Source organism: Microbulbifer maximicatervae (SeqCode) (assembly GCF_052467825.1).
This window is the reverse complement of the sequence record NZ_CP174327.1, coordinates 3,421,444-3,479,114: the sequence shown is the minus strand read 5'-3', so window position 1 is coordinate 3,479,114 and position 57,671 is coordinate 3,421,444. Positions and strand designations below refer to the sequence as shown.

Annotated in this window: 46 protein-coding genes and 1 pseudogene (1 of these 47 running past the window's edge); 15 read left to right on the top strand and 32 right to left on the bottom strand. The window is 44.0% G+C overall.

Features of this window, described 5'->3' with window-relative positions; all coding sequences use genetic code 11:
• Positions 1–141: 141 nt before the first annotated feature.
• Together ACJJII_RS15500 and ACJJII_RS15495 are read right to left on the bottom strand one after the other, a co-directional pair.
• A complete protein-coding gene (locus ACJJII_RS15500; protein ID WP_413665396.1) occupies positions 142–1,296 on the bottom strand; it encodes an acyl-CoA dehydrogenase family protein in 1,155 nt (384 codons plus the stop codon).
• 254 nt (positions 1,297–1,550) lie between these two features.
• Positions 1,551–2,060: an Lrp/AsnC ligand binding domain-containing protein gene (locus ACJJII_RS15495; protein WP_108732847.1), complete on the bottom strand. Its 510-nt coding sequence runs from the start codon at positions 2,058–2,060 to the stop codon at positions 1,551–1,553.
• Positions 2,061–2,201: 141 nt separating this feature from the next.
• On the opposite strand from ACJJII_RS15495, the gene putA reads away from it, so the two are divergent.
• From putA to ACJJII_RS15480, 3 genes are all read left to right on the top strand, one after another.
• On the top strand, positions 2,202–5,348 hold the full coding sequence (gene putA, locus ACJJII_RS15490) for a bifunctional proline dehydrogenase/L-glutamate gamma-semialdehyde dehydrogenase PutA (protein WP_444916819.1): 3,147 nt from the start codon (positions 2,202–2,204) through the stop codon (positions 5,346–5,348).
• A 254-nt stretch (positions 5,349–5,602) separates the two neighbouring features.
• Positions 5,603–5,992 (top strand): hypothetical protein, encoded by a 390-nt coding sequence (locus tag ACJJII_RS15485; RefSeq protein ID WP_444916818.1) that lies wholly within the window; start codon positions 5,603–5,605, stop codon positions 5,990–5,992.
• Between the two features lie 553 nt (positions 5,993–6,545).
• Positions 6,546–8,525, top strand: coding sequence for an alkyl/aryl-sulfatase (locus tag ACJJII_RS15480; RefSeq protein ID WP_444916817.1), 1,980 nt, complete (start codon positions 6,546–6,548; stop codon positions 8,523–8,525).
• A gap of 1,936 nt (positions 8,526–10,461) precedes the next feature.
• Here ACJJII_RS15480 and ACJJII_RS15475 read toward each other — a convergent pair.
• Together ACJJII_RS15475 and ACJJII_RS15470 are read right to left on the bottom strand one after the other, a co-directional pair.
• Complete coding sequence (locus tag ACJJII_RS15475) at positions 10,462–10,887, bottom strand: hypothetical protein (RefSeq protein ID WP_444916816.1); 426 nt, start codon at positions 10,885–10,887, stop codon at positions 10,462–10,464.
• A gap of 1,270 nt (positions 10,888–12,157) precedes the next feature.
• Positions 12,158–12,448 carry a hypothetical protein gene (locus tag ACJJII_RS15470; protein WP_444916815.1) on the bottom strand — a complete coding sequence of 97 codons (291 nt, stop codon included), beginning with the start codon at positions 12,446–12,448 and terminating at the stop codon, positions 12,158–12,160.
• Positions 12,449–13,580: 1,132 nt separating this feature from the next.
• On the opposite strand from ACJJII_RS15470, the gene ACJJII_RS15465 reads away from it, so the two are divergent.
• The gene (locus ACJJII_RS15465; protein WP_444916814.1) at positions 13,581–14,264 is read left to right on the top strand and encodes a hypothetical protein; all 684 of its coding nucleotides are present in this window, start codon (positions 13,581–13,583) and stop codon (positions 14,262–14,264) included.
• 528 nt (positions 14,265–14,792) lie between these two features.
• Here ACJJII_RS15465 and ACJJII_RS15460 read toward each other — a convergent pair.
• A complete protein-coding gene (locus tag ACJJII_RS15460) occupies positions 14,793–15,380 on the bottom strand; it encodes an acyltransferase family protein (RefSeq protein ID WP_444916813.1) in 588 nt (195 codons plus the stop codon).
• An 80-nt stretch (positions 15,381–15,460) separates the two neighbouring features.
• Between ACJJII_RS15460 and ACJJII_RS15455 the strand changes: the two genes are divergently transcribed.
• Positions 15,461–16,411: an IS5 family transposase gene (locus tag ACJJII_RS15455; protein WP_444916812.1), complete on the top strand. Its 951-nt coding sequence runs from the start codon at positions 15,461–15,463 to the stop codon at positions 16,409–16,411.
• Between the two features lie 111 nt (positions 16,412–16,522).
• Here ACJJII_RS15455 and ACJJII_RS15450 read toward each other — a convergent pair whose 3' ends face one another.
• The 20 genes and pseudogenes from ACJJII_RS15450 to ACJJII_RS15355 all read right to left on the bottom strand — a co-directional run bounded on the left by ACJJII_RS15450 (position 16,523) and on the right by ACJJII_RS15355 (position 38,440).
• On the bottom strand, positions 16,523–17,017 hold the full coding sequence (locus ACJJII_RS15450; RefSeq protein WP_444916811.1) for an acyltransferase family protein: 495 nt from the start codon (positions 17,015–17,017) through the stop codon (positions 16,523–16,525).
• An 801-nt stretch (positions 17,018–17,818) separates the two neighbouring features.
• The gene (locus ACJJII_RS15445; protein ID WP_444916810.1) at positions 17,819–18,976 is read right to left on the bottom strand and encodes an acyltransferase family protein; all 1,158 of its coding nucleotides are present in this window, start codon (positions 18,974–18,976) and stop codon (positions 17,819–17,821) included.
• 786 nt (positions 18,977–19,762) lie between these two features.
• Positions 19,763–20,584, bottom strand: a complete 822-nt coding sequence (locus ACJJII_RS15440; RefSeq protein ID WP_444916809.1) for a trypsin-like serine protease — start codon at positions 20,582–20,584, stop codon at positions 19,763–19,765.
• A gap of 1,243 nt (positions 20,585–21,827) precedes the next feature.
• Positions 21,828–24,299, bottom strand: coding sequence for an ABC transporter permease (locus ACJJII_RS15435; RefSeq protein WP_444916808.1), 2,472 nt, complete (start codon positions 24,297–24,299; stop codon positions 21,828–21,830).
• A complete protein-coding gene (locus tag ACJJII_RS15430; RefSeq protein WP_444916807.1) occupies positions 24,293–24,988 on the bottom strand; it encodes an ABC transporter ATP-binding protein in 696 nt (231 codons plus the stop codon). The genes ACJJII_RS15435 and ACJJII_RS15430 overlap by 7 nt, the downstream gene beginning before the upstream one ends.
• A gap of 858 nt (positions 24,989–25,846) precedes the next feature.
• Complete coding sequence (locus ACJJII_RS15425; protein ID WP_444916806.1) at positions 25,847–26,194, bottom strand: hypothetical protein; 348 nt, start codon at positions 26,192–26,194, stop codon at positions 25,847–25,849.
• A gap of 134 nt (positions 26,195–26,328) precedes the next feature.
• Positions 26,329–26,721 carry a hypothetical protein gene (locus ACJJII_RS15420; RefSeq protein ID WP_444916805.1) on the bottom strand — a complete coding sequence of 131 codons (393 nt, stop codon included), beginning with the start codon at positions 26,719–26,721 and terminating at the stop codon, positions 26,329–26,331.
• Between the two features lie 504 nt (positions 26,722–27,225).
• Positions 27,226–27,582: a hypothetical protein gene (locus tag ACJJII_RS15415; protein WP_444916804.1), complete on the bottom strand. Its 357-nt coding sequence runs from the start codon at positions 27,580–27,582 to the stop codon at positions 27,226–27,228.
• Positions 27,583–28,231: 649 nt separating this feature from the next.
• On the bottom strand, positions 28,232–28,777 hold the full coding sequence (locus ACJJII_RS15410) for a CC0125/CC1285 family lipoprotein (protein ID WP_444916803.1): 546 nt from the start codon (positions 28,775–28,777) through the stop codon (positions 28,232–28,234).
• A gap of 101 nt (positions 28,778–28,878) precedes the next feature.
• Entirely contained in the window at positions 28,879–29,196 is a 318-nt protein-coding gene (locus tag ACJJII_RS15405; protein ID WP_444916802.1) for a DUF4288 domain-containing protein, read from the bottom strand.
• A 79-nt stretch (positions 29,197–29,275) separates the two neighbouring features.
• On the bottom strand, positions 29,276–29,641 hold the full coding sequence (locus tag ACJJII_RS15400) for a hypothetical protein (RefSeq protein WP_444916801.1): 366 nt from the start codon (positions 29,639–29,641) through the stop codon (positions 29,276–29,278).
• A gap of 1,096 nt (positions 29,642–30,737) precedes the next feature.
• Positions 30,738–31,001, bottom strand: coding sequence for a hypothetical protein (locus ACJJII_RS15395; RefSeq protein WP_444916800.1), 264 nt, complete (start codon positions 30,999–31,001; stop codon positions 30,738–30,740).
• A 50-nt stretch (positions 31,002–31,051) separates the two neighbouring features.
• Positions 31,052–31,516, bottom strand: a pseudogene (locus ACJJII_RS15390) (IS3 family transposase); the annotation flags it as partial.
• Between the two features lie 389 nt (positions 31,517–31,905).
• Positions 31,906–32,094, bottom strand: coding sequence for a hypothetical protein (locus ACJJII_RS15385; RefSeq protein WP_444916799.1), 189 nt, complete (start codon positions 32,092–32,094; stop codon positions 31,906–31,908).
• Positions 32,095–32,239: 145 nt separating this feature from the next.
• On the bottom strand, positions 32,240–32,560 hold the full coding sequence (locus ACJJII_RS15380; RefSeq protein WP_444916798.1) for a hypothetical protein: 321 nt from the start codon (positions 32,558–32,560) through the stop codon (positions 32,240–32,242).
• 392 nt (positions 32,561–32,952) lie between these two features.
• Entirely contained in the window at positions 32,953–33,183 is a 231-nt protein-coding gene (locus ACJJII_RS15375) for an integrase core domain-containing protein (RefSeq protein WP_444916797.1), read from the bottom strand.
• 726 nt (positions 33,184–33,909) lie between these two features.
• Positions 33,910–34,134: a transposase gene (locus tag ACJJII_RS15370; protein WP_444919278.1), complete on the bottom strand. Its 225-nt coding sequence runs from the start codon at positions 34,132–34,134 to the stop codon at positions 33,910–33,912.
• A 973-nt stretch (positions 34,135–35,107) separates the two neighbouring features.
• Positions 35,108–36,472, bottom strand: a complete 1,365-nt coding sequence (locus tag ACJJII_RS15365) for an IS4 family transposase (RefSeq protein WP_444913284.1) — start codon at positions 36,470–36,472, stop codon at positions 35,108–35,110.
• Positions 36,473–36,622: 150 nt separating this feature from the next.
• The gene (locus tag ACJJII_RS15360; RefSeq protein ID WP_444916796.1) at positions 36,623–37,366 is read right to left on the bottom strand and encodes a lysozyme inhibitor LprI family protein; all 744 of its coding nucleotides are present in this window, start codon (positions 37,364–37,366) and stop codon (positions 36,623–36,625) included.
• A gap of 492 nt (positions 37,367–37,858) precedes the next feature.
• Positions 37,859–38,440 carry an HAD family hydrolase gene (locus ACJJII_RS15355; protein ID WP_444916795.1) on the bottom strand — a complete coding sequence of 194 codons (582 nt, stop codon included), beginning with the start codon at positions 38,438–38,440 and terminating at the stop codon, positions 37,859–37,861.
• Positions 38,441–38,620: 180 nt separating this feature from the next.
• On the opposite strand from ACJJII_RS15355, the gene ACJJII_RS15350 reads away from it, so the two are divergent.
• Positions 38,621–40,003: an amidase family protein gene (locus ACJJII_RS15350; RefSeq protein ID WP_444916794.1), complete on the top strand. Its 1,383-nt coding sequence runs from the start codon at positions 38,621–38,623 to the stop codon at positions 40,001–40,003.
• 6 nt (positions 40,004–40,009) lie between these two features.
• Here ACJJII_RS15350 and ACJJII_RS15345 read toward each other — a convergent pair whose 3' ends face one another.
• The 4 genes from ACJJII_RS15345 to ACJJII_RS15330 form a co-directional block, all read right to left on the bottom strand.
• Positions 40,010–40,897: an SMP-30/gluconolactonase/LRE family protein gene (locus ACJJII_RS15345; protein ID WP_444916793.1), complete on the bottom strand. Its 888-nt coding sequence runs from the start codon at positions 40,895–40,897 to the stop codon at positions 40,010–40,012.
• Between the two features lie 146 nt (positions 40,898–41,043).
• Positions 41,044–41,868 (bottom strand): transporter substrate-binding domain-containing protein, encoded by an 825-nt coding sequence (locus ACJJII_RS15340; protein WP_444916792.1) that lies wholly within the window; start codon positions 41,866–41,868, stop codon positions 41,044–41,046.
• A 303-nt stretch (positions 41,869–42,171) separates the two neighbouring features.
• The gene (locus ACJJII_RS15335) at positions 42,172–43,302 is read right to left on the bottom strand and encodes a methyltransferase (protein ID WP_444916791.1); all 1,131 of its coding nucleotides are present in this window, start codon (positions 43,300–43,302) and stop codon (positions 42,172–42,174) included.
• Positions 43,303–43,376: 74 nt separating this feature from the next.
• Positions 43,377–43,970 carry a TetR/AcrR family transcriptional regulator gene (locus ACJJII_RS15330; RefSeq protein WP_444916790.1) on the bottom strand — a complete coding sequence of 198 codons (594 nt, stop codon included), beginning with the start codon at positions 43,968–43,970 and terminating at the stop codon, positions 43,377–43,379.
• A 548-nt stretch (positions 43,971–44,518) separates the two neighbouring features.
• Between ACJJII_RS15330 and ACJJII_RS15325 the strand changes: the two genes are divergently transcribed.
• Both ACJJII_RS15325 and ACJJII_RS15320 read left to right on the top strand, forming a co-directional pair.
• Positions 44,519–46,750: a M12 family metallopeptidase gene (locus ACJJII_RS15325; protein ID WP_444916789.1), complete on the top strand. Its 2,232-nt coding sequence runs from the start codon at positions 44,519–44,521 to the stop codon at positions 46,748–46,750.
• Positions 46,751–46,844: 94 nt separating this feature from the next.
• Entirely contained in the window at positions 46,845–47,498 is a 654-nt protein-coding gene (locus tag ACJJII_RS15320) for a DUF4279 domain-containing protein (RefSeq protein ID WP_444916788.1), read from the top strand.
• A gap of 94 nt (positions 47,499–47,592) precedes the next feature.
• Here the strand turns inward: ACJJII_RS15320 and ACJJII_RS15315 are convergent, their stop codons facing one another.
• The gene (locus ACJJII_RS15315) at positions 47,593–48,051 is read right to left on the bottom strand and encodes a hypothetical protein (protein ID WP_444916787.1); all 459 of its coding nucleotides are present in this window, start codon (positions 48,049–48,051) and stop codon (positions 47,593–47,595) included.
• A gap of 28 nt (positions 48,052–48,079) precedes the next feature.
• On the opposite strand from ACJJII_RS15315, the gene ACJJII_RS15310 reads away from it, so the two are divergent.
• The 4 genes from ACJJII_RS15310 (at position 48,080) to ACJJII_RS15295 (ending at position 52,434) form a co-directional block, all read left to right on the top strand.
• On the top strand, positions 48,080–48,676 hold the full coding sequence (locus ACJJII_RS15310) for a DUF4291 domain-containing protein (RefSeq protein ID WP_444916786.1): 597 nt from the start codon (positions 48,080–48,082) through the stop codon (positions 48,674–48,676).
• Between the two features lie 696 nt (positions 48,677–49,372).
• Entirely contained in the window at positions 49,373–49,561 is a 189-nt protein-coding gene (gene csrA, locus ACJJII_RS15305; protein WP_282933247.1) for a carbon storage regulator CsrA, read from the top strand.
• 261 nt (positions 49,562–49,822) lie between these two features.
• Entirely contained in the window at positions 49,823–51,931 is a 2,109-nt protein-coding gene (locus ACJJII_RS15300; RefSeq protein ID WP_444916785.1) for a TonB-dependent receptor plug domain-containing protein, read from the top strand.
• Positions 51,931–52,434, top strand: coding sequence for a TlpA family protein disulfide reductase (locus ACJJII_RS15295; RefSeq protein WP_444916784.1), 504 nt, complete (start codon positions 51,931–51,933; stop codon positions 52,432–52,434). The genes ACJJII_RS15300 and ACJJII_RS15295 overlap by 1 nt, the downstream gene beginning before the upstream one ends.
• A 170-nt stretch (positions 52,435–52,604) precedes the next feature.
• Here the strand turns inward: ACJJII_RS15295 and ACJJII_RS15290 are convergent, their stop codons facing one another.
• Both ACJJII_RS15290 and ACJJII_RS15285 read right to left on the bottom strand, forming a co-directional pair.
• Positions 52,605–53,552 carry an alpha/beta hydrolase family protein gene (locus ACJJII_RS15290; RefSeq protein ID WP_444916783.1) on the bottom strand — a complete coding sequence of 316 codons (948 nt, stop codon included), beginning with the start codon at positions 53,550–53,552 and terminating at the stop codon, positions 52,605–52,607.
• Positions 53,553–53,645: 93 nt separating this feature from the next.
• Complete coding sequence (locus tag ACJJII_RS15285) at positions 53,646–54,395, bottom strand: SDR family NAD(P)-dependent oxidoreductase (protein WP_444916782.1); 750 nt, start codon at positions 54,393–54,395, stop codon at positions 53,646–53,648.
• A 120-nt stretch (positions 54,396–54,515) separates the two neighbouring features.
• Here ACJJII_RS15285 and ACJJII_RS15280 point away from each other — a divergent pair, with 120 nt between their 5' ends.
• From ACJJII_RS15280 to ACJJII_RS15270, 3 genes are all read left to right on the top strand, one after another.
• Positions 54,516–55,097, top strand: coding sequence for a TetR/AcrR family transcriptional regulator (locus tag ACJJII_RS15280; RefSeq protein ID WP_444916781.1), 582 nt, complete (start codon positions 54,516–54,518; stop codon positions 55,095–55,097).
• A 226-nt stretch (positions 55,098–55,323) separates the two neighbouring features.
• On the top strand, positions 55,324–55,719 hold the full coding sequence (locus tag ACJJII_RS15275; RefSeq protein WP_444916780.1) for a hypothetical protein: 396 nt from the start codon (positions 55,324–55,326) through the stop codon (positions 55,717–55,719).
• Positions 55,720–56,554: 835 nt separating this feature from the next.
• On the top strand, positions 56,555–57,671 hold the 5' portion of the coding sequence (locus ACJJII_RS15270) for a lytic polysaccharide monooxygenase (RefSeq protein ID WP_444916779.1). It continues 413 nt past the right edge of the window; the window shows 1,117 of its 1,530 coding nt (coding positions 1–1,117); the start codon lies at positions 56,555–56,557; the stop codon falls past the right edge of the window.

Below are 57,671 nucleotides of genomic sequence, written 5' to 3'. Positions count from 1 at the left end.
GGCAGAGTCCCTTGTAGAGGATAGGTAGGAAACTATTAAACGGGCGGGTATTTATGCCGGCATCAGGAGAATAACCGACAAATTTATGGGGAAAAGAACAAAAAAGCCGACGAAGAGCGCCGGCTTATGTGTCACTAAATATTATCTGACATCCAGTAAATGCCTGGCAATAATCAGGCGCTGGATCTCACTGGTACCTTCGTAGATTGTAGTGATTCTCACATCCCGACTCATACGTTCGAGTGGATATTCACGGGTATAGCCCACACCACCGTGCATTTGCAGAGCTAGATAACATGCCTCGTTAGCCTTCTCACTAGCGAACAGTTTGCCCATTGAAGCGGCAGGGCCAAACGGCATTCCGGCATCTTTCTGCCAAGCGGCTTGCAGCAATAGGAGTCGCGCACCTTCCATCTCAGTATATTTATCGGCAAGCTGCCATTGCAGCCCCTGGAACTCCGCCAGTTTTTTACCAAACTGCTCCCGCTCATGCAGATAGGCCCGGGCACAATCCAAAGCTTCAAAGCCGATACCCAGCGCCAGGGAGCCAATACCGATTCGGCCTCCTGCAAGTTCACCTGCAGCAATGCGAAAGCCGCGATTTTCTTCACCTAAAAGATGGGAGGCAGGAATACGGCAATTGTCGAAAGAAACCTCATTGGTAACAGAGGCTTTCTGTCCCATTTTTTCTTCGGCCTTGCCAATCACCAGGCCAGGTGTGCCAGCTTCAACCAAGAAGCAGGAAATACCTTTGCCTTTAGGCGCGGAAGAATCTGTCACCGCCCAAACAACAAAAATACCGGCAAATTCGGCGCTACTAATAAAGAGCTTACTGCCATTGAGAACGTATTCATCACCCTGCTTTTCCGCGCGGGTGCGCATAGAGGCCGCATCCGAACCGGAACCGGGCTCGGTGAGACAGAAAGAACCCGCAGGGTATTCTCCACTACAGATTTTGGGGAGGTATTTTTGGCGCTGCTCTTCCGAACCTACCGCCTGAATAACCTCTGCCACCATGTTGGTTACGGAGGTGGTCGTTGCAACAGAGGCACAGCCCCGCGCCAGCTCGGCGATCGCCAGGGAGAATGCGACAGTACCAGCACCAGTACCGCCGTAATTGGGATCAATATTGATTCCCATAAAGCCCAGCTCTGCCAATTGCTTGAGCTTTTCCAACAAGAGCTCTCGATTACCGGTCTTGTCGAGTTCGGCAGCAATGGGTTTCAGTTCACTGTCAGCAAATTGCTTTGCCGCATCCTGAATCATCTGCTGTTCTTCGCTCAGTGAAAAATCCATACAGTACCTACTTATAGTTATTACGGACAAATCACACGGCACCCACCTTGGTACCGCATCGCTATGCCGAGCATAATAAAAACCGCGCCGACAATGGTTGCCAATTCCATCTGTTCATCCATGAAATCAGCAATCAATCCCTATGATTGAGGCCTGAGGAGAGAATTCAGATTCCTACCCAGGTTCATAAAAAAGCCAACCAGCAAAATCGCTACAGTTCTTTCACTCCGCACAGGATATTTGACTGCGCTCAATTAGCGCCGCGAACCTTTCACACTGGGTTCTGGGTCCGGTACCGCTACAGCGGTATCAGTCTTCACTTCCTCCATCACCACATAGGTGTGGGTTTCCCGTACTCCCGGTACGGATGCCAGCTTTTCACCGAGGAAGCGACGATAACCCAGCATATCCTTAATACGAATTTTCACCAGGTAATCAAAACCACCGGCAACCATATGGCACTCCTGGACCTCCTCCAGTCCAGCCACATGCTCATTAAAGGCTTCCAATGCTTCAGTTGCCGTATTGTTCAGGGTCACCTGGATATAGACCACCAGGCCCGCATGAACTTTGAGCGGGTCGAGTAGCGCTACATAGTCGCGAATAAATCCTTCCCTTTCGAGCCGCTTGACTCGCTCCAGGCAAGGGGTGGGACTAAGGTTAACCCGGCGCGCCAATTCCACATTCGGCAAGCGGCCGTGACGTTGCAGAATTCGCAGTATTTGGCGATCAATACGATCAAGATCTTCCAACTGTCGAGACATTACAAAATACCCTACTGGTAATCACGCAATTAGGCGTGATATTTAACCACAACTCGCGACATTATGGCGATTAATTCTAACGATTTTCGCACATAATCCGGTTTTTTATTCTGACCCTAGATATAGAGCTTGGGAGACGATATGTCGACAAACTTCGCCGGAGACCTCCAGAATGCCCGAGACCGGGCACGCGAGTATTTGCACGCCGACGAAAACCTCTGCGTGAGCGAGCTGCTGGCTGCGCCACGCCCCAGCGACGAGATGCGCAAGAAAATTCTGAACACCTCGCGCGCACTGGTTCATCATTCGCGACAGCAGCGCAGCAAGCGCGGAACGCTGGACGCTTTCCTTCAGCAATTCGGCCTTTCCAATAAGGAAGGGGTTGCATTGATGTGTCTGGCAGAGTCCCTGCTCCGGGTACCAGACGCCGATACTGCCGACAAACTAATCGCCGAGAAAGTGCATTCCGGCAACTGGTCCAGCCATCGTGGCCAGTCCGACTCCCTGTTTGTGAACGCCTCAACCTGGGGCCTGATGCTCACCGGCAGCGTGGTGGAGCTGGACCCAGATATCACCGAGCGTCCCTCCCACTGGATGAAACGCCTGGTTAGCCGTATCGGCGAGCCCATGGTGCGCACCTCCATGATGCAGGCCATGAAAATTATGGGTGGCCAGTACGTACTCGGCCGCACCATCAAGGAAGCCCTGAAACGCGGCCCCAAAGAAAACCTCCCGGGCACCCGCTTTTCGTTCGACATGCTGGGCGAAGGCGCCCGCACCATGGCCGACGCCCACCGCTACTTCGATGCCTATATGATGGCTATCGAAGAGATCGGCAAAGACAACACCCAGCGGGATGTGGTTGAGGCCAACGGTATTTCCATCAAGCTTTCTGCCCTGCACCCCCGCTACAGTGTGCTGCAGCGGGATCGCGTAATGGACGAATTGCTGCCCCAGGTGAAGCGTCTTTGTGTCGCCGCAGCCCAATACGATATGGGCCTGAATATCGATGCAGAAGAGGCAGACCGCCTGGATATCTCGCTGGATATCTTCGAGGCCCTCGCCCGCGACCCCGAAATTAAAGACTGGCAAGGATTGGGCTTTGTACTCCAGGCCTACCAAAAGCGCGCCCCCCATGTCGCCGACTGGCTGATTGCCCTGGGCCGCGATACCGGCCGCAAACTGATGGTGCGCCTGGTTAAAGGCGCTTACTGGGATAGTGAAATCAAACACTCCCAGCAGATGGGCCTGCCGGACTACCCGGTGTACACGCGCAAATGCCACACCGATCTGTCATATCAGGTCTGTGCGAAAAAACTGTTGGAAGCTGGCGATGCAATCTATCCGCAATTTGCCACCCACAACGCCTACACCGTCGGGCTGATTCTTGAGTTAGCCAATGGCCGCACCGACTTTGAATTCCAGCGCCTGCACGGCATGGGCCACTTGCTGTACGCACAAATTGAAGCGGTACACGGCAAGCGTGTGCCCGTGCGCGTCTACGCACCCGTGGGGGCACATCGTGACTTACTGCCCTACCTGGTTCGTCGCCTGCTGGAAAACGGAGCTAATAGCTCCTTTGTTAACCGCTTTATGGACGAGGCAACGCCGGTTGAAGCCCTGGTCCAGGATACCCTGGAACAAAGCGAAGCCTGCAACCCCTACCGTCACCCGCAAATTCCTGTTCCGGAGAATATTTATATGGGCGCAGAAGCCCTGCCACGGAAAAACTCACACGGCATCGAACTGACTGACCCACTCTCCGTTGATCCCCTGCTGAAAGAGCTTGAACAGCAACGCGAAAAGCACTTCCTCGGTGGCCCTATCATCAACGGCACCATGGGCGAAGCGGAAGAACCGGTTTACAACCCGGCAACCGGCGAAAAAATTGGACACACCGCGAATACTGATAAGCACCTTATTGAGCAGGCTTATGCCTCCGCCACTGAGGCGCAGATCGACTGGGATCGCCAGGGCGGAAAACACCGCGCGGATATTCTCGACAGAATTGCTGATCTCTACGAAGATAAAGCCAATGAACTGGCTGCAATTATTTGCATTGAAGCGGGCCGCACCCTAAATGATGGCATTAGTGAAGTGCGCGAAGCTATCGACTTCTGCCGCTACTACGCCAACGGCGCACGCCAGCATTTCAGTGAGCCCACCGAACTACCAGGCCCTACCGGTGAACAAAATCAGCTGTATTTGAGTGGCCGTGGCACCTTCGTATGCATCAGCCCTTGGAACTTCCCCCTGGCAATCTTTACCGGCCAGGTAGTTGCCGCACTCGCCGCCGGTAATGCCGTACTGGCCAAACCCGCAGAGCAAACCCCCATCATCGCTGCACACGCCGTGCGCTTGATGCTCGATGCCGGCGTGCCGCCAAAAGTACTGCACTTGATCACAGGTACCGGTGCCGCAGTGGGCAAACTGCTAATCGAAGATCCCCGACTGGGCGGCGTAGCCTTCACCGGCTCCACCGAAACCGCACGCCTGATCAACCAGCAGCTGGCAGCGAAAGAAGGTCCGATTGTACCGCTGATCGCCGAAACCGGCGGCCAGAATGTCATGGTCGTAGACTCCACCGCCCTGCCCGAACAGGTAGTAGACGATGTAATTCAATCTGCCTTCCTCAGTGCCGGTCAGCGCTGTTCCGCTCTGCGTATACTGTGTGTACAGGATGTCATCGCCGATAACCTGCTGAATATGCTGAAAGGCGCGTGTGAAGAACTGACCCTCGGCGATCCCGGTAAACTGGATACCGATATCGGTCCGGTTATCGACGAAAGAGCCCTCGGCATGCTGGAATCCCATCGCGAGCGCATGGCTAAAGAAGCCAAGCTGCTATTTGCATTTGAGGAAGCGAAGAAGCCCAGCAATGGCACCTTCTTCGGCCCGCAGGTAGTAGAGATTGAAGATTTCTCCGTGCTCAAGCGCGAGACTTTCGGACCTTTCCTACATGTAGTTCGCTTCAAGGCAGACGAGCTGGAAGACGTAATCCGCCGCATTAATGCCACCGGCTACGGCCTTACCTTCGGACTGCACTCCCGCATCGAAGGCCGCGCCCACGCGGTATTCAAGCGTATCAACGTCGGCAACTGCTATGTAAACCGCGATATGGTTGGTGCAGTAGTAGGTGTTAACCCCTTCGGCGGCCACGGCCTATCCGGCACCGGCCCCAAAGCCGGTGGCCCGCACTACCTATTCCGTTTCGCCAGCGAAAAAACCAAAACTATTAACACTGTTGCCACCGGCGGTAACACTGCACTGTTTACATTGGGGCAATAAGCTCCCATAAAACAACGAGAGAGCGGGCTTTTAGCCCGCTTTTTTGTGGAGAAACATTTCGCTAACCACCCACAAAGTACCAACTCCAAGCTTCCCTTCCCCGTAAATTTTTCAGCCCCTGTAAATTAATCGGATGAATCAAAGCAATTACTTCAATTTCAACCGCAGCCTTTTGCAGCAACAAGCCATGTATTTTCTTTAACAGCCCCACATAAGGTATAGTTGGCCAACTCTATAAAAATAGAATGGATTCAATGAAAAATACAATAGCTGTAATAATAATAGGCTTAGTCGCCGGATACTTAGGCCCGTTAATTACAGAATATTCTGCAGCCATCGCTATACCCGAAGCTTTCAGAGCACTCCTTTCAGATGGAGGGGCTGTCCTTTGGGAAATTTTTGTTGTCCATTTACTAGGATATGGACTAATTGTTTTCACACTCATTTTCTTAGCATCTAGGCTGATAAAACTGCATCCATGGGCAACTGCAGCAATTGCCATTATTGCCTGCGAAGCCACTCTGTATTTTTTCCACACCAGTGAATACACACTTTACCTGCCTCATATCGTAGCTCTGGCATTTTGCGCATTCTTAAGCGCAACGCTCTCTAGAAAGAGCGTAAATATATCACCTGCCGCTTAATTACCTCTCGAGTTAAGATTAATAGAAGTTAAAGAATTTTTGATCGGCGACCTGTTCAAACTCCAGCTAGATGGTGTCTTATTTTTAAAATAGAATTTGATAAATAAGACACCCTGTTTTGAATGGCTAGCTTGGTACTAGTACCAACAAAAAAAGCTAAATAAATTTACCTTTACGACCATTTACTACCATAGAAACCTTCCTAAACCTGTTAAATATAAAATCCCTAAGGACATATAAAAACAGATCAGATTAAACTATCAGCTACGACAATCCAGCATCTTCGATTCAGGAACCACAAACTCTTCACACATCACAATGCCGACAATCGTGACTGTATTGGTAGAAAATACAAAGCCCAATGACAAAACTGGTTAACCAGCGGGTAACATGAAACTGTTTCCCTTGCAGAAAGACTTTTACGCCGCCAAAGGGACAGTTCTTGTCTTGACGCGCCACCGCAGGTGGGAGAAGCTAAGGCCACTCTGGGCAATAAAAACCCTGTCCCAGTATAAAAATGAAGTTTCATGTACACCGATTTTGGGGAGTCTCAATGCGCTCGCTGATACTGATGTGGTTGCTGTCCTTCTTTTTGATTGCCTGTGGTAGTGAACCGAAAACTCACACAGAAAATTTAAATACCGAGATCAAACCCGCCTCCAAGGCAACTATTTCCCACAATAGATCCCTGGCAAAACAACTCCCCTTCGGCGATGAAACTGATTTTCTGCTGGCTAAACGAGGCTTTATTGAATCTATTCCCGGCGCCCAAGTGAAAAATACCGAAGGTCGGGAAGTCTATGGCCTATCCCAGATGCAATTTTTACAAGGCACCCCTCCTGATACCGTCAATCCCAGCCTTTGGCGTCAGGCCCAGCTCAACGTCCTGAATAACGGCCTATTCAAAGTGGTAGATGGTATCTATCAGGTGCGCTCGCTGGATCTGGCCAATATGACTCTGGTGCAAGGAGAAAGCGGCTGGATTGTTATCGACCCTCTCACTTCTGCGGAGACTGCAGCTGCAGCTCTTGCGCTGGCCAACAAGGCACTAGGAGAGCAACCGGTAAGTGCCGTTATTTTTACCCATAGCCACGCAGACCATTTCGCCGGAATAACTGGAGTTCTGACTAAAGAACAGCTCGCGAGCGGTTCTATCGACATTATTGCACCAGAGGGTTTTGCTGAGGAGGCGATTAGCGAGAATGTGCGCACCGGGAATGTGATGCAGCGCCGTGCGTTATACCAATTTGGAAATTTGCTGCCCTCCAGTCCGGAGGGTTTTGTCTCATCCGGCTTAGGCAACCGGGTATCAGATGGTGAGCACGGAATAGCTACACCAACAATAGAGATTACTGAAACCGGTGCAGAGATGACAGTTGATGGAGTGGACATCGTCTTCATTAACACACCCGGGGCCGAAGCACCCGCAGAGATTGTGTTTTTCTTCCCTCAATTTAACGCACTTTGTATGAGTGAGATTGCCAACCATACACTGCATAATATTTACACTCTGCGTGGTGCGAAAACCCGCGATGCCAAGGCCTGGAGTCGCTATATTGAGTACGCCATGGAGAAATTTGGCGATAAGACCGAGGTGGTTTTCAGCAGCCACCACTGGCCCACCTGGGGCAAAGATGAAGCAATGGATTACCTGGCTAAGCAGAGGGATCTTTATAAGTACATCCACGACCAAACTCTGCGCCTAGCTAACCACGGTTACGATATGGTCGAAGTCGCAGAGCTCCTTGAGCTGCCCGAGAACCTCTCTCAGGCTTGGGCCAATCGAGGGTACTACGGCACTATCAATGTTGGGGCCAAGGCAGTTTACAATCGCTATCTGGGTTATTTCGATGGCAACCCAGCAAACCTCCACCCTATTCCTCAGGAAGAAGCTGCAGAGCACTACATCGACTACATGGGCGGGGGAGAAGCCATTATGGCTCGGGCCCGACAGGATTTTGCCCAGGGCAATTATCGCTGGGTAGCCATGGTGCTAAAGCACTTGGTTTTCGCTGAACCTGAGAACGAGCAAGCCCGTTATCTATTGGCTGATAGCTTGGAGCAACTCGGCTACCAGGCAGAATCTGGTATCTGGCGCAACTTTTATCTCTCCGGAGCCAAGGAATTACGCCATGGTATCGAATACCGTGAAGAAATACTGCCCGATGAAGAAATAGTAGCGCGAGTCCCTCTCCAGCTGCTTTTCGACGCGATGGCGGTGCGCCTTAATGGTGAGAAAGCGGCAGATGCAGATATCCGCTTAAATATCGATATGACCGACACTGGAGAAAAGTACTTAGTCGTAGTACAAAATGGGGTACTGCACGGCTACCCCGGCCGACACAGTAGCCAGCCCTCTGCCAGCCTCGCTCTGAACAGTACCGACTTACGTATGATGTTTAGCGGGTTAGTAGGCGCCCCTACTCTAATCAAAGATGGTAGACTCAAGGTGAGCGGAAATCCTTTGGCACTAATAAAATTTGGGCGTTTATTTGATAAATTTGATCGTAATTTTAGCCTTGTTACACCTTAAAAAGATCTTTCGGACTGTTCTTTTGATAATTTTTAATAAATCTATTCATCCACCTTGAAGAACTACTCATAGAAGCCTCACGGGGCTAATTCTCTATAGAAACAATTTTCCTTGTAATAAAGTGTTTCTGTAACTTTCTTCACCTCAACCTTATCAAAGAGATTTAGCTCAAAATACTGTTATGGATCAAAAGCCAGCGAATACGGAGTGAACAGATAACTTTCCTCAACATTTAACTTTTTCTTGGTGAAGTAAGCCCTCATCTCAATTCCAAATAACTCGAAAACCAAATACCCCAAAAATCATCCCGCATGAATTCTCGATGTTTATCTGGAACCTCAACTTTATTCGTACTGAACATTGTTCTCTAAGCACTAGTTTTCCAAACATCTACTAGCGGGCTCTTTTTAGCCTCACATAAAAAAACAGAGGCAATATAGCGACAAAAGCATTAACTCTTATCCTCTATCGCACCGCCAAATAGGATAATTAGCACTAAAATAGATGGTTTTGAAAAACAGCAGACAAGATCAAACTATGAACAAAATCTCTTATAACTATCAAACGATTATAGGCTTGACGGAAATACTTTGAGTTCCCCTACAATAAATACAGTATCACACCCCTATCCCCCCTGAGTATTTTAACCTACTAGTCGAAGTTAACCTTGCAATTGCAGACCCCACTGAAATATAAATATTCTATTTATACAAATCACTCATAGCTGAAGGAATAACTTTTTATCATAGAAGAACATTTAACCCGGACTACCGCTTATATTTTAAATCAATCTTCCACTTGGATACCCCCATTACACCCCTGCCTTAGATTTCGACATCATCTTTTAAGCTTATCAAAAGCACCCTAAGGGTGAAAAATTACAAGTACAATCCCTAGCAACTGTAATGTGAATTCAACCCGCAACCCTGTAACAGCTCTCTAAGTTAGATAGTATTAGTTAGCTGGACCTTTATGCATCCCTTAGGTACTCCCATGTGTTACTTGAACTTTACCTGTAGTGATCGATATAAACTTATGTGGCCCAATATTCGACATAATCAAATTATTTTCTTCTATAGTCTAGGTACCATTTTGCATCCAAAAAAAAAGCAACCCACATATATGAACCATCTTTATTTAGAATTATCGTAACTTTTTGGGGGCCACACTTCCTGTCACCTCCTACACATAAAAGTACCAAGCACCATTGAGCTCAGCAACCTCAAAGGCATTAGCCGTAGATGAAACAGAAGCAATAAGACATGCTAGAACGAGCTTTTTCATTATTTCTCTCTTTTAATTTAAAACATCCGAATTTTATGAGTTTCACCCACATACACCAAAAAATAGCAAGCGCAAATCTGCATAAAGAGTGGCTCAACAAATATACCAAGTACGCAACTCTTTAGTTTCTGAAAACTATATTATATTTATCCTAGCAATTTAAACATACCTAGCATAAATTGGACGGGAACCTGTAACCAGATTAAATCTCTCAGTAAACACCCCACCTAAATACTTTAATAGCTTTCAAATTATCAAGAGAAAAAGCAAGCTCTACCGGCGCCTCACTATCGCTGCCCAGTAACATTTTGGTCGCTAACTTTCGTAATAAAGTAATAATATCTGGATTACTTTGTTCTGCTGCACAATGTACTGGGGCAAATCTAGACTCCCCAACTTGAAAAAATATGCAAAGGGGCATATATCCATTTCTATACCTAACAGAATCTATATTATGCCCAGCAAAGTACGGCGCAGCCTCCACCTCTCTAAAAATTTCTGAAACCCTACTCACAGTATAAATATTATACTAACCATATTAGGTCTTAAGGTGCTATCTTTTTCATGGTAATCAAACTACTAGCAAGCGTGGAATAACAAGTCCAAGAACTCGTTCGATCGCGATTTCATACTCGACATGAAACTACAACCGTTACTTGGCAAATCTAACTTTAGGCATTTTATAATAGTGCAGCACTGACAAAATTGTACCAACTGGTATATTTAACAAAGAAAATGCCGCAAATATATGAAGGGGGATTTGGCACCAGGATTTTCTCCGGAAATAACCAATAATACAGAATGCTTCAACCCCAAAAAACAGGGTAACAAAACCAGCAATCATCACATTGGCTGCAGTAATATTTCCCTTGGCACTAATCAACCCAACCACAAAGATCATAATAAAAATAACATCTCCAGCAAGCCTTAATCCCCACACAAAATTTAATGTCTGGATTGCCCTGGACTCTTCTATTTGCCGTCGCGACTCAGCCAACCTCTCCGACAGAGATAAATCCTTATATGACTTCGTCGATTCCAATTCAGAATCGGGGGGACTATAAATTGACTCTTCCATTTTTAAACCTACTTATATACAAGTTCCTGATACACACGCCTTACATAAGATCAGCAGCTTCCTAAGCCTGTGATACTTCAAACACTACCAGCCTAAAGTGCCGTAGCCGGATCTTTGATTTATTCTACATATTTTTTATTATATTTACGAATCAGCGCAAATGCCAACTTAGATTTATTAGAGATACTTTTTAACAATCGAAACTCCTCAAAAACCAAAACTTCGGCAGCCTGAAAAGCTAACCATTTTTTCTTTACCTCATCGATATTTCCTGATATCAATACTCTGCAAGATATCATTATACTTTACCGCGCCAGATGAAGCATAGTTTTCGTTCAACTTTCAGCAATCTTAACTTCTGCGAATAGGTGCTTCTTAGTTTCGGATAATAATTGCAATTGGTATGGGAGACGCCCCTCGACGATCAGCTGAGAGCTGTGACGCAATACAGGTTTGCAAGGAGACCGACGCAAGCTCTCGGAGTTAAGGCGCAGGCAAGCTTACAAGGCACACAGAGTGACTGGTAGCCTCCTGCAATAAATATAAACACTAATTTGGAAGAAATATACGGATGAATCGCCACATCATAAGACGATATATCACTAATTTATTTAGATCAGGCAAATGGTGGAGATTTATGCAAGCACCTTAGGATTACATAAAAACCCTATCGCAAATGTTACGGCAAGCATGATCGACGTAGAAATTTAAAAAACTAGAATAGGTAATCAGGCAGCTACTGCTGATCGGGTGAATCGGGAAGGTGGTAACGTTATAGGCAGGGGCCGTGACTAAACTTTGCTAGCAATATTGATATCAAGACGTTTTTTACTGTTATTGTCAGATTGACAAGAAAAAGATCAAATTTATTGATTGAAGTGACGGTTAGCTACATAGTGTAGCCTCAAAAATAAAATCAAAAAATTACCTTAGATAATAATTTTGAATTTATTGATCATAAACGATTAGAGATAGCTAAGAAACTGATGGTTATTTTTCTCACAAATATTTGCGCTGAGACAAAGGGATTAATAAAAATACTAACGGTGTCATTAGAAAGCACTTCCCAAAGGATACCGACTTTACTAAAGTAACAGATGACAAGGTTCAAACTGTATTGGGTTGCCTAAATAGCAGGCTAAAAGCTAGACAAAGAAAAAGATCACCAAATAAGTTATTTATGGGACTGCAAGATGAACTGCCAGAAGCATAAAAAGAATCGTGCTTAACACTAAAAGTCAAGAGGCATAATTTACCTCAACCAAAGCTATTAATTGCGCAGATTATCTTCCGTTTCCCTTCTTATTTTTTGCTGCAAATTCCACTCAAAAATAGCATCAGTGAAAATTTTGCACTTTTCCGCTGTTATTACTGAACTATTTTTTGGGGTATCTTTGATTTCGTTAAATACATAGTATCCATTTTGCTCGCTATAAGTCCAATAACCGTACATTTCACACTCTGAATCGGAACCAGTATCGTTTTCAACCCAAAGTTTCGTATTAGATTTTATAGCCCCATCATCAGTACTGGCTCTTAACCCATCTACATTTTCTGGCACAGATGAGCACGAGAAGAGGCAAAGCAAACACAACCAAAATACACACCTAACTATCATTTGTAACTCCTAAAAAATAGATCAAAAAGATATTATTCATATGACAACAAACTAAAGCAGCAACTGCATCCCCATATTTATGCCCCTTCAAATACATTTAATATAACTGCTCAATTCCGCAATACCGATGAACTTTATTAGCGAAGTATAGCCCTACAACTGGCCTCTTTAGATAAGAAGATCAACCAAACCACTACACGACCGAAACCCAACTAATATGACTTCCCATCAAATATTTGATTGAACATGAAAACAAGACCTGCCAATTCACCTTTGGACAAAAAATCTATGCTATTTAACTTCAATACACTCGGAATATTTAAAACGAACGTAATCATACTATCAATTGTCGTTCTTAGCAAAGCTCGGAAGCAAGTGCAACAAACCTACACCATTGTTCCACTAATGATGGACACATCTAGTACTTTGCGAAAGGATTTTCTTTAACAACATAGCTATAAACTATAGACACACAATAATATTAGTTCGAGACAACCCTCTTAGATTAGTTAGTAATCCGTACTGGTCGATCAGTATAAGTTTAAGGTAAAGATACAACTCGAGAATCTATCCACGCATAATTGAACGACACTCAACAGAAGATAAAATCATCTTCTATAAAGCCTCTCGCTTCATCGATTAAATTTAGAAGGTTACCCACCAATCCGTACAAAGGGCCGCAAAGTCACTATATAATCTTACAACTTCATAGCCCGCATGCTTCCACGAACAGCATAAACTCAAGGCTTGCCTCACTTACTCCTGTCCTCATATTTAACTCCAGGAATATTTACCAACCATATAAAATAATCATATCTCACTTGATAAAATTGATGAGAGTAAGGGATTATGGCTTCACCGGTAAAATAAAAGTCAATTCTCGTGCTTTCACAAGAAATTAAAATGAATAAAGTGCAATTACTTTGAATTCACCGAAAAGCACATACACCGATAATCAATGGCTTGATGGATAATACCCAGCATTACAGAAACTTACATAATCTTGATTGATCTATGAATTCCAACTATTGTCCACACCGCATTATTAAATCATATTGGACAATGGAAATGGACAATGGAAGACATAATGGAACTTACAGCAGCAACAACGATTGCTGCAACAGATACGACAGTCAGGGATTTCAAGTCTTATCGATCATTTCGCTCTAAAATCCTTGCAGCAACACGGATTGAAGATAGTCTCGCGGTAGATTCAAAATACTACGATGAGTTACTAACTTCCTCCGGGACATTAGAGGTCTGGTCGTTGTATATGCTTCAATCACTTGAATGCATGATTGAAGCGTCTCAGACTGCACTTGAGTCTCTTGATCAACTCAAGGAGAGTCTTTCAGAAATTCTAAGGCTTGATGCGGATTCTCTTTTAATAAAGATACGCGCCAATACGGAGGTAGATGAAACATTGGCGACAGCTCTTAAAGAAGGATTAAAAAAGTATGGCACTACGGAGAAGTGGATCTTAACTCTTCAACAAGCACTTGTAAGCAGAATAGAAATTAGTGAAGAAGGAAAGCGCCTAGTTGAGGCTATTCAGGAAGGTCGACCACCGGAAAGACCACAGCTGTTTCCCGTCTTAACCTACCTTCACGACGACTCTCTTGCTTTGATTTTTTGTTTGCTTGGCGGCCTCACAATGAAGGCAATCTGCGTTGTTACTCTACTAATTGCCCTCGCACCCCACAGCCCTAGCGAACCACCGCCGCCCCCTCCACCACCACCGCCACCCCCTGAGGACTAACATAATTAACAACTCCAATAATACATCGAGATCATTGTGGTATGCAGTTAAGAATTAGAGTACAACTTAATTGCATGAGTTATCGCTAGTGGCAAGGGCGGCAGAGATAAAGCACTGAACGCCCTTGTCAGTTTCCATAAATATATCTATGATTCTATTTACAAGACAAGCCATAAATAAATCCACCTAACTGCACTGAGAGCTTTTTCAAGAACTGTTAACCAACATTCAGTAAATCATCTAATTAAACATTTACCAACTGAAAGCCAAACCTTATTAGTCTATCCATGTTTAGAATTTGGGCAGTACCGATAACTTAAGTTATTTGTCGTCTCCTAAATACCACCACAGGATACGTTCTCATTAATTTAGAAATTGTAACCATATCGACTTGAAGATCTTTTATTAGGGCTACAACTCTAGCTTTGAGTTCTACTGCATATGCAATAACACGTTATTCACTTACTATTTTAGGCGCACTCTTCTACCCTATTCAAAAAGCAAGTATCTACTCGATAAGGAGAGGCTTCAAACTCCTTTAGCATAGACGCAGCCTTGTTTCACCCTTTGGTTTGAATTGTTAGATGACATGCCTCGTATTTTCTTAGCAATAGGCTTTTCAAAAAAATGAAAAGAAATGTATGCAGCCAGTACACTTAAAGAGAAAGATAGTGTCAACTTTAGCCCAACAGATAAATCTAATTTATTTACCTGCATAATAATTGGCATGTGCAGCAAGTACAAAGAATATGAAATCTTCCCGACAAAATCGCCAAACCTATTAACTAGTAGAATATTATTATTCGGGACTAAAAACACCACACAAAAGAAAACACAACTCATTACCAGTAACACTTCGTAACTAAGCCACATTTTCTGTTTTGCATCAGAGGTAATCATTGTCAAATCAGGGTACATCAGAGGAATTAAACAAAGCGCTAATATAAACCAGTGCTTTCTAAGATACCGCGGAACTTTGAGAGATTTATAGTTCATCCCGAATATAACACCGACAAAGAAAAACGGCAAACTCCTAAGCACATTAAACTCATTGTATGGAATACCATAAACTTCACCATATATTCTCGGGAAATTTGAGAAAAACAGTAAAATCATTAAAGTGAAAATAGGGAACCTCTGAATAATTCTGAGTCAATTTGGTAATATTCACCTACCCATCAAGACTACGATGAATCATGCACCAAGTCACCTTTGCCGAAGCAGAATATAAGCTAAAGCGCCGTATAACTCGCCGAGAGAAGTTTCTTTCTCAAATGGAAACCCTCATCCCATGGCAGCGACTAGAGGCTCAGATCACTCCTTGTTACCCACAAGGCAAACTTGGCCGACAGCCATATCCATTGAGTGTCATGCTTCGTATTCATTGCATGCAACTATTTTACAATCTCAGTGATCCCGCTATGGAAGATGCACTGTATGAAATTGAATCCATGCGTAGTTTTGCTGGATTGACTTTGAGTAACCCAATTCCCGATGAAACAACGATTCTTAACTTTCGCCACTTACTGGAGCTCAATCAGCTAGGTGCAGCTCTTTTTGATGAAATCAACAAACATCTTGCTGAGAATGGCATGGTACTGCGTGAAGGCACGATTGTAGATGCCACTATTATCTCTGCGCCAACTTCAACTAAGAATGAAAAGAAAGAACGTGATCCGGAAATGCATCAAACAAAGAAAGGCAATCAGTGGCATTTTGGGATGAAAATGCATATCGGGGTTGATGATGTGCTCGGAGTAATACATAGCATAGATACAACAGCAGCGAATTCGCATGATGCCACAACTACAGAGCGAGTTCTCCACGGGGAGGAGAAAAGAATCTGGGGAGACTCTGGGTACATTGGTGCGGAGAAACGTGAAGAGTTGAAAGAGCGGGAGGCGGATTGGTATATAGCAATGAAGCCGAGCAAGCTAAAAACTCTTCCAGGGCGTGATGCACTTCGTAAAGCGGAAAAGATCAAGGCGCAGATAAGAGCGAAGGTCGAGCACCCCTTCCGCTACATCAAACGGATATTTGGCTATGACAAGGTCCGCTATCGGGGACTGCTAAAGAATACTGAGAGGCTGTGCTTACTGGCAGGCTTTACCAACTTATTAATAGGGAGAAAATACTTGGCTGCCTAGGGGTGGTTCGCCTGAAACCCGCCTATTGAGGGTTTCAGATGAAAATTAGGGGACTATTACGCGAAAATTACACATTTGTGCGTAATAAAGTGAATTTTCAAGCAGCTCAGCTTAATTCTGGAAAAATGCTTCGTTGATCAGAGGGTCCATAGATAGATAAATATAACCAGACCGATTACTAGCACATGCCCAGAAAATTATAAAAATGAAATAAAACTGTATTTCTGGTGGAATTGACCATAGAATGCTCTCTCCATACAAGAACAGCAAATGACCTAATAGCGCATTAAGATCAGGTATACTGTAAAGAGTATTGTTACCTGAAATTGATAGTAAATAAGATCCAACTACCACAACCAAGTATAAAGGTAAAACTCTTCCCATTCTCGCTAAAAAATAATATGTGACGTTGGCTTTTGTGAAGTCTTTCTCCAAATAGAGATATGACATCAAAAAGCCACTGAGCAAGAAAAACAGCATTACACCGTATGCTCCAGAACCGCCACCCAATACGCCATCAAGCCAATTCGTAATATCGCTAAAATGAGTAACAAAAACAATTAGAGCTGCTAATCCCCGCAATGTATTAAGCTTCCTAATTTCCAAAATCTACTCCTAACTAGAAAGACATTAGTCATGCCCACAAAAAGTAGACATTCTAACTATGTATATTTACGCTCATGCCCTGATGGACTTACATAGCCCAATGCAGAATTGCCCATCAATCTTATTGTATAAATTTAAATATATTCAAACACTTCAGATTTTACTTACTCTTCGCTTTTAAATGCGCCAGCATATTATATGCTTTACGAACACATAATCTACCTACGTAAACTACTGGTAAAAAATTGAACTAAAACCCAAGCTAGCAATGATACCTAAAATTAATGCTCTTGGGTAAAAGCCAACCAAATTATCTATAAATAATATTGGTGACTGATAAAGGGTAATTAAGGTCCAAGGGTATGAAAGTAATAGTATCAGAAAGCCAGGGATATTGTAGCCATTATCCCAGTGCAAATTAGCAGCTCTGAATATACATCAGGAAATGTAGTAAGAAATGCTTAATATGAATGGGATTAAGAACGCTTTTTCAATTTTGCTGCCCATGCATATAACATAACGTTGCAATAAAGAGCAGTCAAAGAGTAACGTAGGCTGTCCAACCTAGTCTCCGGCCGGGAAATCTTGCCTGGCCTAGTTATAGCTGACGCCCTCTGAACGATCTACATACTCTGCCCCTCAATTAACTGCCTGATAGCCCCCGACGCTGCTAATTTGTGGAGCCTGTTAGATCAAAATACAGCCGCTCGAACGAAACTACTGCGCTAGCTTCCAGAAAAACTCTCTGAGATGTGTGTTCAGTGGTGCTTGCAACTACAAACCATCTAAAAAATGACCACCTCAAACTGAGGCATCGCTTACAGCGCCCTGCTGACTTAAACTCTTATAAACTACACGCTTTGACTTTAAACCAAACAGATAACGAAAAATACCTATAGGCTTTACGACAAAATAACATAGCAAAATACATATAAGGGACGCACCAAGTAATAAGCTCATTGACTTTACCGCAATACTTGCATCCCATTGCACTATATAAAAGGCAAGCGCAACGATAACTGTTTGGTGCAATATATAGAATGGATAAATCAATTCATTTGCGGTATGTAGCCATTTGGGTGTTTGCTTGAAGAACGCACTTGCATACCCCACTAATACCAACAGCCCAGACCAAGAAACAAGTGTACAAACTAACCACCAAAGCTGCCAGCGTACCTCTAGTGATACATATTCGCTAATATCAGGTTTGAAGTAGTATCCATAAAATAGAATAGTGCTAAATATGAACCATTTTAGATTGATTGACCGGTTTTTAGTCACAGATTCCCATATTTTAGGACTACTCATGAAACACATACCAGCCATGAAGAACAGAAAGAAAAACAACGATACAGATAAGTTATCAATACTGTTATCTTGAGCAGGCATTAGAAGTTTAAGGCCGCACCTCAACAATAGAACTACAAGGACAAGTGAAAACAATCCATGCTTAAATAACGCTAGCCGCTCAAGTCTGATAATAAAGGCTTTACCCACTTGGCTGTCGAGCCCTGACTTAAAAGGTACGGCAAGCAACATAAACACAATAAGGAACTCGATAAACCAAAGATGATTAGATTCAAATGTCAGAGATAAATGCTGATACGCATCAATTATACTTGTGTAGTCATTTATGTTTTCGAAGTAATTTTGAGGTGGCACAATGAGTACCATGCCAACAATTAGTGGGACAAAAAGCCGATGGAACTTATTGACGATAAATGTTCTCGTATTAATCTTTTTTAGCAAAAGCAGGCTACCTACTCCAGCGATAAAAAAGAGAGTATGCAATCTTAGCTGCTCAAAATACACCATGATATCATCAAGTAACTTACTTGATTTTCCATTCATCACATGCCAACCATCCCCATTAAACGGCATGAATACATGATGTAAGAATACAGCCAAGATTAGAAAAACTCTTAACCAGTCTAATTCTGAATATCTTCTTTCTTTCATTTAACCCGAACCTTCCATTGGCTTTGGACTTTCCCACAAAAAGTAGACGCTCTAACTATGTGCATTTGCTCCCATACTCTACTGGACCCGTATAGCCTAATGCAGAGTGCCTACAAACCCCATAGTAGGAAACCTCAATGTATTCAAAAACCTCAGATTTTGGTTACTCTTCGTTTTCGAGTATTCCGGCATAGACCAACTCGACTTTTAGCCTGCTAAAGAAAGATTCCATTGCCGCATTATCCCAACAGTTAGCCTGGCGACTCATACTAGGCTTGCACTTGCTTTCGGACAAGAGATCTGGTATTTCTGCGATCGATATTGCCCCCCTGTCAGAGTGAACTATTAGTCCAGGCTTTATTTGTCGTCGCTCTAGAGCCATTTTCAGTGCTCGACGTATCAAATCATCCGCCACCTGGGAGTCGAATGCCCAACCTCAAATACGTCTAGTATACAAATCTATCACTGCTGTGAGGCTCAGCCACTGTTCCATAACCCACCTATACGTAATGTCACTGGTCCAGCGGCAATTTGGTCGATCCACATCGAAGCAACGCTTAAGTAGGTTGACGGCGACATTGATGCCCCCATCTACGGGCTGACTATATCGAAAGCCTTGCCATTTCTCGCTTCAATATGCTCCTGTTGCATAAGCTTAACGACGTAGCTCCGTGAGCACGACTCGCCTATTCTCAATTATACAGGGTGCCTACTAAACGTAGGTAAGTCTTATCTCTCATGCCTAGCAACGCTTCGCTAGCCTCCCGTCAGCGCGGATCTCTGTTTTTATTCCTCGGCAGATATGGTGCTTTCGATCCATGCTATGTAATGAGAAATCCGAACGCTATTTCCACGATCACCGTAAAATGGGCCATTATATGTACGAAGATCTTTTTCACTAGACATCCACGAAGCAAGGCCAGCAAGATACCATTTCTCATTTCCCTTAATCAGGACGGGGCTTCCACTATCGCCACTACCCGACACACCCTCGAGTGGAATAGCAGATTTTGGCGAATCGAATTTGTAGGAAATCCAACGTGCATCTACATTAGAAATGACATTATAAGCTCGGCGTAAAGTGGTTCGATGGGGAGTTTGAGGCTCCACTCCATCATAGCCATTGCCCGTCGCCCCTTTACCGATTATTTGGACAGTCTTGCCTTTCTCATCACTACCAAGAAAAAGAGAGATAGGTTCAACATCGGCAATTGGTTCTTTAAGCTTAATAAGCGCAATATCATCGGACAATGCCAAAAACTCCCTCAAATTTGATCCATCACCCGAGGCTAATGCACCTTCAACAAGAGTTGAAGGTGGCTCCTTGTATCCTGGATGTATAATTACTGTCTCCACCGTACGTGATAGGCCGTTAATCATTATCTCCTCAATACAATGCTGCATACAAGCTACATGTGCAGCTGTAACAACCCATTGAGGGTAAATTAATACACCGTGCCCTTCACTTGGAAAGTCAGCAAGCGCTGGAAAGGTAGATGCTGGAATTTGATATTTATTATCTTCAATATCATGACGAATGACTATGGCATTGGCCGCAAAAGATGCAGTAAGTATGAGCGAGAAAAAGTATGGCTTTATATTTTTCATATCCTTCATTCCAACATTTACTTCGAAACGACAGTCAATAGGCTAATGCCCTAAATACGAGTAGTGCAAAGCTAGCGGTTTACTCGTGTATTTTTGCAAGCAAAGTGACAGGTTTACACTTCCCTATGAAATTAATCTTGTATGGTTGTTCTTCCCTGATTCTGATGTTGAAAGTCCTTTTCAATGACGGATAAATTGAGTCAAACCTTCAGCGACCACCGAAAGATTTGTTTATCACAGTTCGCTGCCTAGCCAGTTCATAAAAGAGCGATAGCAAGTATGAATGTGATAAGCACCCACTAGGCATAACTCGAATAGTCATGTGGGCATCGAACCCGAATAGCAAGTCGGAGATAGCTTATCTTATAGAACCTCAAGAGATCAATGTCGACATTAATACAAGCAGTAGAGAACTCGATATTTATGTGAGGCCTACTGACCAGTACTTTAGTGCTATCAATGATAGAAGTGGCATTAAGCACCTACAATCTATTAAACCTTGAAGAGTATTAACAGAGTCTACTGGGAGACTTGGGATATAATTCGTATGTGTCTCTGACATTGCGATGTTGCCTATTGTCTCTTGCACCCCTTCGCAACCTAGTCTGTCGGACGACTCGCCAAGACTGACAAACTAGACGCTATTGACACCGCACATTTTGATGAGGATATGAAGCCTAGATTACCTGTTATAAAGCCAGGAAAATTGAATCGAAAAGAAATTGCTGAACTTGTAGATATCGCCCTGATGAACTGTGATAGCGGCAGCTTCCAGCGCAAAGGATAAAATCGAAGCGGAAGACATCGTGTACGCACGTTTCTACTTCTTTCCACTATGTCTGCTTACAATTTCATCTCAATTTTATGCCGATGTATAAGCGACTAGTCGACGCTGACAAGCCCAAAAATATCGCCCTAATTACTTACATGAGAAAGCAGCTTACAACCCTAAATACCTTGGTAAAAATAGCACCGACTGGGATGAAGGTATAGCTTAAAGGCTTGACAAGCAATCGTAATCACTTGTTATGAATTGCTACTTCCTACTGGCCTGGATAATAAGCCACTCTATATCTCCGCCACTATTGTTTATTAGACCAAACTGCCCACCCGGATGACTGAGGATCGTGTCTCCTTCTCAGACGGTTAGCGTAATTTTCCAACAGGTCTTTGGGCTCAAAATATTCGATGACGTTATTGGCCTAATTCTTTGGAACTTCCAACAACAAAATTAAAATTTTATTCACCCTATATTCCTTAACAAGGTCCCAACGGAAAACTTTAAACTGCTGCGATTGGCTATCATACCAGCGCTGCACACCACCAATGCACTGACGAGTAAAGTAACGATGATCCATAACCAATCCGGCTTGTAATTGATACCAAATTGAGACTGATAGATCAATTGAGCCGTAAGGTAAGTACCTAAAATGGCTCCCACGCTAGCAATTAAAGAAGTCAACAACCACTCAAACAGGCTTAGTTTACAGCACGCAAGGCGTGATTGACCAAAGCTGATCAGTAAAGCGTTCTTTTTACGCTCATCAGCTTCATAGCCTTTGACCGATGCACTGATCACCAGCACTGCCAACAAAATAATCATCAAACTAAATCCAGATACCAGCATAATGACCATCGATAAAGTATCATCAAAGCGTTGCGTCAATTCGCGCACCGAGATTAACCGCAATGATGGATGACGCTGCCAAAGCTCTGCCAATTGTCCCCAAGAAGTGCCCGCAAGCTCTAGACTCCCCATATAAAGAGGCGGCATTTGAAGCTGGTTCATGGTGCTTTGTGGCACATTAAACCAAAAGGTGATGGAACCTTTGCCTGGTACATATTTATGACTGGCTTTAATTTCAAAGTTCAAAGATTGCCCCGCAACTTCAAACCGCAATTGGTCGCCGAGCTTCAACCCCATATCGGTCATAACTTCTTGCTCCACCGATACTTGTTGCCAGTCAGCATCCCCTTCTTTCCAGCGTTGGCCAATCACGGTTTGGTTGTTGTTTGCTTGCTTAATACTGAAATGCAAGCGGATAGGCTTTTGTAAACTAGCCAAACTTTCGCTGGGGCCGGTGGCAAATTCCACCAAGGTCTGGCCATTGACATGGCTTAACTGTCCGTACCAAAATGGCTTTAATTGGCGAATCTCACTGCCAGTTTGCGCACTCCATTGGCGAATGTCTTGCACCTGTTGTTCATTGGCTTGGGTGATCATCAGATTACCATCGTGCTCGCGGGTATAGCTTTCCATGGTTTGGCCAATGTCTTTCATCAAACTTAAGGTGAATAGCAACAAAGTGGCACACATTCCAACACCCAGAATTTGAATGGATTTGCTGAGCAAGCGCTGTTTCATCATATAAAAACCAAAAGCCATCATGCCCGTTGCACGGCTCGTCACCGTATAGCCCAACCTCAATACCAACCAAGTCAATACCATCATCAATATCAAGGTGGCCGCCATAGCGGATAGAGTCATGGCCGTGAGCAGACCGTTGTCGGAGTAAACGAAGACCACCACAGCCACACCGGTTAACGCAAATCCATAGCGAGGCAATAAGTGATTCAGACTCGCCATTTGGCGAATCAATTGCGCCGGGGTTACTTTGACCATCACTAGCCAATTGGGAATTTGGAAAATCGCCAATAGAGCCAACAACAGCGCATAACTGCTGAATAAATCCGCCCATATCCAGGTGACTGTTAGGTCCGTAAACTGTATCTGCATTTGCTCCAAAATTAGGTATCCCGCCCCCCATGCCAAGATGGTTGCCGGAAGTAGACCTGCTATGACTGTTAGTAGCCATTGACCAAATGAAAAAGCGAACACCTGGAGTTTATTACTTCCCATGGCCAGACATACCGCCGCAAAGCGCTGTTGGGACATCAACTGACGTCGACCAGCTTGATCGATAGCAATGGCTGCCATCAAAAACAACAGTACCGATGCTAAACCCACAAAATTTTCAACACGTTGCCAAAACAAAGACAGCGGATGGCCACTGTGTTTGTCGTAAAGCTGTGCGGTCACTAGCTCAGTAGTGGCCCACTGCTTGAGGTTATTCAGCTCGCTTTCCTCCCCCGTAAGCAAATAGCGAAAGCGGATATTGTCAGCTTGTATCATTGAAAGATCATCCAGGTGCACCAATGCACGCATCGCCACGGAATGGCCTTCGAGCAGACGGTCGGGTTCATGTCGTACCAAACCTGTGAGCTTCAATTGTCCATGTCCGATGTCTAAGGATTGACCGAAGGTGAGCTGCAGCGAAGAAAACAATCGGCTATCGACCCAGATTTCACCAGATTTAGGCCCATGGCTCAGGGATTGCCCCTGTCCATTCTTATCAAATGCCACTTGCACTGTGCCTTGTACTGGATAAAGATCATCCACTGCTTTTAATTGAACCGTTTGCCAATAGTGATCATTAGTCAAAGTTACAGTCACCAGCTGGCTAACGCTCAACTGCTGCGCATACTGGTGCAACTTGCTTAGTTGTGCATCGGTTAGCGCTTGATTCTGAGAAATCACCAAATCGCTACCGAGCATTTGCTGTAAATTATTGGCTAAATAAGTTTGAATGGAACTGCTGGTTAAGCTGAGCGTTAAAATGAAAAACATCAAAGTTGCTTGAGTCCAGCGAATTAAGCGTACATCCGCTTGGTGATATTGCTGGCGGAACAATTGCCACACAAATAAAATCAACATAATGGGCCCGCCATAGCCGCAGCTTTGTTGCGCGGCTTGACCGCTAATTTGCCTTGGCTCAATTGCAGTAAAGTATCGGCCTGCTCTGCTAATTCCATCGAGTGCGTGACCAGCACCAGCCCCACCCCGCTTTGCCGACAACAATCAAACATCAATTGCGCGATATGTTGCGCTGTTTTCTCATCTAGGTTGCCCGTAGGTTCATCGGCAAAAATAAATTCTGGCTTCATGACAAAAGCACGGGCAATGGCCACCCGTTGTTGCTCACCGCCACTGAGTTGCTGTGGCTTATGATACATTCGATTAGATAACCCCACCTTGTCGAGCCATAATTCAGCTATGGATAATGCATGTTTGTCACCTTTTAGTTTTAAAGGCAGGGCGACGTTGTTTAATGCATCAAGTTCGGGCAACAGGTGAAACTGCTGAAAAATAAAACCTGAACTTTGACGCAGGTTCTTTAATAGTTGCTGCTCTCCATTATTCTGGAATTGCACCTTGCCAGAAACCGGGCGTTCAAGACCTGCCATTAACAGCAATAAGCTTGATTTGCCTGCTCCAGAGGGTCCAACAACTGCGTAAGAATGGCCGCTGAACAGCTCAATATTCAAATTCCTAAACAGGCTAATCCGCTGTTTCCCGGCGGTAAAATGATGATCAATTTGCTTTAAGTTAATGCTACTCGACATGGATAGCTTCCTGAAATAACTGGTTGAGCGGAACTTTAAAGAAGTAAAGGTGAAATGAATGTGAAATCAGTGGAAACAAGTTACTAAGTTGTCAGAGCGCGAATAAGGAGACTTTATGTTTCTCAAAATTCCTAGCGTAATGACGAAAGTCCGCAGTCTGGCAGCCGGAGGCCGTGAATTACAGCTGCTTGTTATCCATTACTACTGCTCTAGCTGTTGAGCAAGGCCTCCAAAGCCGTATAAATAGCAAAATATAAAGGCCTTTCCAGCGATATTTACTTTGCCTAATAAATACCAATCTCAAAATGGAAAAAATTCCAGTATTAACGCTCTTCAATTGAGTATACGAATGCCTTGGTTCCTTTCGGTATTTTGTGAGGTGCTTATCTGTTGAAGTCCTTGAGATCTAGTCTTTGCCACGCTATGTCGTTCCGAAGATGGAGTCCATGCTCCTTTTGGCCAGACCGAGTTTGACGGCCTTGCTAAAAGTGACTAAATGCACTTTACCTTAACCTTTTAAAATACACGACTGACCCTATGACAGCTAACCCAATATAGATTGGAGTACTAATTTGTATATCTTGACCTCTGCTTTCAAGGACCATGAGCAAAAATATTAGTAACAAACAAAAAAATCCGAGAATCATTTGGCTAGGATACTCTAGTGTAATTTTCTTACTGCACTCATTGCATAGGATCGGGGACATTCTGGAGATCCTCATAAAATCCAGCCGCTGAATATTTTTTCTACAATTAGGGCACTTTCTCATTTTTACTTTTAACGCTTTTATAAACGGTGTACGCTTTTAGTGCGCCCAGTAGAGGCCGTTTTGGTCGTAACGATGTTTAATAAGCTTGTTATGTCCTATTTATGCATGACAGAGCTTCTTCCGGAACACTCCACTCTTTTCTTAGCATGTAATTACAAAGATGTGTACAGCCACCACCGACATCTACTCCTTTTCCACCAGTTACACAACCAACAAAACATTGATCTAAGCCTTTACAACGTTTCTCAAGGTGCTCAATAACACACATATCTTCTTTATCGACGTAGATACCATCTATGACATCCAAATCACATGACCCCATATATAACAACTCTGCACGTGTCAGCTTTTGAGGCCAATTATCTTGTACATAAACAATGCCAAATATAATTCCTGAAGAAATACAAAAGGCGGATAAAAAGTATTTCAGCTTCATCAATTCTTAAGACCTTCGAAGACATAACGCCCAGCGCGGTGCGGTGCGCACTTTGTGTTAATGTTTGAGCACCAACGAGTAACACAAAAGATGCGTAGCGTTGGCTGTCGCCCTGCGGCTGCTTGTTATGCATGCTACATGAGATAGCAATCATCCAGAATTATTAATATCTGGCCTCGAACCTTAATGAAATCAAACATAAGCATAAAATCACTAACCGCACCATTCAATGGTAAATCATATTCAACTCCCGAACCAAAACCATCATCGTATGTAAAAATATCCTTCCTTATCGTTTCTTCAACACTGTCCGGGGAGCTTATTACTGGCTGTTTACCGTCATCAAAATGATCGAAAATAATTTCCTTTATATCCTCGGGTGACCAATGGTGTCTATCAGGACTAACTGGCTTATCTAGAATAGAAAACGCCTCTTCAATATTTCCATTTGCGCAATACTTTACACATGCATGTACAAAATCGATAAAATTCTTTTCGTTTGAATTCAAGGCTGATTTGATGACCACGCATACTCCTTAGACGCATAACGCCGTTAGCAGTGGACCGCACAGGCCTCGGCTTGAACCCATTGCCTGACTTTGTTATGTTTTTGAATCTGTAGCTTCAATATACTTCTTTGCATCATCACTCCAAGTTGGCTCATGATGAAGAATATACTCCCATTTTTCTCTCGCCTCTTTGTACTACTTCAGGTAAAAGAGGACATCTGCTTCGAACCAAGATAAGTTGCTGTCATGAGGGCGCTTTGGCCATATTTTCTCACAGAGCTGGAGTACTTCTTCAAAATTACCTCTTACAATCTCTCTCTAAATAGCTGTATGCAACCTATCTCCATCCCTTCTCCAGTCATTGTAGGTTCGAACAGTCGCCACAGTTAAATTGACGAGGAATATCCCAAGCATTACGATAAGAATAAAATTAATTTTCCATTTCGGAAAAATACTCCGTAGCGTGGCTGGGACATAACGCCTTAATGACGCACCTTGCCAGGGGTCGCGTTGATTAATTTTTTAGCACTTTCCTACTAACAGTTCTCTTAGCTCTATTTTTTGATCCTCGGAAAGGCCCCTTACATATGTAACACTTGGCCAGCCACTATGGATCCATATCACTCTATCCTTCACTATCCATAACTTTGATATTTTATCAATATCATAAACTTTCCTACTACCCATCATTAAATGGGTAATCAAATGCCTTTCTGCAACAACTAATGGATAGAACATGTAAGACAACTTTATTCTATCTATTGAATAAACACCAAAAAATACAGTAAAAGCGAGGAAGAATGCCGCAACGCCATATTCCTTATCGGCAAATGAAACAACAACAAACAATGCAGCACAACCCAACACAAATAGAGACATAAGAATTTCTTGCGCAGCCTTAAGCTTATCTTTATTGGTACCAAACTGTCTATACATAATTATTAATCTAATAGCGCTAAAGCCCGCCACACAGGCGAGCAACTTGTTGCGAGTCCAGTGCACGCTTGTTCCGGCTCTTGTTATAGAACGAGCGCACTACCAGCACTGATATGAAATGGCTCCCCAACAACCTCAACTGCTTCTGGAACAGGTAAGTTGTTACCACAACAGTCTATTTCTATGTATTCATACCATTCCTGATTTTTCTGAGAATACTAGGATCTCTAACGTTTTATCGGCTTCTGCAAGATTAAAGTTTGCCTCAAAAATCACACTATATTTACCTGGAACTGCGATTTCTTTGGTGGAAGTCGGGACCAGGACTTTGAAGCTATTACAACCGCACTGACAGAACTCAGAAACACGGCTTTTCGAGGTGATTCTTTAGTGCTTGTGCATCTGAGAATTGACATCTCTCTAAAAAAATTAATCCAATCCCGCGCCCTATGTTCGTTATTCATTGGTTCTCTAACACCGCGCTCAGTCGCATTAAAAACGGAGCGCCTTTTGTGTGTGAAATGTGAACAGAGCGAACGACACACAAAAGGTGCATAGCTTCTGATGTCATACGGCAGCGCATTGTTATACATCAAATGCCGGAATCAAAGGTGCCCTCTGGGTGTAGGTACTTGTGAACGTGTTCGCAAACATTACCAGATCCACATTTTTTTTCTGCATTGACATACGGATCAAGAACAGCTTTTAGCTCACTAGCGTTAAATACCTTTGGAGGATTTACTTCGTAGGGAGGGTTTAGGAGCCGAATATCCGCGACGATTTCTGGTTTAGGAGCTGTATGCATTGGAATATAGTAGACTTGAACTTTTTTGTACGGATTTTCTTCAGCGAAAAATTGCTCTATATCGAAGCTCTGTGTGAGAGTAATATGCGACAAAATTTCGAAGCCCTCAAAGCCATTTTCTATAGCTACTTCCGCGCAGCGATAAAGCCAATATGTTTGTACAGTTTCTTTTGTCGTATAGCCATTTCCGTAAAATCCAACACGATATATATCTCCCTCCAAATGCTTTACAGAATGACCTCCAGTAAATGATCCAGCAGAGTTTTGATACGGCGTTGCACATCCAGCAAGCACCGCAACCAAAGAAAAGATCATGAGTGATTTCAATTTCATTGGGATTCCCCCTCTTTGTTTATAGTTTTTAACTCTTAACATGCATAACATTGCCCGCAAGGGCAACCGAAGCAGAGTGTAGGCTGGACAGCCTGGCCTGGTTATGTTTGCTCTGGAACATATAAATACTTTAAATAACGCTCTTGATAAAAAGATTCAAGACTCATATTTGACTGAAACAACTCGGACCAAACTTCGTAATTTTTAATAAGATTATCGCCATCTTGTTTATAACAAACTTGCTCTGGATGCATATCAAAGCCGTTGCTTTCAGCATATTCCTCAGCTTCTATTCTCGCTCTACTATGCGCTTCCTTGAAAGAATCAGCTTTAATGCAAACTACTCTTTCTTCAAAGATATTCAAGCCTTCAGGATTGACTCTGAAGTGGTAAACGCTTCTAGCACCGTACCAAATCAAATAATTTCTCCTCCGAAGAGCATAACGCCTATAGCAGCGGCACACGTTAGCGCGTCCGGCCCGAAGGGCGATGCTGCCTTTACTTGTTAAGTTTTGAGCCTGCACGAAGCCCAAAACCTATCCATGTTGTTAAAATATGCAGGGCTAAGAACACCACTACACCTGCACATAGGTTGATCATGAAGACAAAAATTAAACCCGCCAACCCAAATGTCACTAGGTTTTGCACCCAGCCTATTTTTATATCCGTTTCATTTAGATCGCACCAATCCAACCTAAATATTTTCCACCATAAGCTAGAAGCAGCAACATATTCTAAAAGCCAGCGATATAGCCCCGCAACACCTCTCCGCCTTAGCTCGGACTCAAGGCTTTCAATATATTCATCACCATGCTGAGTATCTAAATAACGATCGCCGATTATTGAGAAGGTGCTTCTATTCATGTTAAAAACTTAACCTCCGGCGCACGGACGAAGTACTGAGTCCAGGCCGAAAGTCGATTGTGCTGCCGCTAATTATATATCATAACGCGATAGACTCTAAATCAGAGGGAAAAGAACGAAACTTCTCCCATTGAGATTCAGTCATTTCACCTTTGAAATCACGGAAATTCCACGCTCGACTTAAGTGCGCATATGTGGGCTATATCTATAGAATAGCCCTCAATATCGACGCTCTCCTTAGTTCCCATTTCTTTAATGAGATCTCCTAAATGCTCATGTGCATCTTCTAGCTTATTCATTAATTGACTCCATTCAACTGGATTTTCCTTGCTATCTATCGTAATTTCTCTGAAATATAACGTTGCCAGCGGAGCGCAGGCTGGACAGCCCGGTCTGGTTATGGCTGGAGCGCTCTGAACGAACTACAGGCTCTCTACCAGCCACCCTTTGGCTGGCCAATACCCGGTAAATTTACAGAAAAAATACCACACTTTCCCCACCAATTAACTATCTGATTGGCACTCCGCGATGGCTCAGCTGGCCTGCAGGGTTTGCTAACTTAAAACGAAGGCACGAAAGAGAAATCATGGTACCAACTCAAAGGAAACTTTCAGGGAAAGTGTACTCAGGCAGAGATTTATACTTGCAGCAACTACAAACCTTCTAAAAAATGACCGCCACAGTAACGCCGCCAGCACAGGCCGGGGTACGCAGTTCAGAGGTCCAGCCCCGAAGGGGCGATTGTGCCTAGCCTTATTATAAATTTACCCTTTGGATTCAGGAGAACCATTAATTAGATTTTTGATTGCATATGCACCTATATCCCAGTGTGCGACGTAAGAAACTAAAGCCATAACACCAGCGAACACGTAAAATATCTTCACTCCAAAATCACTAGACCAGTTAAAAATTACTACCAGTATTAATGTAGCTATGGTCATTGCAACGAAATAGTAGAATGGGTAAAGAAACAAGTAGTTCAACAGTAGTTTTCGCTCAGTATTCATGACTTTTAACGCTCGTAGCGCGAGCAAAATTGAAGCGCAGCACCAATTTTGTCGGCGTGCCTACGCTTGTTAAGTGTTTGGTACATTATTTAGTCACTTCCTCCATCGCCGCCATAATCGTCAGATGAACACTCACCGGACTCTCTTTCCGCACAAGCATCGCTTTCGGTACTAAACATTTCAGGAAACGAGAATAGAACAAGTGGTATACCGGCACCAAATCCTAAGAGAATTATAGGTACTCGCCACCTGACATCTTCTCCTGCTTTGAATTGCTCTGCAACATCTATTACTCCAAAGATGAAGAGAATGAATGCCAATATGAAAAATATTCCTCTAGTAATAGATTGCATGTTCATCTCCTTTGAAAACTGGTCTTGCCCACAAAAAGTAGACACCCTAACTATGCGTATTTTCGTTCATACTCTGCTGGACTTACATAGCCCAATGCAGAGTGCCTACGAACCCTATTGTAGAAAACCTCAATGTATTCAAACACCTCAGATTTTGCTTGCTCTTCGCTTTCGAATGTTCCGGCATAGACCAGCTCGACTTTTAGCCTACTAAAGAATGATTCCATTGCCGCATTATCCCAACAGTTAGCCAGGCGACTCATACTCGGTTTGCACTTGCTTTCGGACAAGAGATCCTGGTATTTCTGCGATCGATATTGCACACCCTTATCAGAGTGAACTAGCAGTCCAGGCTTTATTGGTCGTCGCTCTAGGGCCATTCTCAATGCTCGACGTGTCAATTCATCGGTCATCTGCGAGTCAAATGCCCAACCTACAATACGACGAAAGTACAGGGCCATAACAACCCCGAAGTGCAACCACCGCTCCAGAACCCAGATATACGTAATGTCACTGGTCCAGCGGCTTTTGGTTGATCCACATCAAAGCAACGCTTAAGTAAGTTGGCGGAGACGTTAATGCTCCCCTCTACGGGCTGACTATATCGAAAGCCTTTGCCGTTTCTCGCTTTAATATGCTCCTGTTGCATAAGCTTATGCGACGTAGTTCCGCGATCATGGCTCACCTAACTCTTGAAGCTCGCAAGCAATTCTAGGCGCGCCATAACGACCTTTAAACTCAACAAACGTCTCTCGGATTTTCTCGATTGTTCGTATCTTTCTAATCGTGCGAGCAGATGGCAACCGCCCACGCCATCGATAATAACCCGATCTTGAGACTTCTAAACACCGACACATCAAGCTAACCGGGAATGACCCTACATGCTCTTGTATCAATGCGTACTTTACTCTTGGTGGTTCGCAAAGTACGCAGCTGCCTTTTTTAGAAACTCAACCCCCTGACGAGCTTCATGCAGCTCCTTCTTGAGTTTGCGAACTTCAGCGCTGCTTTCGTGTCTGGAATAGTCGACGCCATCTAAACTAATGAACTGCTTATCAGACAATCGATTAAATTGACGACGCCAGTTGTACATCTACTGTGCGCTGACGCCTAGCTCTCGCACCACAGAAGCCGTTGTTGCTCCAGGCTTTCGTCTCTTAAGTGCACAAATTCATTGGCTATAATTTGCCAGGTACGAGCACAAGCCAGGGTTTTGTGTCCAACATTTAAGCACCTTGTTAGTTATACTTTAACTCATTATCAGTTATAACTAACATATCATCTAGAACTTCACCATTTAAATCAGGAACCCAACAGTAATAACCAACTTCCTCTTCATCAAGAGTGATATCAAGGTAAGTCTCTATGCATGGATTTGGCCTAAACTCATGCTTAAAACAAAGTTTATGAGCATGAAAATTGTATTTAAATTTACTAGTTATTGAAGTGTCAATATCAAAGTCTTTGGATGAAGACCACTCTTTAGCTCCCTTAAAGGCTCTAGACTCAAGATCATACTCCACCACCAACTTATCTAAACTATTTAGCAGCCCTTCCATTTTTTAATCGTCTCTTGACATAGCTAACGCGGGGCTACAGCGGCTGACAAATCTGACGGTTTTTCTGTGCCGGTACAAAAAGTGACAGGTTTGGTAGTCCATTGCTGACCCTTGTTAAATTCATTTACAGGTAAACTCCACCAACTCTTTGAATTTCGGAGGAGACTCGGACTCATTTTGCCATTGTTGTGAAAGTTTGGCAGCTAGGAACTGATACCTTTCATTAAATCTTTTGGGGTTACAATACGGGTCGTACCACATCGATGCCTCCAGAGGATGGTCTTGCCCACAAAAAGTAGTTGCTCTAACGCCGCCAACACGGACCGGAAAAACGCACCAGCGTTTTGGAGGGAAACCTCCCCCCTTAAAGTAAACGCCACCTTATATTCATCTTATGCGGCCATTCTTTCATATTCATCTGGGCTTTTGATCCCAAGTGAACCATGTCTTCTTTTAAAGTTATAGTACCTATCAAGATACCAAGCTAAGTTAGCTCTTAGATCCTCAACGGATTCAAAATTAAATCCTTTGAAACTATCAGTTTTCAGTGTTTGAAAAAATGATTCTACATATACATTATCACTCATAAATGCTGGACGGTTCATTCTCGGCTCAATACCCAATTCTTTGAGTCAATTTTGGTATGCATAAGCATTGTACTCAGAACCTCGGTCGCTGTGAAATATTAGATTTTATTCTATATTTCTGCAACGGACAGCTTTATTTTGCGCTGACAGTGTTAACTCAACAGTTCGAGTATCCGACAGCTCCCAACCAAACACTTTCCGGGAGTAAAGATCAATAATCACAACTAAATATTACCATTGCCCATTGATCTTCAGATAGGTGGCATCACCAATCCATTGAGAGTCTGGTTTACTCGGCATACCATGCTCTCTTTGTAAATCTTCAACCTTAATGCAAGGATTTCCAGGCAAATGGCGTCGACGAAAGATTCTTCCAGCTTTCCTCACGATTCCAGCCTCTCTCATAAGACGTTCAACGCATTTGCGATTTATTCATTCACCATTAGCTTTCAGCTCTGCGCTAATTCTTGGATTTCCACAATTACCATCATGCTGCGCATAGATAGTTTCGATGCAGGCTAGAATTCGCCTATATTCTATGTCTCGAGTGCTCTCATCGCGGTTGAGTTACTTATAAAACTCTTGGGGTGAAACATTCAATTATCTACATAAATACCTGACACCAAAGTCTGATCGATTAAGAGCTATGAATGAGAATCTCTCGGCTTTGGATCTTTCAGGTACATTTCCCACTTTTTTAGGAAATCATTCTCCTTTTACAATTTTTCAACATGCTTTTTTAGACGTCCTATCTCTTTTTCATCAGTTTGATGATGGAATTTTCGTTATCTTTGTCATACCTATTCTACGACTGCGCTTCTCGACCAACTTGCCTTCTCTACTCTCCTGTCGCCATCTATACTCCATTACTGGATGCAAGCCAATAATGTTGGCGATAGTAGTTGTATCTACTTTCAGTTGGTTAGTGAGAGCTACCACTCTAACTTTGAACTCTGTTGAATATGTAACAACCCGCTCTTCACTCAGTATTTTCGAATTTTTTTCCTCCCCTATTCAAAAGGTAGGTGTCCACTCAATGGGGGAAGGTTTCAAGCCGTCCCAACCATGCGAAGCATGGTGACTACAGCCGCTTGTTAGGAGCTTGATTCACAAAACTCTCTCTCGTGAACTCTATTACACCAGTAAAGAAAATTCTTGTACCACAATTTGCTGATGCGACTCTCAGGGCCTGCATAAGAAAGTAATGGCTGATAAAAAGTACTATGTAGAAAAGTAGCAGCACGTGTGATTTTATAACCTGGCTCTACACCAACTGTATATCTGGCCATCAGAGGGTATAAGCAGAAGAACCCAGCTATATAGAGTGAAGCAATCCCCACAGTTAAGTAGGAAAATATTCTGTGCTTTCTCTGCATTTGTGGGCCTCCTAACGCCGCCATAAACGGCGCAAGTTTACGAGTGTCCTGCGACCAAAGGGAGTGAATTTAATGGCTTTATTATGCGCTAGGACAATTAACACCACTACAGTACTCCTGAACTCCTGATTTCAGCTCTTTGATTGCACATTGTTCTTGCAGTTGATTTTCTAGCTTGATAATAAACGGGTAGATTGCATCAATAGCTTCTTGGGCTGGATAGCAGTTTAGACATCCATACCCATGTCTGAATTCGACTTTCCCATCGTAGGATTCCAAAAAATAGAAGTTATTCTTAATTCCGCTATACCTATACCAGTAGCGGTGAATGATATTTGGCTTTTCTATTCCATGCAAAGTTAATGGTCTGCCCCCTTCCTCCCTACTGTAAGAAATTTGAGAGATGCCATCGATAGCTTGCATAGCGGACAAAACGCAATCGGTAGTCGGGTATGCCTCGAAATATGCGACACGAGTGACCCCTCTTATTGTGTCACAGCCCGTCAATATCAAAAGTATTATTGGTATTAGTAGATACTTCATATCAATTTCGCGTATAACGCCCTGCCTGTGTTTTATACACATCATTTAATTCCATTTAAAGCCTCCGCAGCCTCCATATAATGGAGCAGTTTAGTGTACCCTTGCCAAACGGTTTTAACTCCAGGCTCACCATCGCCGCTCCGCCCCAGAAAGCCTCCAAGTCCTGCCAACATACGAGTTATATCTCTCATACTTGGAGCTTCATTTGGTGGGGAGGTTTTAGCTTGCATTATCCATATCATGCGCCACTCTTTTTCGGAGTAGACTTTCGTGCACGATGTATCAGGAAGTGTTCGTGCTCGTGTTGTCATGGAGTGTAGACGCCACCCAATAATCATATAGATTGCAATACAGTTCAGCATTCGCTGCTCGGTTCTAAAGCGATTACTTTCTATCTGGCATCCGCCTTTCACCACTCTAAAATAGGTTTCAATTTCCCATCGACTTCGATACCACTCAATGATGATCCTCGCTTGCTTAAAGTCCTCAACTGCAAGATCGGTCAGCAGCATCCATTCAATACCTTTTTTGCCTTCTGGTGGGCTTAATTCCTTAGCAAAAACTGCGTAGATAGAAAGAGGTCGTTTTGATTTTCCTTTTCCCTGTAATCTTACTTCTGCAATGGATACACTGACCTTAGCTTCCCTTTCTGGTTGTCCATTCCTTTTGGGGATACGGACTGAGTATTTCCCGATGGACTTCTGCTTGGTCATATAGTCCCAAAGTAAAGTCGTATCTTCTCCTTCGATCTCTAAACTACGATTAGCCTTGGCTCGAACAATATAGCTTGCACGCCGCTGTTCATTTTGGTCTTCAGCTAATTGAAACCACTCATGAATATCCCCCTCTCTATCTGCGATGCTCACAATCGTGGTTTCAGGGCAGTGTTCTTGTATCTCACAAGCTGATTCATAATGGTCTAGCCAGCGTCGACTCTCTTTATCTTGTATCGACTTGGTATAGCGAGAATTAGCACTAGATTCTTTATCTCGCTGCCACATGCTACCCTCAATAATTCCCAGATTATCTCTGGATGGTGTGATAGCAATAGACGTATGTAGGAGCTGCTGATTAGTCTCTTTGCGTCGAAGTGTTCCCATTTCTTTGCTTTCTAAATCGGTAGCAAAATTTAGGAAAGTGGTATCCTGAGGGATAAGAACAACTGGTTGAACCTTGATTCTTTCAAGAGTGGCTGATTTATGGCCACTCATAATCGAGTCAAAGCTAACTTTATCATTTTCGATAAATCGATAGGCTGCAAAGGTTTCTGCCCAAGACTTGTTTGCACAGGGAATACTACTCTTTGGGTCGGAACTTAAATTACTAAGAATATTCGACAACCGCTTATTCAATCGTATATCACCCATAACCTGATTTTTCACTTCGTCCCTGACCCAGTCCTGCATAATTATCCAGCCAAATCTGTAGTTCCTATACCGTGAAAACTGTAACTCATTGATTTCTATAATAAAACTGAAAGAACTTGTGTATAAACTTAGCGCCTGCGTCATTTGCCGCAGCGAAGTGGAGGTCAAATGCACGCGCTTGTTACGTTTTTATTCAGAACTAGCATAGATTTTTTCTAGTTCGACCACTCTCATTTCACTTAACCGGCGCTTACAGAATGCCATATGTAATCGGTAACCACTGAAGTTTTCAAGTCCATCCATTTCATTTGTAAGTGCGCAATGTGAATCTCTATATGAGCGCCACGCAGCTGAGGTTGATTTAAAGCGTTCTATTAATTCGTTTCCATCAGCAGCTTTACTTAGTTTCTCAATAATCTCTGTGTCTAGGGCATCAATTCTTCTTTCAGCTATCATATTATGAGCCCAACCACATTGTGCCACCCCCCATTTACCACCAGCATCGTCACATGGATCGTAAATATTCAACTTAATGCACTTTATTAGAATCTCCTGATCTTTAGTTGCCCTACATGACTGCCTATCAATCGAAAACGATTCTAAGTCACTCCCGCCCCACAAAAGTTCTCTGAGTTCTGCTGTGCGTTGCTTGTATGCCGAGATGCAACTCTTTTCATCTTTACAGGCATCATCCCGCTTTTTAATCCAGCTAATCTGCTCTTTCTTAATCTCCAACGACTTTTGCCCTGCAAATGTCGACATGACAGATTTATAGACAGCTGATAGATTTTCATCATAAGATCCAAGTCGCCTATTAGAACAGATCAATAATTCAGAACTGGTAGAAGCCTTCTCACAATCAAAGCTTGTGGCAAAAATATCAGGTGAGCTAACAATCAAAAAAGCAATTAATGGAAAGAAACTAATTTTCATTAAATGTCCTTATCTCACGTAACATTTATATAGTAATCATTCTGACCACTATTATATTGACTACTATCTCATAATCAATCTACCGCCACCACTACAGTTTCTCATTAGAAATCAGCTAGTTACACTAAAAATGGCACGATTAAACAAACTACAAAAACGATCACCATGACTACTATCTCAATTTTACCCCACTCACGTAACCCCATAATTTATAAGTGTTTTTCACCGTTTTTCAACCGAACCCAGAAATAACACTCATCATGATCATATTTCACCGAGCTGGTACTTACTAACTGGCGCAAATTATAGTCTAACCAACATTCGAATGAACTTAGCCGTGAACTGTGAACAAGCTCCTAAAAATTAATATTTAGAAAGAGGGAGCAACTTGAGGGCAGGCATGTCTGGATAGCTTAAGTAGATTTTTAAGGCCAAGAAACTACCTCTACACAATAGTCTATTAGACCTCCAACCTTTCTTACTGCCAAAAATCTATTTTTGAATATTTAAACGTTCTATCACTTCCAACACCGAATCAAATCCCTTGGTATGAAACGCAGTCATACCCACCTTATTCGCCACCTCTACGTTTCTAGGGATATCATCCATATACACAACACTACTGGCTTCGACTTCCAGCTGCTCAAGCGCATGCTTGAAAAATGCTTCATCGGGCTTTGCCATACCTATAAGGTGGGAAGCGAATATTGGGCCAAAATAGTTATGTGCATTAAATTCATGAGTGATGCGTGGCCAGTGAAGTTCGTTGGTATTTGTCAATGCGGCCACTCTGTAGTTTTTCTCTAGAGAACTAAGTAATTCAATTGCTCCTGGATAGAATCCTGCGGGCCAGTTTGTGAAATGATCGATAATAGCCTCTATCGATTCCTCTATTTCCAATTGAGATTTTAAAGCGTTTGCAAATTCTTCTGTGGTGATTTCTCCTCTCTCAAACTGCCTTACGGGCCCGGAAATAATGACATCTGTCACAGGCGCTTTGCCAGTTGGCAGTGGACGGCCTTTTAGCTCTATTAGTACACCACCTAGATCAAACAGTAATACATCAATTTTCAAAACCCATAACCCTCATATTTTCAACAGCCAGAAACGAGCTTCGTACTCTTCACCATCAGATACACCTCGGAGAGATCAAGGCTAGTGCTATCAAATTAGCCAATATCATTCTTATCGTCCCACTTTCTTCCTCTCTATGATCTAAGATCCCAAGTACAATCAGAAGCTAGTAAGCAAACTATGACGACTTCCCTTCATGAGCTTGTGGAGATAGTGCTCGCAAGAAAGATTAGCGCAGTATCACTGATTGAAGAAGCTTGTGACAATGCAGTTGCTCATTCCGAACTCAATGCTTTTATCTGCCTCGATCGGCATAGCGCCCTTCAAAAAGCCAAATGCATTGACAGGGAATTGGCCTCCGGTAGCCACCGTAGGCCCCTTGCCGGTATCCCCATCGTTGTTAAAGACAACATCAATGTAAAGGGTATGCATACCACTGCTGGGACCCTTGGCATGAACTTTCTGCCGGAGTCCTCTGCCCCAGTGGTTGAGCGACTCGAGGGATGTGGGGCCATAGTGGTTGGGAAGACCAATCTACATGAACTCGCCTTTGGCGTAACCTCCAATAACGCTGCATTTGGTGCCGTAAGGAATCCGTGGGACATCGCTTGCTTCCCCGGCGGTTCATCGGGGGGCACCGCTGTTGCTGTAGCCGCGGGGATTGTGCCCGCTGGCCTCGGCACCGATACCGCCGGCTCCGTCAGATTACCGGCGGCGTTAACTGGTATTGTTGGCTTTCGCCCTTCAACTGGCAGCCTTCGCAGCCACGGAGTCGTACCCTCTGTGCCTGCATTTGACACAATCGGCCCTATGGCTGTTAGTGTCGAAGATACCATCTATCTGTTTGAAGTGATGACAGGGGTCTCCGTACCCCAATGCAAGCCAATCAATCAGTTGCGCTTGGGGCTAGCCCATCCTCTATTTGACAACCTCTCACCTGGAGTAAGCCAGTCTTTCAGGGCTCTAATAAGTACCCTTATTGATGCCGGAGTAGACCTGGTAGAAGTAGACCTTTCGCCAATAGTCAGCGCCGCTCTCGAAATCGGATTTCCCATCGGGTTTCATCAGATGCGGACAGCCATGGGGCATTTTCTGGCGAATTATCAACCGCAAACTCAACTAGAGGGTTTGGTAGCAATGATCAAAAGTGAGGATGTGAAAGCGGTCTATCAGGAATCAGTGCTCGGCCCTAAGGCACCGCCAGACTCAGCCTATCAAGCGGCCTTAAAGAAGTTACCTGCTGTGCGCGACAGCTATTCGAAGATCATCCAGCAGTATCAACTGGACGCGGTCGTATTTCCAACTGCACCCATCGAAGCGCAACCCCTGGAAACATCCTCATACCAACTGGAGCTAAATGGACAGACACTCCCCACCCTGGACACACTGATATACAACAATGTCTCCGCACCAGTTACCGGTGCCCCAAGCATCAGCATCCCCATCGGGCCTGGTACCAATGGATTACCGGTGGGGCTGGAGATAGATGGGTTACCCGGAGCGGATTTGGCACTACTTGCCGTAGCTAGACAGATCGAACAGGTAATAGCACTCCAAAAGTAAGAGGAACTATCCCCCCTCTTCCCCGCGAGGCATTGTCTTCCATATAGCGGTATTACTTGATGAGTAAATTGCTTTACCGTCAGTTGCTACGCTATACACGCCGCCGGGAACAGGGTAAAGATTAATCAGGGAGCCGTTCTCTCGATAGTGTCGCAGTCCGTCACCTGCCGCCACCCACAGATCATTTTTGGGACCAGTAACAATAAAACCATCAGGAATCCCTACTGGTACCGACAACACCCATTGCTTCTCTTCTAATTTTTCCGGGGATGGCAAAGCGCTTACATAAATGTCTTTTGTTTTTTTGGGGTTGTAAGGATTCTTTCCATCGATAGCTGCAGTATCACCAATATAAATTTGGTTGCCTATTGGAGAGATTGCCAACCCATGAGGCATCATGTACTCCGCTGACAAGCGAATTAACTTTTTTGTTGAAGGGTCAAAAGCATAGACAGCTGGCGTTAACATTGGCTCAGGCTTGAAGCCTTGGTTGTAGCCATAATCTGGATCGGTGAAGTAGATCCAGCCAGAGGGTGACTGTACAACTTTATTGGGTGAATTAAATGGCTTACCTTTATAGGCATCTACAAGCACTTCTCGTTGACCGTCTGAAAGGCTTATGCGGCTGATAGCGCCCGGGGTTGCTCCTTTCCCCTGCTCTGCAATCAACAAATGTTCACCGTCATTGCTAAGCCACATGCTGTTTGCCATATTGCTTCGGTGCTTCCAGGTTACAACTTCGCCAGTAACAAAGTCGTAGTAACGGATCGCTATTTGTGGATTCTCAATCTCTAAATCTGGAACACTGGTGAAGTAGAGACGCTTCTGGGAGGGTACATAAACCAGCCCCTCATGTGCATCCGTTTTCACCAAGATCGAATGGGTAGCCTGCATCGGGGAATTCCCCAGTAGATAATTGCTGTAAGTAATAGCCAAGAAAAGGACTGAGCTGAAAAGCAAAGAAAAGAAGACACTGGGGGATTTAGTAGTCATATCGCCCCTAATTAGACTTTATCTGTACGGATACTTCGGCGACTAGTCTACTGTGAACCGCTGAAGGTATCATCAGGATCATTCTCTGGCCCCACACTGGAAACGGCCTTATCCAGCATTCTATTGATCTCCCCACTCTCCTTTAGGCTTTCTAGAGCAGCATTTAGTCGCTCAAGCAGTTCCTTATTCCCTTTCTTAACACCGATACCAAAGGGTTTTGGCGGGAAGTCTCCACTAATATTCACCAGACGATATAAAGTCGGATAGGTTGATGCCTTACGCAAAAGTACCAGGTTAATAATGTCATTGGAGGCAGCATCAGCATTTCCGCTTTGAACAGCCTCTAAGGTCGCTGAGCTTGTGGGCGCTACAACCAATCTTGCCCCCTCCAATGACGGCAGGACAGCACGCATTCTTTTTAGGGAAAGTGAGCCTTTAGTAACAGCAATTATCTTACCTTCCAGATCGATAAAGCTCTCAATATCGCTATCTTTATGGACCAGTAAACCCTCCCCAGTGACGTAATAAGGAATCGAAAAGTCCACTTTTTCTTCGCGCTCTGGAGTAATGGTAAACTGGGATACCACCATATCCACTCTTCCGTCTTCAAGTGCTTTTATACGATCCTCATCCAGCACACGGGTTAGCCTTATATAGCCAGGGCCGCCAAATAACTTCTCCCCAATTGCCCTGACCAGGTCAGGCTCAAAGCCTTCTATAGCGCCAGAAGAGGGTTCTCTATACGCCAGCCCTGGAATATCATAAGTAACCCCAGCAACTAGCTCTCGATCCTCAAGATCAGCCCAAACATACCCCACATAAATAACCGATAAAACTAGCAAGCTGCCTATTAGACGGGACACTAGATACATAGCTAAGATCCAGTAATTTCAAATATATTGGCTCAGAGCCCCCTAAGTAATTCTGTAATATCCACTGAGACACCAAAGGCCGAAACCTTAGTCGACTAGCAGAAAGAGGCTATAGGTAAATATAGGCGTATATAAAACCAATACAGGTGATACTGCACTTTAAGCTACTACGGATATTGGCTTGCTGGCGTATCTATAATTGACAAGCGGACTATTCGCGCCACCAATACAATAAGCGCAATGTTTTTTCATTTTCATAATTACTAACATTGCGCTTGTTGACACCCACTTACTGCTTAGCACCTAACCCTTTCTCTTTTTCAACACCATCAGTTTTGCAAAGGTACGCACGGAGACTGTCTCCACCAAGTAGAAAGGACTATCACTAAAGAGTTGGTTCCATTCACTCAACGTTCGCTCCCGCCCACGAGTTCCCATCAACATCTGCATGTCCATGGCAGCCAAATTAAGGTCTGCGCCCTTCTCAGGTAATACTGCGTCAACAATGGCGAGCGTAGCATTTTGCCCTTGCATGGCAGAGTAAATATTATTAAGGAGTCGCTTTGCCTTACTGTCATTCAGCAAGTGAAAAACGGCCGTACACAAGTAGATATCCTTATCACTATTAGCTACCGGCAGCCTATCGTTAATAATATCTGCTGGGAAGAAGTCCAATCGCTCTTCAACTGAATCACTCAATGAGTTTTTCCAGTACTCTCTTGCCGTCCCCTCAACATTATTCCTGTCGACCACCATCGCCATCATGTGTTTATATGAAGAGAGGACACTCGCACTTTTGCTGCCTTTTGCCCCACCCAAGTCAATAATCCTATCAAACCTGCTCCAATCAAAATCTTGTAAATACTGTAGCCCGGTAAGATTATCAACGGTATCCATAGCGTCCGAAAACAGCGTGCTGACAGATTGATGATCATTCATATAATCAAACATTTCCTGATCATAAACACCTTCAAAAGGCACACTCCCATCTTTAATATGATCTTCAAACCCATTAAACCATGGCTTGCTGAATTCTGGGGAGTTATGCATGAGCACCATGCTTCTTACGCTGTTACTGGCATCACTGCGCAACACTTCAGAGTTTCGATTGTGCGAAAAGTGCCTTGCTTTTACCTCCTTAAAAATCCCCATTGCACACAACATCCTCATCAATCGATATAGATGCTCTTTATCTGCATTACAATCATTTGCCAGTTTTTCTACTGGAACGACTTCACTGTTAATATGATCAGCTATATTTAATCGGACAGCCGTATACAGACATCTAGACTGCCAAAATAACGATCCAATTTGCATTATCCGAAATGGCGGCGGCATCAGAGCATTAGGAATATTACAAATACTATTAATCATATTAGAAGCGCGCTGAAAGACCCAATTTACGGCTCTATTTCTTTGCATTGACTGGGGCATAAGAACTCCTCAGAAATAACATCTGATTAAAAATAGATATAAGGGACCGGCCTCAACTTGCTGAGGCCTTATCGCTATAAGCTTTGCAAACCTGACTTCAGAAGTCGGCCATTAAACTCTGCAAGCTGTTGTAAGAAATCGGGGTCCATAACGTGCCCCATTTGCTCTTCCAAGACGGGTTTGGCCAACATCGGCAACATAGCCAAACTGACAAATGAAATCCTGAGCAAATCATACTTGGGGTCTTCAGGTTCGGCTTCTTCACCCTTAATTTCAGCTAACCGCCGAGATCCCCTTTGACGCCCCCGCTCCAGGAGCTGACGGATCACATTTTTCCCCGGCCCTTGATTAAGTGCCATGACTTTCAGAATCAGAGCCGGAAACTTGGGATTCTCTTGCATGGTGGAGTAGTAAAGGGCAAAGAAATCTCCAAAATCCCAATCGCCATCAAGGCTGAGTTGCTCTACGGCCTCGATCAATGGCAGAAGAGTTTGGCGGATCATATCTTCATAGAGGCCATCCTTGCTACCGAAGTAATACCGAATCATCGATACCGCCACGCCAGCCTTAGCAGCAATCTGGCGAGTTGTGACCCGTTGGTACTCATCGTTCAAAAAGCACTCTCGCGCCGCATCGATAAGCCGATTGGCAACATCCGACTCCTGCATAGGCCCGCTCCTTCCTATCTAGCTTGCAAGAGAGGCTAACAGGGTACCCTACTGCCTTCCAGGCTATTTGTTGTTCAATTTGAGGGGTTTGTACGACGGGTTGACGTGGCCCTATATCCTCAAACTGGATACGACCCCACTCATTCATATGAAATTGTCTCGAAGATATTCGTAGTTTAGAGCAAGTGGATTTGAATCTGGCACTAATTACCCAGCTAACAAAGCACCTGGGTTATCTCTAATATTCAGAACACAAGTATTGCTAATAACACCAAGATATACACTCGAAAATTGATAGTCATCCTCTACATTTTATCTCGTTCGTAAGCCCTTCCTTCGAGAAATGCCACGAATCAAATCTCGCATTCTGAATCAACTTAAAACCACCTATCGACCTCAAATCCAAACATCGGTATTCTCCCGCGCGGCGGCATATTCATCCTGATTTAACTTGTTGCCAGAGTTAATCAGACATGCCTCCTACTCGACTATTTATGGATAAAAGTTTGACAAAACTTTAAAAACATTTTCAAAGCAGGAACATGAAAATGAAACTATTTACCAGTACCGCACTGGGAATTTCAGCAACCCTAACTTTAACTTTTCAGTCTGCAATGGCATACAGCCAGGCTGTAGATATAACGATACCAAGTTACACCGGCAATGAGTTTGCTCAATTGGAAGAGCAACCCAAATCGAGCCAAGTAATTATTGATGGCAAACTATACCAGCTGACCGGAGATATGCTGGAGCCAGTTCAAGAGGATTCCGGTCAAGTTAGCATTATGTCCGCTGTTGAAATATCAGCGAATAAGTGGCCTGATGGAATCATATATTACGACTTTTACGATAGTGTCACTGAAGAAAATCAACAGCGTTTTATCGACGCCACCAAAGTCTGGGAAGAAATTGCGGACTTACAATTTTTAAGGCGCACCGATCAATCAGACTACGTTCACGTAAGAAACGGAACTGAAAACCGCTCCATGGTTGGAAAGACTGGCGGCGGGCAATTCTTCAGCATGAACAACTGGGATACCAAGTACATTATTGTCCATGAATTGGGCCATGTTATTGGTATGAGGCATGAACATCAGCGATCTGATCGTGATGAATATGTCGAAATTATTGAGGACAATATTAAACCCGAGTATGTCCACAATTTTGATATACGGCAAACCCACAACTACAGTAACTATGACTTCCTGTCTGTAATGCACTATCCATCACGTGCATTTTCGGTTAATGGGCAAGAGACTATTGTCCCTAAAACGGGTTATGAGCACTTCAGCCGTATAATGGCCCAGCGTATCGACTTGGGCGGCGGTGACCAGGTTGCAGCAGCATCCCACTATGGCGTGGTCAATATTAATATTCCTGACCCTGCATTCAAGTCATATTTGACCTCCTATTTCGACACAAACAATGATGGTGAGATCGACAGCCTGGAAGCAGCAAACATTGAAGAAATTCGCACTCCAGGCAACGGGGAAATCCAGTCACTGCAAGGTATTCACGTATTCCGATACTTAAAGCACTTAACCGCTGTTAATGAAAACCTCACAGAATTACCCGAATTACCTAAACGTCTAGAAACGTTAAATATTGCCGGCAACTACTTGGATACTGCGCAATTCGAATGGGTAATGGATCGACATTTCTTAACCGCTATTGATGTTACGGACAACCTCCTCGATGTCTACTCCTGCGAGGCACTTGAGTTAATTGATTCTTATCTTAATGAAGGGAGCATTAGCTTCAGCCCCGCTAAAGGCGGTAATTCATTAGTTTGTGATGAGGAGGCAGAGCTAACTCTTATCCCATCAAAAACACGAGAGAATTTAAGTAGCAAAGGCGAAAAAGTATTCCATATCGACGTGCCCGAAAATGCTCAAACCCTGACAATTATTACTGACAATTCAGGCGATGAACTGGGCGGTGAAATGAATATGTACGTGGCCTATAATCGCCAGCCTACCACAGCCGATTTTGACTTCAGTTCTGAAAATAGCGGTAATATTGAAGGTATTGAGGTCACTTCGCCAGAAACCGGCCGCTGGTACATATTACTGTCTCCTATCGAACGCTCCTTCGAGGGTGTAAATTTAACGGCAACGGTAACCCTGGCTGATCAGTCCGACAATATTCTGGTTAATCAGAAACCTGTCAGCGGTCTTAATGCCAGTGCAGGAGAGTCGTTGTTCTACACCATCACAGTACCGGAAAATGCCAGCGACCTTTCATTTGAGATAACCGGTGGTAGTGGCGATGCGGATCTCTATATTCGTTTTGCTAGCAGACCTACTGAATCGGTCTATGATTATCGGCCCTATTTAGGTGGTAATAAGGAGTCCGTTGCTATAGCAAACCCAACTCCCGGAATCTGGCATGTCATGCTCCACGGCTATTCAGACTTCGATCAAGTATCCCTGGTCGGCTCTTTTACTGAATCATCTACTGATGAATTTTTAATCCCCGGCGAGATTATCTCTGACCTAAATGGCCATGCAGGAGATCAATTAGAGTTTAAGATTGCAGTTCCTGAAGGAGCGACCCAGCTTTCTGTAGCTACGGGTGCAGCTCTATTCAACTCCGTTGGTGATGCAGACCTCTACATCAAGCACGGTGAACCCGCCACTGAATCAAATGCCGACTACGCTTCTGAAAACTGGGGCAACTATGAATCCATTGATTTGAACACTCCTCAATCGGGCACTTGGTATATTACCATCTATGGTTATACCGACTTTGAAAATGTTTGGATTAGTGCTGATTATTGAAGTATAAATAACTAGCGATCGGGCAGTAGGGTTGTCAACCTTTATTGACACTACTGCCCACTCTATTTTTCTTACGCCTATCGTTGAATACAAAATGATCGATCCGCAGCCGTATATTTCAGCAGCTACTCAAGAACTTAACAAACCTACATTTGAACTAACAAAGCAGCACTTGCAGGTTATGGAAATCGAACTTGAAAATGGCTATCCCAAAGTAGCGCGAGTGAATTTAAATCACTATGAAGACACTGTGGCTGTGTATTTCCACATTAAGAATGAACGTTTTTTTCTCGCAGTAAATGTTGCCAAATCAAGCATTCCAAACATCAAATGGATATGGGTAGAATCTGGGCATCGTGTCTATTTTACAGCAACAACCGAAATATTCAGCTATGAAGATCTGTCAAGCATTCTTCCTTATGATAACTTATCCGGCTGGTCAAAAGGTGACTTGCAAAGAAATAACAAATTAAAATATAACTTCACACGGATTTCCTATGAACCAAATATGAACGAAGCTTATGGACTAGAAGAGAAACTACTGGAACTATTAAAAGAACTAGAAAAGGAAGCTGATTCTATCCGGGAGCTTACAAAAAAAACAAAGGCATATATTTCAGTTTGCAAGCATCAATATATAAGTGCCAACGCGAGTATACACTTGGATTTAGAAACATTGAGCAGGCTAAGTGCGCTTAATCTAGCACTAGATATTGACACCTATATTTGTGGGCAAGAGATTGTATAAGAACATCATCTGGCAATTGATAATATGTGCACCTTTAAAGATTTTAGTTAAACTGAATATGCCATGCAACCATTGGACTGCCCGTTACTAATAATTAATGCTTTAGGCTTCTTATGGGATGAACTCCAAAATTTATCCCAATTTCGAAATATTGAAAACTATTGCAAGGAGTACGGGTTACTTTATCTTTAATGCTATTAACTTGAGTAATCCCTAATCTTGGCGTTAAGCCGGAGATATGAACCAACCCAAACGTTCCAACGACCTCAACATACTTTCCCGCGCATGAAGAATTAATAATTTCTGTCCTTTCACTGCTTTCTAGGTTTAAAATCAAGGCTGAACTTCGGTCATCAACTCTAGAATGTTCTTCAGTCAAATAAAGGTCTGCTCCGCGCCCCAAATATCCGACAACGGACACTTGATCACCATCAAATTTCTCTGGAGAACTGAGCAATGCAGACATGGAAACTGGTATAACCAGATTACCTTCGGTACAGGCTCCCAATAAGGTAGAAAAGGCCATGAACATTAAAATTATACTCAACTTCACTTTTTAAGCTTCCTTTATAGGTTAAGAAATGACTATCCCAACGCGCCAGATCCGCGCCAGCTTTAATAATCACACCATTCGCGTCTACCAAGCATACAACACAGCCATTGCAAATTCCGCTCTACAAAACGGAACCTTTATATCCCCACCATTCAAAATGGAACGTATGACCTGGATTAAACCCTCTTTCCTATGGATGATGTACCGTTCGGGTTGGGGAGAAAAAGACAGCGGACAAAACCGCATTCTGGCGATAGATATCACTAGAGAAGGATTTGAATGGGCCTTACAGAATAGCCTGCTTAGCCACCAAACCGATCAATACCCAACGAAAGAAGCATGGTTGGAAGCTAAGAGAACTACACCTGTCCGTATTCAATGGGACCCTGAACGGAATTTAGATCTGGAACCCCTTCCTCACAGAGCTATTCAGATTGGGCTGTCGAATAAAGCTGTAATACTTTACGTTAACGAATGGATTCAGAAAATTACTGATGTAACTGATAGCGCCCACAGAATTCACCAACTAGTCAAAGCGGGAGAATTTAAGCAAGCGGAAAATCTTCTTCCCTCAGAGGTTGAGTACCCCTTAAGCATTTCATTAAAAGAAAGATTGGAAATGTAAATCTGCACGGCCAATACCAACGTTAAGCCCCTGTGACACATCCAAAAATCGCAAAGTCCGAAGAAAATTTTGGCCAGTAAATGGGGCTCAATTGAATTGATGGTATTACTTTTAAAACCAATATGGAGAATGGCAAACAGCGTTATCCTTCCCCCCAGAAATACAACAACCCGCTGTAGACTTTTCAAACAAACACAAAAATATAGGCACTAAAATGATCTTATTGGATTTTATTAAGTTTGTTTTAGTGTCAAAGCTGCGTAAAATTGATGAATATTTATCGGAATTAGAGTCTTACCCAGCAGTTTTTTAAGGGTCGTTGATTCAAACAAATCCAAGACTCATTTCTCAAAGGAGAACGGTAGCGTGACGTAAAAGTAAGTAAAAGGCGCTGACCCAAGGTGCGCCAACACCAGGGGCCAGCTAACCAAGTTGATAATCACACTATCAAAGTGGCTATATGCATAGTACGCTAGAAACCCGCTCGTCTTCAATAAAGCTGAGCGCAATCAGAAGCTTGGAGCGATTGCCCGAGCTCTGGGAGCGTAGTGCCCGAGCTCTGGGAGCGTAGTGCCCGCCTTTTCTTCTTTTATGCTTACCGTTCTCGCGCTCCCCCTGCCCTTCCTGCAATTACGACTTTCTAAGCCTTCCGTTTTCGGAGCCAAAGAAATAGCTTGAAATTCAGTAGGAAAAAATATGTTGATCTTAAAGCGTCGGACTGGTGAAAACCTAAGAATTGGAACAGACATCTCACTCAAAGTGCTGGAGGTTAAGGGTAACCAAGTAAAGATCGGGATTCATGCCCCCAAATCCCTAGCAGTTCACCGCGAAGAAATTTATATACGTATTCAAAGGGAGCAGAAACTCAGTAACAGAAAACGCTGAGAATCAACTTCCCCTTAAATGAGGGCCCACAGCGGGCCTCAACCGCAATCTATCGGCCAAGGTTTTCCAACTCTTTCATGAGAGCAGCACACTAAGCCAACCCAAAGAAACTCATAGGCCCCTTGAGTGCCCCCTCCAAGTTAGAGCCCATACCTCCTGGCCCGCTAAATCCAAAGCCACTAAAACTACCACCTTTGCTCGCTTGCCGCGCAAATGCGAATCATTATCATATTCGGCAGTTTACTTGCTGGAAGTCCTCTCATGTTTCGCAAAACCCTGCTAGCTACTGCACTCGCAGCCGCAGTACCCGCCTCCCTCGCCAATGAAACTCCCTCAGATCAGCCCACGGTAATGGAGGAAACCGTAGTAGTCGGTGTGCGCCAGCGCCTCTATGAGCGCGGAGCCTTGCTGGATGCAATCCAGAAAACTGAGGTTGTTGATGAAAGTCTGATCAAATCCCTGCAGGCGGTTAACCTCACTGACGCCATTGAAAAGTCCCCCGGTGTTCGGGTTTCCAATGAGTGCTCCATGTGCGGGGTCAAACGAATAATGCTGAACGGCATGCGCGGTGAGCACTCCACCATCCTCACCGACGGCGTTCCTCTTCACACCATGATGGCTGGCTATTACGCAGTGGATGCACTGGCCACAACAGGTGTCTCTCGTATCGAAGTGGCCCGAGGTGCGGGAGCATCGCTGCTCGCACCCGAAGCAATCGGCGGAACCATCAATGTCATCTCCAAGGAAGTCGAGGAAACCGGCCTCAACATCAATGCCTCCATGGAGGACAACGACAGCTACTTTCTAGGCATGATGGGCGGCTATGTAAGCGATGATGAACGCACCCGTACATCGCTGGTCATTCAGGATGATAAGCACCACCAGATGGACAATGATGACAACGGAGTTAGCGAAGCACCGCTGCAAGAGAACGCCAGCTATGTAGTTCGCCTCTCCCATGACCTGGGTGAGCGGGACAACGTGGTACTGCGCACAGCCTATACCGACTCCAGTATTTTTGGCGGCCCTCAGGGATACAGCATTGGTTCCGTCCTACAAGGCTACGATGGTGTGGAATCTGACCACTTGTTTCTCGACGACGATGTGCGGCAGCAATACATTGGCAAACCCTGGGAAACCACCGAATGGATCTCCACCACTCGCAGTGAAATTTCCTCAAGTTGGCTCCACGAATTCAGCGAATCCTATAACACGCTGTTTACTGTCGCCTGGTCTGAGCACAAGCAGGACTCCTTCTACGAAGGGTTCGATTACACCGCTACAGACACACTCAACTACTTCGACCTGCGCAACAATTTGATCCTTAACGATCAGCACATGCTCACCTTTGGTGTCGATCTTCGTGATGAATCCATGCGTTCCGACTCTGTCGCAGGAGAGGAAAGCGATAATTACATCGAAGACAGTTTCGACTACCAGACCACCGGCCTCTACATACAGGACACCTGGACCGTTTCAGCGGACCTCGAAGTGGCACTGGCCATACGCGTAGACAACGCCAAAGCCGACTTTGTCGCCGAGCAAAAACCCGGTACAGAGATCGATGAAACGGTGGTCGCCCCGCGTATAGACCTCCGCTATCTGCACGACGACCAGTGGACCTCCCGGGTAGCGCTGGGACGAGGATACCGAGCCCCCCTATCCTTTTTCGAAACAGATCACGGCATTCTTGATGCCGGTGATGGCTTTGCCATCGAGATCGAAAACCTTGAAAAATCTCTATCTGCAACTTATGCATTGAGCTTCGAGGGAGAACGCCTCAACAGCACCCTGTCACTGGCATTTACCGAAGTAGATAACCTCGCAGCACTGAGCGAAACCGAGGATGGAGTACCACTGCTTACCCAGATGCAGGAAAGCGCCTCCGTAGGTGCTGCCGATATCACTCTCGGCTATGCGCTCACCGAAAATTTGACTATCGGTGGCACACTGGAGACCTATGATTACGACGATGTTTTCCGGGAATCTTTTGCCATTGCTCCAGTAGAGCAGCGTGCACTATTCAATCTGGATTACAAAGCCGATTACTGGATGCTATACGCCAGCGCTACCTGGGTGGGCTCCCGGGACTTGGATGAATTTGGTTACGAAGGTTTCAACCAGTTGGGCGACTCCACGTTAAAAAGCAAGAGCGCAGACGCCTATTGGACAGTAGATCTTAAATTAACCTTTGATGTCACTGAAAATCTGAGCCTGTATCTGGGCGGAAATAACCTGACAGATTACACCCAGGTTGAGGAAGGTGAGAGCCCTCTATTCTGGGATGCCAGTGGTGCCTACGACGTAGCCTATATCTACGGCCCGCTACGAGGGCGTGAATATTACCTGGGCTTCGACTGGAACCTGTAATGCGAACCTGGCTCGCACTAATCACACTTCTGTTTGCGCCTGCTGGCGCAACAGAAGCTGCCATTTCCCTTTACGATTTTGAACTGCGCAGCCTCGCCGGCCCCGAGCGTATCAACTTGCAGCAATTCAAAGGGAAACCCAGCTTGATAGTACTGGTTGAACCTGACTGCCCCTGGTGCTTTCGCCAGGTTCGAGTACTCAACCGGCTGACCAGCGAGTGCCCCCAACAGTTTCAGCCCATCGCCCTGGGTATCAATGGCTCCCGAAAAGCCCTACTGGCTGAATATCGAAAGCTACGCCCGGAATTCCCCATGCTTCAGGCAAGCACACAGCTTCAACAAGTACTGGGCGAAACTCCCGGCACTCCATTTAGCTTCCTTATAGCCTCCAGCGGAGAACCGCTCAGCTGGCTAAGGGGTTATATTCCGGATAAGAAACTACAGCCGATTTTGGAGAGCACCTTTGACTTCAAATGTGAAGGTGCTCCCGGGAAAGCCTCATAAATTAGAGAACTGAATACTACGTTTTTTGTTGAGATAGGAACCTTGCTAGATCTTAAGTACTTATAGATTGAAGATATAGGCAGTGACGCTGTAGATGTCAGCTCACTTAGCTATTCCCCCTAATTTAGATCTGTGGCAAGAAGATCTAAGGATTATTTTTGGCATCCAGGCTATAAACCCATAAAATTGTTAGCTGACTTTTCTTCTACAAAACCAATAGATGGATCTTGGCTTTTTAGCATTCTGAGTAACGCTTCCCAATCGGAGTTTTTCTCATAGAACTGCTTACTTAAGTACGCGGAAATTGCGGCCTGCACAATTGATACATGGGCAGGGTTATTTTCTTCTTCATTTATAACACCATACCCATTAATTCCACCCAGTAAATGCTTTGCCCCCACAAGGGTCAGCAAGTACTCTGCACCAGTTCCCAAAGTAAAAGCATCAGTAAACCAATCTGGTCCACGGGTACTCAGTGGAGAATCATCCTGATCCGCTGCAACAACTAAGCATGGTGCAGTCATTTCCGTAAAACTTGGATTCATAAATGGGAAGAACTTTGCCGCAAAAGGGGATAGGTTCTCTCCGCCCGTTCCAGTTGCACAAAGTAAAACACCCGCTCTCACCCGCTTATCTGATAAATCGGGGCCAGGGATATTGTCTTCATTTAATACCCGAGCCCCTAGTAACATACCTACAGTTTGTGCTCCATAGGAATGCCCAATAGCAACTACCTTTTCTTTATCTAGACGGCCGCGCAACATGGAAACAGCTTTCTCGATACTGTCCAGCTCATCCAGAACTCTCTTCATGTCAGATACTCGATACTGCCAGATTTCAGGCACTCTAGGGTCATCATCTGGCACCTCAGAATCCAGGAAAACTGGTTGCAGAACTACAAAACCCAAAGAGGCGAGAAATTCAGTTATTGGAGCGTATCCATAAGGTGGTGATTTGTATCCATGGGCGAAGATAACGATTGGTAAGTTTTCACCATTCACCGGTGCGATTACACGAACCTTTAGCTCTTGCCCCCTGACCGAGTCAGGCAGTAATACAGCATGATGTATAACAAAAGGGCCTTGTTTTTTTACTGATGTGTGATCTGATATTGTCATAAATTGTTCTCCTTCAACTTTAATTTCCCACTTGATTGATGGGGTTAATAGAACTCAGTAAAGTGGCCACTGGTATTTGCAATCAGTACCGAATTACCATGGCATAGAACCATTAAAGCTAGTAAAAGTACCAGAATCCCCTTCTCGGCCCAGAAGGGCGACACGCACAATTTCCCTCGCACCCTCTGCTACAGTTTGCTCACCCTCGTAATTATTTAAGCCAGTGCAAGTAAACCCAGGGCATACGGCATTTACCTTTATGTTTGATTTTTCAAGATCAATTGAGAAAGCCATAGTCACAGCATTTAGCGCAGTTTTTGACATGGAGTAGGCACCAAACATTTTTCGTGCCGGATTCTTAGGATTTGAATGGCTCATCAACGAGCCAGCACCGCTAGAAACATTAACCACTTTGGCAGAAGGAGAGAGTTTTAGAAGAGGTAGCATTGCCTGAGTAACCGCTACAACCGCGAAAACATTAGTTTCAAATATCTCACGTAATTCAGCCAAAGTTACAGCGCTAACCTGAGTCTTTTTGCCGATTTCCGCCAGAGTTACTCCAGACTCCCCTGCATGGCTAATCGCCGCGTTATTAACCAATATATCGAGACGGCCAAAGTCTTTTCTTATAGTGTTAGCTGCAACTCGGATACTGCTCTCATCAGTAACATCTAGCTGAATAGGCCAAGCGCTTTCGCCTATGGAATCAGCGGCTTTTTGCCCCAGCTTCAAATCACGAGCCCCAACTAAGACAGAAACGCCTCTAGCACTCAGGTCCCTCGCGACTTGTAATCCTATTCCCCTATTAGCACCAGTTATCAATGCAATTGGTCTACCGTGCATCGTCAGTCTCCACATAGATACAGCTCATGAGCCATTGGCTACAGCACATGGCTATGGCAAAATCGGAACAACGTTCCGATTAAATATACGGAACAATGTTCCGTTTAGCAAGGGGTAGATATGCCAAAACCTGATGACACTAATTCGAGCCAACGTAAGCGAGCCGACGGCAAGCGCAACCATGACGCCCTGCTCCAGGCAGCCAAGGAAGTATTCGCCACCTCCGGCGTAGATGCCCCAGTGCGGGAGATTGCGGGTAAGGCCGGAGTCGGTGTCGGCACCCTTTATCGGCACTACCCGAAGCGGGCAGACCTGATCGCGGCAGTTTTCCGCAGGGAGATCGATAGCTGCTCTGAGGAAGTGATAGAACAAGCTAAACACCTCCCCCCCTTTGAAGCCCTGGCCAGCTGTATGCAAATATTTGCGACCTTTTTTGCCACTAAGCGAGGGCTATCCGAAGTATTGCACTCAGGCGATCCAGCCTTTGAAACCCTTCCAAGCTATTTTGACCAGCACTTAAGGCCTGCCCTCGCTATGGTGTTAGGTGCAGCAATAGAATCGGGAGATGTTCGTTCAGATATAACTGCAGATGAACTACTTGGAGGAATTGCGAGATTGGGGATGTCCTCATCTGAAGACTCATCTGGGCAAGTAGGACGTATGGTTGCACTTTTAGCCGATGGACTGCGATTTAAAGAGTGAAAAACTCTTTTATCAAAACGGCTTTAAGGATTAATGGCAGTCAGAAAATGACTGAAGCATCCAAACCAAAATGGTGAGAGCATTTATTCGATGATGCAGATAAATAGTTTTTATTTAAGTGCTTTTTAGATCTGGTAATTAAAGAAAGATACAAAAATGTGCCTACAGTGAATATTTCACTTTCTGCCGCTCTCTCCATAGGGCTTGAAACCGCTAGGATTGTTAAATGAGATTGATTTTAATTCTAATAGTAGCAGTTGGCCTGGATAGTCTAGTCCATACGTTCAGCCCTGAATTGGGAGGGAATCTACCTTTACTTTTATTCTTAATACTTGGAGGACTTCCGTATGTGGTACTTCCGCCAAAATCCAGATATTTTAGGAGAGAGATAAGATCTTGGGCAAGAAGAAAAAATATAGAAATTGTAGAACTCAAAAACTACTATCTCCTAAAAGGAAAGCTGTTCTGGAGGACATCGGATGTCCAAGATATTTTTATTCTAAAAGACCATAATGCTGAATATTGGATTGCCTGTGGCTCATGGTTTCTCGGGGCATTTAATAACAACTTAAAGGTATACAAGCTAATTGATAATCGCTTAAAGCTGATAAGCTCCACCTGAGACCTAATATCTATAAAAATAAGCACAAGGATATATAAATCAGCTCCAGCACCTGAATCTATTGATGCCTACAGTATTAACTTATTGACTGATTTATCTGATACAACAAGCAAATAGATTGAAAAAATAATTACAGTTCAATTTTTGCCCGCTACATATTTGAAGGCCGAAGCTTCTCAATTATTGGTTTGTCATTGTCACTCCCCCTATTCTCGTCTAACCCCTATCAGCTCCACCCAAATAAATTAACATTCACTTAAAGAATAGATAGAGACTAGACCATCGAAAGTGCAATAAATTTACTTTGCAATAGTCTATGCTGCTATGAGACAAACCTCCTCAAACAATGCGGTTTTTCAGCCCCCCAGAAAACCTTCCTGCTCCAATACAATTTAGGCAGGCTAGTGTGTATTTTTCGTTCTCATTAATCCGTGGAGCCCTCTGTATTTAGCACATAAACTTCAAGCTTTTATACCGCCCTTCATGCTCTATTTTCTTTGACAGTCATCACGTTGTCACGAAACACCAAAAATGACTTCATTTTTTGACCCACAACTTAAGCAACTATTGATTAATGGAAGCGTAAATTTTATTAAAACATGTTAATTCATGTATGACATGGAACCCCTGTTCGCGCGGAAGGTCTGTCTTATTAGCAATTTTTAAGGGGTAAATATTTATTTACTAACTGCATTTTTTGATCCTGGTGACAAGAAAAGAATGGCCGACATTCTCAAACACCAACTAATTTCACAGTATTCACCAGGAAATTAAACTTAATATTTCAGTCGCTTTAAATAAATCGACAAGAATAATGTAAACCAGGAGTAACCTTATGCTTTTAAGAAAAAAAAGCGCGCTTGCGACAATGTTGCTGATACCTTTCAGCTTACAAGTACAAGCTCACGGCTGGTCTGAATTCCCAAAAGCCAGGCAAAAAATTTGCTATGACCAAGGCAATATCTGGTCTGGAACACCATCCAATCCAGGCTGTGCCCTGGCAAAATCCATTTCTGGATCTTATCCTTTCCAACAACACAACGAATTCTCTATTAACATCCCTGACTACAATAATTCTGCCGCTGTAAAAAGTGCCATTCCTGATGGAACTCTTTGCTATGCAAATGATTCGCAGAAAAAAGGGATGGGAGCAGCAACTGATGCCTGGACCCGTGTAGAAGTCAATGCGGGAACATTCGAATACGTATTCCAGGCAACAGCGCCACACAACCCGTCTTTTTGGGAGTTTTACCTTACGAAAGCGGATGCAGACCTGTCACAACCACTGGCATGGGATGACCTTGAGCTTATCCAGGAGGAGGGGGACGTACCTGTCGTCAATGGTCAATATCGCATGAATGTCACCATTCCAGAAGACAGGGTAGGTAATGCAATTTTATTTGTACGTTGGCAGCGAGTAGACCCAGTTGGTGAAGGTTTCTACAACTGTAGTGATATCACTATTGTAAATACTGATGTTGAACCGCCTAGCGAACCTGATCCCGGCACCACACAGCCGCACCTGATTCAAGGTAACACCTTTATTCCAGAAGACATTAATATAGATTCGGTTAATGTAGGTGATACCGTCAATTACAAGGTGTTCAATAAAAATGGTGAGGAACACTCATCATTTTCGCTGGCAATTACCGAGGATAATAAGAATGACTGGGACAGGCTTTTAGCTTCTCAAGTCACCGGCTGGTACCAATCAAACCACAGTGGAAATGTTTTTATTGGTCGCTGGCATGAAGAAATGAATCATTACATGTACTTCCAGGGTGATTTACATGGTAACTACTTCAACTCCAAAGACTCACGTGCCTCCGGTCAATTCACTATTACAAGCAACGGTAGTGAATTAATAGCTGCTATCACACCTAAGGTTTTAAAACCGCTTGATATAGCTAGAGTAGAACACGGGGATTTAGTGGTACTTTCATCGGGAGAAA

Excerpts from the sequence above, each read along its gene's own strand:
- ACJJII_RS15500 (WP_413665396.1), bottom strand. The coding sequence starts at position 1,296 with ATGGATTTTTCACTGAGCGAAGAACAGCAGATGATTCAGGATGCGGCA.
- ACJJII_RS15495 (WP_108732847.1), bottom strand. The coding sequence starts at position 2,060 with ATGTCTCGACAGTTGGAAGATCTTGATCGTATTGATCGCCAAATACTG.
- putA (WP_444916819.1), top strand. The coding sequence starts at position 2,202 with ATGTCGACAAACTTCGCCGGAGACCTCCAGAATGCCCGAGACCGGGCA.
- ACJJII_RS15485 (WP_444916818.1), top strand. The coding sequence starts at position 5,603 with ATGAAAAATACAATAGCTGTAATAATAATAGGCTTAGTCGCCGGATAC.
- ACJJII_RS15480 (WP_444916817.1), top strand. The coding sequence starts at position 6,546 with ATGCGCTCGCTGATACTGATGTGGTTGCTGTCCTTCTTTTTGATTGCC.
- ACJJII_RS15475 (WP_444916816.1), bottom strand. The coding sequence starts at position 10,887 with ATGGAAGAGTCAATTTATAGTCCCCCCGATTCTGAATTGGAATCGACG.
- ACJJII_RS15465 (WP_444916814.1), top strand. The coding sequence starts at position 13,581 with ATGGAAGACATAATGGAACTTACAGCAGCAACAACGATTGCTGCAACA.
- ACJJII_RS15460 (WP_444916813.1), bottom strand. The coding sequence starts at position 15,380 with ATGATTTTACTGTTTTTCTCAAATTTCCCGAGAATATATGGTGAAGTT.
- ACJJII_RS15455 (WP_444916812.1), top strand. The coding sequence starts at position 15,461 with ATGCACCAAGTCACCTTTGCCGAAGCAGAATATAAGCTAAAGCGCCGT.
- ACJJII_RS15445 (WP_444916810.1), bottom strand. The coding sequence starts at position 18,976 with ATGAAAGAAAGAAGATATTCAGAATTAGACTGGTTAAGAGTTTTTCTA.
- ACJJII_RS15440 (WP_444916809.1), bottom strand. The coding sequence starts at position 20,584 with ATGAAAAATATAAAGCCATACTTTTTCTCGCTCATACTTACTGCATCT.
- ACJJII_RS15435 (WP_444916808.1), bottom strand. The coding sequence starts at position 24,299 with ATGTTGATTTTATTTGTGTGGCAATTGTTCCGCCAGCAATATCACCAA.
- ACJJII_RS15430 (WP_444916807.1), bottom strand. The coding sequence starts at position 24,988 with ATGTCGAGTAGCATTAACTTAAAGCAAATTGATCATCATTTTACCGCC.
- ACJJII_RS15425 (WP_444916806.1), bottom strand. The coding sequence starts at position 26,194 with ATGAAGCTGAAATACTTTTTATCCGCCTTTTGTATTTCTTCAGGAATT.
- ACJJII_RS15415 (WP_444916804.1), bottom strand. The coding sequence starts at position 27,582 with ATGTCTCTATTTGTGTTGGGTTGTGCTGCATTGTTTGTTGTTGTTTCA.
- ACJJII_RS15410 (WP_444916803.1), bottom strand. The coding sequence starts at position 28,777 with ATGAAATTGAAATCACTCATGATCTTTTCTTTGGTTGCGGTGCTTGCT.
- ACJJII_RS15400 (WP_444916801.1), bottom strand. The coding sequence starts at position 29,641 with ATGAATAGAAGCACCTTCTCAATAATCGGCGATCGTTATTTAGATACT.
- ACJJII_RS15395 (WP_444916800.1), bottom strand. The coding sequence starts at position 31,001 with ATGCAATCTATTACTAGAGGAATATTTTTCATATTGGCATTCATTCTC.
- ACJJII_RS15385 (WP_444916799.1), bottom strand. The coding sequence starts at position 32,094 with ATGTACAACTGGCGTCGTCAATTTAATCGATTGTCTGATAAGCAGTTC.
- ACJJII_RS15380 (WP_444916798.1), bottom strand. The coding sequence starts at position 32,560 with ATGGAAGGGCTGCTAAATAGTTTAGATAAGTTGGTGGTGGAGTATGAT.
- ACJJII_RS15365 (WP_444913284.1), bottom strand. The coding sequence starts at position 36,472 with ATGCAGGACTGGGTCAGGGACGAAGTGAAAAATCAGGTTATGGGTGAT.
- ACJJII_RS15360 (WP_444916796.1), bottom strand. The coding sequence starts at position 37,366 with ATGAAAATTAGTTTCTTTCCATTAATTGCTTTTTTGATTGTTAGCTCA.
- ACJJII_RS15350 (WP_444916794.1), top strand. The coding sequence starts at position 38,621 with ATGACGACTTCCCTTCATGAGCTTGTGGAGATAGTGCTCGCAAGAAAG.
- ACJJII_RS15345 (WP_444916793.1), bottom strand. The coding sequence starts at position 40,897 with ATGCAGGCTACCCATTCGATCTTGGTGAAAACGGATGCACATGAGGGG.
- ACJJII_RS15340 (WP_444916792.1), bottom strand. The coding sequence starts at position 41,868 with ATGTATCTAGTGTCCCGTCTAATAGGCAGCTTGCTAGTTTTATCGGTT.
- ACJJII_RS15335 (WP_444916791.1), bottom strand. The coding sequence starts at position 43,302 with ATGCCCCAGTCAATGCAAAGAAATAGAGCCGTAAATTGGGTCTTTCAG.
- ACJJII_RS15330 (WP_444916790.1), bottom strand. The coding sequence starts at position 43,970 with ATGCAGGAGTCGGATGTTGCCAATCGGCTTATCGATGCGGCGCGAGAG.
- ACJJII_RS15325 (WP_444916789.1), top strand. The coding sequence starts at position 44,519 with ATGAAACTATTTACCAGTACCGCACTGGGAATTTCAGCAACCCTAACT.
- ACJJII_RS15320 (WP_444916788.1), top strand. The coding sequence starts at position 46,845 with ATGATCGATCCGCAGCCGTATATTTCAGCAGCTACTCAAGAACTTAAC.
- ACJJII_RS15310 (WP_444916786.1), top strand. The coding sequence starts at position 48,080 with ATGACTATCCCAACGCGCCAGATCCGCGCCAGCTTTAATAATCACACC.
- csrA (WP_282933247.1), top strand. The coding sequence starts at position 49,373 with ATGTTGATCTTAAAGCGTCGGACTGGTGAAAACCTAAGAATTGGAACA.
- ACJJII_RS15300 (WP_444916785.1), top strand. The coding sequence starts at position 49,823 with ATGTTTCGCAAAACCCTGCTAGCTACTGCACTCGCAGCCGCAGTACCC.
- ACJJII_RS15295 (WP_444916784.1), top strand. The coding sequence starts at position 51,931 with ATGCGAACCTGGCTCGCACTAATCACACTTCTGTTTGCGCCTGCTGGC.
- ACJJII_RS15290 (WP_444916783.1), bottom strand. The coding sequence starts at position 53,552 with ATGACAATATCAGATCACACATCAGTAAAAAAACAAGGCCCTTTTGTT.
- ACJJII_RS15285 (WP_444916782.1), bottom strand. The coding sequence starts at position 54,395 with ATGCACGGTAGACCAATTGCATTGATAACTGGTGCTAATAGGGGAATA.
- ACJJII_RS15280 (WP_444916781.1), top strand. The coding sequence starts at position 54,516 with ATGCCAAAACCTGATGACACTAATTCGAGCCAACGTAAGCGAGCCGAC.
- ACJJII_RS15275 (WP_444916780.1), top strand. The coding sequence starts at position 55,324 with ATGAGATTGATTTTAATTCTAATAGTAGCAGTTGGCCTGGATAGTCTA.